The sequence below is a fragment of the Cohnella sp. SGD-V74 genome (assembly GCF_003001675.1).
In the GTDB taxonomy this organism is placed as follows: domain Bacteria; phylum Bacillota; class Bacilli; order Paenibacillales; family Paenibacillaceae; genus Cohnella.
The window spans coordinates 57,672-115,342 of the sequence record NZ_PVYW01000005.1; the positions used below are offsets into that span (position 1 = coordinate 57,672).

The following is a 57,671-nucleotide window of genomic DNA, read 5'->3' on the forward strand; positions in this document are numbered from 1 at the left end:
GAAACCCACTCTTTCCGTTTTGTCTGCGGGTCTTTAAGGCTGCGAACGCATATTTGCGAGCAGATGCGAAGGCTGCGGCCATCCATTTGGAACTTCGGGAGGTATATTATTGAATTCACCGCAAATCAAATCCATCGTGGAAAACTGCGCGACCTCCTATCTGGAGGAGAACGGGTTGGAACTGGTGGACGTGGAATACGTGAAAGAGGGAAGCAACTGGTTTTTGCGTATTTACGTGGATAAGGAAGGCGGCATCGACATTGACGATTGCGGCCGTTTTTCCGAATTCATCAGCGTAAAGCTGGATGAGCTGGACCCGATCGAAGACGCGTATTTCCTGGAAGTCAGCTCGCCGGGCGCGGAGCGCCCGCTCAGGAAGGCGCAGGACGTCGTCAAGGCGGTAGGCAAGCACGTGTTCGTGACGACGTACGAGAAGATCGACGGAGCCAAGGAGTTTGAAGGACGCCTGGAGGAATTCGACGGCGCGACGCTGGTCGTGACGGTCGGCCGCCGCAAGCAGGCGATCCCTTACGATAAAGTGGCTTCCGCAAGGCTGGCCATCGTTTTCTAATCTATTTAACGAGGCGCGGGGGGCGGGCAAAGACCGAGGCAACCGCGTATATTGAGGAGGAATTATGAAGCCATGAGCATGGAGTTTATCGAGGCGCTGTCCGAAATCGAGCGAGAGAAGGGCATCAGCAAGGACGTCCTGATCGAAGCTATCGAAGCGGCACTTATCTCCAGCTACAAACGCAACTTTAATACGGCGCAGAACGTTCGCGTGGACATCAACCGGGCAACGGGCTTGATTAAAGTGTACGCGCGCAAGACGATCGTCGAAGAGGTGCTGGACCCTCGCCTGGAAATTTCGCTGGAAGCGGCCAGGTCGATCTACCCGCACTACCAGATCGACGATATCGCCGAGATCGAAGTGACTCCGCGCGATTTCGGGCGCATCGCGGCGCAGACGGCGAAGCAGGTCGTCACGCAGCGCATTCGCGAAGCGGAGCGCGGGCTGATCTACCACGCGTTCGTAGACAAGGAGCAGGACATCGTCACGGGAATCGTGCAGCGGATGGACTTGCGCAACCTGTACGTCGACCTCGGCAAGGTCGAAGCGGCGCTGCCGCTCACCGAGCTGATGCCGACCGACAAGTTCAAGCAGGGAGACCGCGTCAAATCTTTCATTACGAAAGTCGAAAATACGAGCAAAGGCCCTCAGATCATTCTGTCGCGCACTCATCCCGGGCTTCTGAAACGGTTGTTCGAGCTCGAAGTTCCCGAAATTTTCGACGGTACGGTTGAAATTCGTTCGGTCGCGCGCGAAGCGGGCTTCCGTTCGAAGATCGCCGTCTACTCCCGCAACGAGGAAGTCGATCCGGTCGGCTCTTGCGTCGGGCAGCGCGGCACTCGCGTGCAATCGATCGTGACCGAGCTGAAGGGCGAGAAAATCGATATCGTCCGTTGGTCCGAAGCGATCGACGAGTACGTGGCGAACGCTCTGAGCCCATCCAAAGTGCTGGAGGTCATCGTGTTCGAAGCGGAGAAAATGGCGCGCGTCATCGTGCCGGACTATCAGCTTTCCCTCGCGATCGGCATTAAGGGCCAGAACGCTCGTTTGGCTGCGAAGCTGACCGGTTGGAAAATCGACATCAAGAGCGAGACGCAGGCGGAGCAGGAATACGGACGTCCGAAGTCGACCGGAGCCACGATGCATCAGGACAGCGTATCCATCGACTGAGGAGGATCGCCGTGAGACCAAGGAAAATACCGCAGCGCAAATGCGTGGCTTGCCAAGAGATGATGGCGAAGAAAGAGCTGATCCGGATCGTGCGTTCCCCCCAAGGGGAGATTCAGATCGACCTGACGGGCAAGAAGCCGGGCCGGGGAGCTTATCTGTGCGGCAAGGTCGCCTGCTTCAAGCTGGCGAAGAAGTCGAAAGCGTTCGAGCGCGCTCTGAAGACGCCGGTGGGCGCCGATATCTACGACCGACTGGAAGCCGACTTCATTCAGGTGGAAGAGGAATTCCAGGCGAACAAGGAGCTGGCGGACGACGATGAAGACGGCGAATAAGGCGTTATCCCGCCTGGGATTGGCGACAAGGGCCGGCAAGCTGATCAGCGGGGAAGAAATCGTGCTTAAGGCGATCAGATCGGGTGAAGCTAAGCTTGTCTTGCTGGCCGGCGACGCATCGGATAATACGAGGAAGAAAGTTACGGATAAATGCGGCAGTTACGGCGTGCCGTTGTTAGTCGGTTTTACGCGATTCGAACTGGGATCGGCAGTGGGCAAACCCGAACGCGTCTTGTTCGCGGTAACGGATCGGGGATTCGCCGACATGCTGTCGGCCGGTTGGAATCAGCACTCGGAGGTGGAGAATATTGAGTAAGCAAGATCAAACGGACAACAAAGATAAGCTCAGGGTTTACGAATATGCGAAACAGCTCAACATGAGCAGCAAGGAAGTCATTACGATTCTGAAAAGAATGAACATGCCCGTCAACAACCATATGAGCGTGATGGAGGACGGCATGACGAACGCGGTGGAGAAGTTCTTCCGCGATATTAAGGCGAACGCGGCCGCGAAAATGGCCCAAGCTTCCGCGAAGCCTGCGGCGGCTGCCGCAGCTCCGGAGCGCGATCGCCGTCCGCAATCGGGCGGTCAAGGCGCTCCTTCGGGCGGCCAGCAGCAGGCGCGTCAAGCGGCTCCTTCGCAAGCGCCGCAGCAAAGCCAAGCGCCGGCGGCTCCGGCTGCATCGGCCGCGGCACCGGCGGCAAGCGTAGCTTCCGCGCCGGCTCCGTCCGCGGGCGCTTCTTCGCCGCAGCCGCAAACGTCCTCGCGCCCGGAAGGGCAGCGGGAAGGGGACTATGGCAACCGCGACGGCAACCGTCCGCAAGGCGGAGGCCAGGGCGGTTACGGCAATCGCGACGGCAATCGTCCGCAAGGCGGAGGCCAGGGCGGCTACGGCAATCGTGACGGCAACCGTCCGCAAGGCCAGGGCCAAGGCGGATACAATCGCGACGGCAACCGTCCGCAAGGCCAAGGTCAAGGCGGGTACAACCGCGACGGCAACCGTCCGCAAGGCCAAGGTCAAGGCGGGTACAACCGCGATGGCAACCGTCCGCAAGGCCAAGGCGGCTACGGCAACCGTCCGCAAGGCGGCGGTCAGGGCGGCTATGGCAATCGTCCGCAAGGCGGAGGCCAGGGCGGCGGTCAAGGCGGCTATGGCAATCGTCCGCAAGGCGGGGGCCAGGGCGGCGGTCAAGGCGGCTACGGCAACCGTCCGCAAGGCGGAGGCCAGGGCGGCGGTCAAGGCGGTTACGGCAACCGTCCGCAAGGCGGCGGTCAGGGCGGCGGCCAAGGCGGCTACGGCAATCGTCCGCAAGGCGGCGGTCAGGGTGGCTATGGCAACCGTCCGCAAGGCGGAGGCCAGGGCGGCGGTCAAGGCGGCTACGGCAACCGTCCGCAGGGCGGCGGCCAAGGCGGCGGTGCGGCGGCAAGCCGTCCGGGTCAAGGCTTCGGAGCGGGGCGCAGCCCGGCGCCGGCAGCCGCGGGAGCAAGAGGCGGCCGTCCGGGAGACAGCGGTCGTCCGGCAGGACGCGACGGCAAAGGCCGTCCGGGCGAGAGTGATTTCAAACGCAAGGAAAACAGCCGGTTCGACGACGGCAGAACGAACTTCAGAGGCCCGAAAGGCAAGGGCGGCAAAAATGCTCGCAAGAACAATCAGCCGCCGCGCGAGAAGATCGACAATACGCCGAAGAAGGTTATCGTTCGCGGCAATATGACCGTTGGCGAGTTGGCTAAGCTGCTGCACAAGGACGCTTCCGAAGTCATCAAGAAGCTGCTGCTGATGGGCGTTATGGCGACGATCAACCAAGATCTGGACCTGGATACCGTCCTGCTCGTCGTTTCCGAATACGGCGTCGAAGCCGAAGTGAAAATCGTCGTCGAGGATACGCAGTTCGAGACGATCGAAGAGAACGACAATCCGGACGATCTCGTTAGCCGTCCTCCGGTCGTTACGATCATGGGTCACGTCGACCACGGTAAAACGACGCTGCTCGACGCGATTCGCGAGACGAAGGTTGCGAGCGGAGAAGCCGGCGGCATTACCCAGCATATCGGCGCTTACCAAGTCGAGATCAACGGGAAGAAAATTACGTTCCTGGATACCCCGGGTCACGAAGCGTTCACGACGATGCGCGCCCGCGGAGCCCAGGTTACCGATATTACGATTCTTGTCGTAGCTGCGGACGACGGCGTCATGCCGCAGACGGTCGAGGCGATCGCCCACGCGAAAGCGGCCAACGTGCCGATTATCGTCGCGGTCAACAAGATCGACAAGCCGGGCGCAAACCCGGATAAAGTGAAGCAAGAGCTGACCGAGTACGGCCTCGTGCAAGAGGAGTGGGGCGGAGATACGATCTTCGTCGAAGTGTCCGCGAAGCAGCGCCTGAACTTGGACGGCTTGCTGGAGATGATCCTGCTCGTCGCCGAGGTGAACGACTACAAGGCGAACCCGGACAAACGGGCGCGCGGTACGGTTATGGAAGCCGAGCTCGACAAAGGCAAAGGGCCGGTTGCCCGCATTCTCGTTCAGAACGGTACGCTGAAGGTCGGCGACGCGTTCGTCGCGGGCGACTGCTTCGGACGGATTCGCGCGATGACGAACGACCGCGGACGCCGGATCAAAGAAGCGGGTCCTTCGACGCCGGTGGAAATTACCGGTTTGACGGAGGTGCCGCAAGCGGGCGATCCGTTCATGGTGTTCGAGGACGAGCGCAAAGCGCGCGAAATTTCCGACAAGCGTTCGATCAAGACGCGCCAATCGCAGATGAAGGCGAACCAAGCGGTTACGCTGGAAGATCTGTTCAGCAAGATCAAGGAAGGCGACATCAAGGAGCTCAACGTCATCCTCAAGGCAGACGTACAAGGCTCCCTGGAAGCTCTCAAGGGCTCGCTGGAGAAAATCGAGATCGAAGGCGTTCGCGTTCGCACGATCTACAGCGGCGTAGGCGCGATTACGGAGTCCGATATTATTCTCGCATCGGCTTCCTCCGCGATCGTGATCGGCTTTAACGTACGTCCGGAGCCGCGCGCGCAAGGCATCGCCGAGCAGGAGAAAGTGGACGTTCGTCTCCACTCGATCATCTACAAAGTGATCGAAGAGATCGAATACGCGATGAAGGGGATGCTCGATCCGGTATTCAAGGAGAAGGTTATCGGTCACGCGGAAGTTCGCGAGACGTTCAAGGTGACGAAGGTCGGCACGATCGCCGGCTGTATGGTTACCGACGGCAAAATCTCCCGGAACGCGGAAGCTCGCCTGACGCGCGGCGGAATCGTCGTCTACACAGGCAAGATCGATTCCCTCAAGCGGTTCAAGGATGATGCGAAGGAAGTATCGGAAGGCTATGAATGCGGAATTACGCTCGATAAGTTCAACGACATTCAGCAGGGCGACGTCATCGAAGCGTTCGTCATGGAGAGCGTCGAGCGCTAATCCCAGCAGCACGCGAAGGTGGGATCTGAATGGCCAAATTTCGAGTCGGACGGGTCGGAGAGCAAATTAAAAAAGAAATCAGCAACGTCATTCAGACGGAGCTGAAAGACCCGCGCATCGGTTTTATCACGGTAACGGGAGTGGATCTGACGAACGATCTCTCCCTTGCCCGCGTATATCTAAGCATTCTCGGCAGCGAGGAGCAGAAGGAAGAGACGCTGAAGGCGCTCGGCCGCGCGAACGGTTTTCTCCGTTCGGAGCTGGGGCGGCGGGTGAAGCTCCGCCATACGCCGGCGATCGAATTCCGTTTCGACAGCTCCATCGCGTATGGCAGCCATATCGAAGATTTGCTGCAGCAAATCAATCAACAATCTTTGGAGTCTTAGAGCTCGCGAGGAGGGAACGGGCATGTGGACCGAACAATTAAAGGAAGCGGCCGCTTTTATCCGCGACAGGGACGACTTCCTGATCGTTTCTCACGTGCAGCCCGACGGCGATGCGATTAGTTCGACGGTGACCGTAGCCTGGGCGTTGGAAAAGCTGGGCAAGCGGTATACGATGCTGAACGAGGGCCCTGTGCCCTCGCGGTTGCGGTTTTTGTGGAAGAGTTCGGAAATCCATGCGATGGACGATGCGGATCAAGCGGAGAGCGCGGCGACGCCGAGACAGTACCGGAACGTCATCTGCGTCGATTGCGCCGATTACGGCCGGGTCGGCCGGTCGGAGCAATGGTTCGCTCCCGATGCGGAGCTGCTCAACATCGATCACCATCCGACGAATAACGGCTTCGGCCGCGTGAACTTGATGAAGTTCCATGCGGCCGCCACGGCCGAAATCTTGTTCGAGCTGCTCGACGAGCTGGGATTGGAGCCCGACGTGGACGCGGCGACTGCGATCTATACGGGGCTTCTGACGGATACGGGAGGTTTTCGGTATTCAAGCACGTCTCCGCTCGTCATGGCGATGGCTTCCCGGCTGCTGCAAGCCGGCGTGAACGGTCCGGAGCTGGCGGAGCATCTGCTTGAGCGGATGACCCCAGGACAGCTGCGGATTTTGCAACGCGGCCTGTCGAGGCTTGAGCTTAGCGAAGACCAGCGGATCGCCTGGCTCTGGGTCACTTCGGAGGATCTGGAGGAAACGGGAGCGACGAACGAGGATCTCGAAGGGCTCGTCAACTACCCGCGCAATATCGAAGGCGTCGAAGTCGGTCTGCTCTTCAAGCAAAACGGGCAGCAATCGGTGAAAGTCAGCATGCGATCCGCGGGCAAGGTGAACGTTGCGGAAGTGGCCCAGCGGTTCGGCGGAGGCGGGCATGTCCGCGCCGCGGGATGCAGGTTCACGGACCCGCTGCCGGAAGCGATCCGGCAGACGATCGAAGAGGTGCGGAAAGCGTTGGATGCATTATGACGGATAGCAAGGTGAGTTGGGAAGGCGTGCTGGCGATCTGGAAGCCGGCGGGCTGGACGTCGCACGACGTCGTGGCCAAGGCCAGGCGGCTGCTTCGCGAGCGGCGGATCGGGCACACGGGAACGCTGGACCCGGCCGTTACCGGCGTCCTGCCTCTGTGCGTCGGCCGCGCGACCCGACTGGTCGAGTATTTGCAGGAAGCGCCGAAAACGTATCGGGCCAAGCTCCGATTCGGAATCGCGACGGACAGCGAAGACCTTAGCGGAGAAGTGATCGAACGGAAGGACGCTTCGTTCCTGACCGAACCGATGATCCGGGAAGCCGCGATGTCCTTCGTCGGAGAAATCGATCAGATTCCTCCGATGGTGTCCGCCGTCAAGGTCGACGGCAAACGCCTGTACGAGCTGGCGAGGCAGGGAGTGACCGTCGAGCGCAAAGCTCGCCGCGTGACGATTCACCGCCTGGACGTTGAAGAGGTGACGGCCGGCTCGGACGAGCCTGAGCTGACGTTTACGGTAACCTGTTCCAAAGGGACTTATATCCGCACGTTATGCGTGGACATCGGACGGAAGCTGGGCGTGCCTGCCGTGATGGCGGAGCTCGTGCGTCTCGAGAGCGCGGGCATCCGCCGGGAGCAATGCGTGACGCTTGAAGAGATTCCGGAACTGCTCGAGAACGGCGTGTTAGAGGGGAAGCTGATTGCCGCAGACAAGCTGCTGACGCAGTTTCCTTCGGCGACCGCCGCCGAGCCGGAATGGCGGCATGCGCTTCAGGGCAAGGGAATTCGAGCCTCGCGGCTGCTGCCCGCTCCCGACCGGCAGGGGTTGTGGAAGCTCTATCGATCGGACGGCGTTTTTCTCGGTTTGTTCTCCGCGGACGAGACGGCGGAATGGATCCGCCCCGTCAAAGTGTTTCATCCGCCGGAAGACGAGCCGAACGACAGTCAGTCCGATTAAGCAGGAGGGCACATCAGGTGGAACGGATTCAATTATCAGTTGCGAATGTAACGGGCGGCTTGCCGCAAGGGGCGGCGAAGAGCGGACTTTCGCTTGCGATCGGCTTTTTCGACGGCGTTCATTTGGGCCATCAGGAAGTGATTCGCCGGGCCGTCGCTGCGGCGAGGGACAAAGGGCTGACTCCGGCCGTCATGACGTTCGATCCGCATCCGAGAGTCGTTCTCGGGCACGGCTCGCAATATGACGGGGTATTGACCCCGCTGGAGGACAAGCTGGCCCTGTTCGAGGAACTGGGGGTCGAAGCGGCGTATGTCATTCGCTTCGACCGCGAGTTCTCGGAAGTAACCGCAGAACGGTTCGTGAAGTCGATCATCGTTCCTCTCGGCGTCAAGGCGACGACCGTGGGCTTCGATTTCTCGTTCGGTCATCGCGGACAAGGCAACGCCGAGGCTCTGAAGGAGTTCGGAGGCGGAGAGCTGCAAGTACAAGTGGTTTCCCCGGTGTACCTGGACGACAGCAAGGTGAGCAGCACGCGCATTCGCGCGCAGCTCGCCGAGGGGGATTGCTCCGCCGTGCGCAGACTGACGGGCCGACCCTATCTATTGAAGGGGCTTGTCGTTCACGGAGATGCCAGAGGACGCCAACTTGGGTATCCGACGGCCAATCTGCAGCTCGACCAATCGTACGTGATTCCGCGTCCGGGCGTTTACGCCATCGAGATCGAGGTGCTGTCCGATGCGGGAACGGCGGAGAGCCGTCATAACGGAGTGCTGAACGTCGGCTATCGGCCTACGTTCGACGCGCCGGGAGGCGCGCTGAAGCTGGAGGCGCATCTGTTCGACTTCGAAGGAGACTTGTACGGGCGCCAATTGGCTTTGCGGTTTCATTCATTCCTGCGCGCAGAGAGGAAGTTCGAGTCGATCAATCAGCTGATCGAACAGATCGCCAGCGACTCGGCGAAGGCGCGCGAGATTTTCTCGGTGAAAGCCCGGGATTAATTCATTGTGCATGCACTCCAAGTTATGTTATACTATACAACGTTGTCGCCGAGAGGCAGCCGCCTATCGCAGCGACACGACGAACCTTAGCTTGGCGAAGCGTTCTCACCGGCGCGAGCTCGGCTAACGGCGATTAGAAGAAGGAGGTGAACAAGGATGGCATTGACGCAAGAACGCAAACAAGAGTTGATCGAAGAGCATAAGCTGCATGCAACGGACACCGGATCTCCGGAGGTTCAGATCGCTATCCTTACGCAGAACATCAACAATCTGACGGCACACTTCAGGGAGCACAAGAAAGATCACCACTCCCGTCGCGGTCTGCTTAAGATGGTTGGTCAACGCCGTAAGCTGCTGGCATACTTGAAAGACAAAGACGTTAGCCGCTACAGCGCCCTGATTGCCAAATTGGGCCTGCGCCGTTAATTCGCATTCGCATGAAAGCAACCTGGCCATGTCGTTCGGGGCTTATCGCCCTAACAGGCGCTCAGGTTGCTTTTTCCCTATATACGAGCGGAGAAACGACGAAAGATATGCCTAAGTTAGGTCTCGGCAGGAAATAATGGGAACAGTGTCGAAAGTACATAAGATTGCAAGGCGTGACGAGCGCAAGCTCGCACTTATGAGGAGGGAATTTGTTTGGAACAAAGCGTAGAAATGCAGCTTGGCGGCCGCCCGTTTTCCTTGGAGACGGGACGATTGGCGAAGCAGGCGAGCGGCGCGGTCGTCGTACGCTACGGCGAGACGGTAGTGCTGTCTACCGTTACGGCTTCCAGCGAGCCGAAAGATCTTGATTTTTTCCCGCTGACCGTTAACTATGAGGAACGGCTGTACGCGGTAGGCAAAATTCCCGGAGGCTTCATCAAACGGGAAGGACGCCCGAGCGAGAAGGCGATTCTGGCCAGCCGTCTGACGGACCGTCCGATTCGCCCGCTGTTCCCGGAAGGGTTCCGGAACGACGTTCAGATCGTTAATCTGGTGCTTAGCGTGGATCAGGACTGCTCTCCGGAAATCGCGGCGATGATCGGTACTTCCGCGGCTCTCTCGATCTCCAACGTTCCGTTCAGCGGACCGGTCGGAGGCGTCATCGTCGGAAGAATCGACGGCAAGTATATCGTGAACCCAACGCAGGAGCAGGAAGAGATCAGCGACATGTACGTCGTCGTGGCGGGTACGCGCGACGCGATCATGATGGTGGAAGCGGAAGCGAACGAAGTGTCCGAGACGGACATGCTGGAAGCGATCATGTTCGGCCACGACGAGATCAAGAAGATCGTCGATACGATCGATCGTCTGGTCGAAGCTGCCGGACAGCCGAAGATGGAAGTGAAGCTGCACAGCGTAGACGCGGCAGTCGAGACGGCAGTCAAATCGTACTCACAGGACCGCTTGGTCGAAGCTGTGCGCATCGCCGAGAAGCATGCGCGCCAAGAAGCGATCGACGCGATCAATACCGAGACGGTGGAGCATTTTACCGGCGTGTACGCCGATGCGCCAGAGAAGCTTGGCGACGTCAAAGAAGTGCTGTACGATATCGTCAAAAATGAAGTTCGTCGCCTGATCACGCACGACAAAGTGCGTCCGGACGGCCGCGGATTGTCGGAAATTCGTCCGATCTCGTCGGACATCGCGATTCTGCCTCGCACGCATGGGTCCGGCCTGTTTACGCGCGGCCAGACGCAAGCGCTCAGCGTATGTACGCTCGGGCCGCTGGGAGAGGTTCAAATTCTCGACGGCATCAGCCCGCAGGAATCGAAACGGTTCATGCATCACTACAACTTCCCGCCGTTCTCCGTCGGAGAAGCCCGTCCGCTCCGTCCGCCTGGACGCCGCGAGATCGGTCACGGCGCGCTGGGCGAACGCGCTCTGCTGAAGGTGCTGCCATCGGAAGTGGAATTCCCGTACACGATTCGTCTCGTATCCGAGGTGCTCGAGTCCAACGGCTCCACGTCTCAGGCGAGCATTTGCGCCAGCACACTGGCGATGATGGATGCAGGCGTTCCGATCAAGGCTCCGGTAGCCGGCGTCGCGATGGGACTGATCAAGGACGGCGAGCATACTTCGATCCTGACGGACATTCAAGGGATGGAAGACCATCTCGGAGACATGGACTTTAAGGTCGCGGGAACATCCGCGGGCATTACGGCCATTCAGATGGATATCAAAATCGACGGCATCGACCGCGGCATTTTGACCGAAGCGCTGGAGCAAGCCAGAGAAGGCCGCATGTTCATTCTGAGCAAAATGCTCGAGACGATCACCGAGCCGCGCAAAGAGCTGAGCAAATACGCTCCGAAAATTTTGTCGCTTAAGATCAATCCGGACAAAATCCGCGACGTTATCGGTTCCGGCGGCAAAATTATCAACAAAATCATCGAGGACACCGGCGTCAAAATCGATATCGAGCAGGACGGCACCGTGTACATCGCTTCGGCGGACGAAGCGGCGAACCAGCGGGCCCGCGCGATTATCGAGGGCATCGTCAGGGAAGTCGTCGTCGGCGAAGTGTATACCGGAACGGTCAAGCGCATCGAGAAGTTCGGCTGCTTCGTGGAGATTTTGCCGAACAAGGACGGTCTGATCCACATCAGCCAGCTCGCCAACGAGCGCGTAGCCAAAGTCGAGGACGTCGTCAACATCGGCGACCAGATCGAAGTCAAAGTGACCGAGATCGACAATATGGGCCGGATCAACCTGTCGCGCAAAGCTCTGCTGAATTCCGAGCAAGTATCGGTGTAGCGGAACGCCTTAACGTAATATGATGGACAAAAGAGACTCCTATGCGAAGGTCTCTTTTTGTTTGCATAAATCACCGGTTACTATGGGAAGCTCACTCATAAAGACCGTTTCCCGGGCATAGGATGAAGGCAGGGAATCGGACAAGACGGGGTGAGCGAACAATGGCGAGAAAGATCCCGGCAGGCCTGCTGGCTGCGATGGCGATATGCTTGGCCGCGGTATTGTTGGCCGGAACGTACGGACCGATTCGGCCGTTCGTTCAGACCGTCAAGCTGCAGACGGTTTCGATGGCGGCGTTGACGGACGATAAGCGGGAAGACAAGCTGCTGAGCTGGATTGAATCCGAAGCTCCCAAACGCAGCCAGCAGCCGATTAACGCGGTGATCGACCGGGTGTGGAAAGCGATCCCCGGTTATGACGGACGAATCGTAGACGTGCGGGCAACCTATTTGAAAGCGAAGCTGATTGGCTCCGCTCCGAACTCCGGCGACGGATTTCCTTGGGTGTATCGCACCGTTCGCCCGAAAGTATCGCTTCAGGATCTGCCGGTGAATCCGATCTACAGGGGCAATGCGGCCAAGCCGGCTGTCGGTCTTATGATCAACGTGGCTTGGGGAGACGAGTATTTGCCTGCGATTCTTCGTACTTTGAAGGAGGAAGGCGTTAAGGCGACCTTTTTCTTCGACGGCACCTGGCTGTCCAAAAACGCGGATACGGCCAAAACGATTATCGCGCAAGGGCACGAGGCGTCCAATCATGCGTACACCCACCCCGATATGAGCAAGCTGGGGGCCGAGCGGCAAAGGCAGGAAATCGGCAAAACGGAGCAACTGCTCAAACAGCTCGGCGTAAAAAACGTCTGGTTCGCTCCGCCCTCCGGCTATTACAACGAGCAGACGATACGCGTATCCGCGGAATACGGACTCAGAACCGTTCTGTGGACGCTGGATACGATCGACTGGCAGAAACCCGATCCGGCATCCGTCGTGGCCAAAGTGTCGCGGAAGGTCGGTCCCGGCAGCTTGATTTTGATGCATCCGACTTCGACGACAGCGGGAGCGCTTAAAGGGATGATTCGCACGATTAAAGCGAAAGGCTACGTTCCGGGCACCGTATCCCAGACGCTTTCGCCCGAACGGCTCGAGGATCGGTTGTGACGATTGTCGGAATTTGTTATAGTGGTATCACTGTTCATTTATCCATAGGCAAAGGGGGGAAGTCGGATGAACAAGTATACGCTGAAGAACGGCCTTCGCGTCATGATCGAAACGATTCCGACCTACCGTTCGGTTTCGTTCGGAATTTGGGTCAAGACCGGTTCCCGATACGAGAATACCGAAACTAACGGCATTTCCCATTTTATTGAACACATGCTGTTCAAAGGGACGAAGCGGCACAGCGCCAAAGATATCGCCGATCGCTTCGACGGAATCGGCGGCAACGTGAACGCCTTCACATCCAAAGAGTATACGTGCTACTACGCCAAAGTGCTCGACCAGCATCTGCCGATCGCGGTCGATATTTTATCGGATATGTTCTTCGAATCGCAGATGGCCGAGGAAGAGCTGGCCAAAGAAAAAAACGTGATCCTCGAAGAAATCTCCATGTACGAGGATACGCCGGACGACACGGTGCACGACTTGGCGTCGCGCGCCGCTTATCAGGATCATCCGCTTGCCTATTCCATACTGGGTACGGCGGAAAGCCTCAATCCGATGGGGCCGGATCATTTGCGCAAGTATATGAAAGAAAGATACCGCATCGACAATACGGTCATCAGCATCGCCGGCAACGTCGGGGAAGAAGTGCTTGAACTGCTGGAGCAGCATTTCGGACGGTTCGATGTTGTGGGCCAGGATTCGTCGCTGGAAGTTCCGGCCTTTCATTCCGGCGCGTTGTTTCATCGCAAGAAAACCGAGCAAAACCATCTTTGCTTGACGTTTCCCGGCTATTCGAGCAAAGCGCCGAACCTGTACGCGATGATTCTGCTCAACAATACGATCGGAGGCGGAATGAGCTCTCGCCTGTTCCAGGAAGTTCGCGAGAAGCGCGGCTTGGCCTATTCGGTCTATTCCTACCATACTTCCTATGCGGACAGCGGTCTGTTCACCGTGTATGCCGGAACCGCTCCCAAGCAGACGAAGGAAGTGTACGACATCACGATGGAGCTGCTCGGCGAGATCGCGGCCAACGGGCTAAGCGAGGCCGAGCTGCACAGAGGCAAGGAGCAGCTTAAGGGCAACCTGATCTTGAGCCTGGAGAGCACGAGCAGCCGCATGAACCGTTTGGGGAAAAACGAGCTGATGCTCGGGCGCCATTACACGCTGGACGAAATGCTGGCGCGCATCGATCAGGTCGAGATGTCCGATCTTCACGAAATTATGGTCTCCATGATGGCCCAGCCTTGCGCGGTCGCCTTGGTCGGAGCCGACAATAAAGTGTTGTCCGGAATCGGGAGGGAATTCATTGTATCCAATCCAGTTGAAGAGACTTCCGGGGAATGAGGATGTTTCATTGCCCCGTCAAATGTCCGAATGGGCTGCAGGTTTCGACTTGCATGCCGCCGTATCGGACCCCGTCGTTCTGGCGCCGGGTGAAAGGGCGTTGATTCCTACGGGATTCGCCATGGCGATGCCCAGAGAGCTGGAGGCGCAGATCCGCCCTCGCAGCGGTCTCGCCTACAAGCATGGAATCACCTGCTTGAACTCGCCGGGCACGATCGACGCCGATTATCGCGGCGAAGTGAAGGTTCTGCTCGTGAACCTCGGGCAGGAGCCGTTCACGATCGAGCGCGGAGAGCGCATCGCCCAGATGGTATTCCAGCGCGTTCCTCAAGTGATGCTGGAGGAAGTATCGGAGCTGTCCGACACCTCCCGCGGCGAAGGCGGCTTTGGCCACACGGGCAAGTAACAACAGCCCTAGCACACAGCAGAGCTGCAACTGAGCACCGCGATCGGTGCCTCTAAGAGCAGCTATACTGCAAAAGACAGCAAAGTTATCGCGCCGTTATGGCGCTTGACGGGCCAAACCGGGGCTCGCTCCTCCTTCGGGGGGCGGTCGCCCCTGAGTTTGGCTCTTTTCTTTGCCCGTACGGCCATTATCCCCGTCCCTCAGGCCCATGGGGCTCATTCTTCGTTGTTTCGCTTACCTTCATTCGTATCGCTATGACCACTATCCCCTTCACTCAGATGTCGGACCAGCCAAGCCGCTGTTCTCCGCGGACTTTGCTGCCCCATTTCTCCGTATAACCATTATCCCTTTTGTTCAGTTGCAGGTTAGCAGCGGCGATGTCGCAACGAGAGGAGAATTTGGTCGGCACCCCCCGGTGGGCGCATGCATACGATGTGCTATGCGAAGTATGCCGAGAGGAGGGGGCTGCGATACTTACGGGAGTTCAAGTCGTGCTTGCGGGTGGGGATGCCCGGCAGTTGGAAGTGATCCGTCAGTTAACGGAGAAGGACGCCTCGCTGACGATCGTCGGCTTCGACAGGCTGGATACCCCTTTTAGCGGAGCCGCCAAGGGGGATTGGTCCCCTGAGCTGTTGACGGAAGCGGATGCTCTCGTATTGCCGGCGGTAGGCACGGATGACGAGGGCGTCATCCCGACGTTGTTCACGGATCAGGAGCTGAAGCTGACGGACGCTCATGCGGCTGTGCTGCCGAAGGCAAGCAAGGTGATTACAGGGATGGCGAAGCCGTATCTCCGCAAGCTGTGCGAGAAACACAGAATCGAGCTTATCGAATTGTTCGAGAGGGACGACGTCGCCATCTACAACTCGATCCCGACGGCCGAAGGCGCGTTGATGATGGCCATTCAGAATACGGATATTACGATTCACGGCTCGAATTGCATCGTTCTCGGGCTGGGCAGAACGGGGTTTACGATGGCTCGGACGCTGCAGGCGTTAGGGGCGAAAGTGAAGGTCGGAGTGCGCCGGGATGAGATGTTCGCGCGCGCCTTCGAGATGGGTTTCGAGCCGTTCCACATGTCCGATTTGGCGCGTCAGGCGGGGAATATCGACTTGATTTTTAACACAATTCCGACTATGATAGTCACAGCGCAAGTGATCGCCCAACTCCCCCAGCGCGCATGTATTATCGACCTGGCTTCGAAGCCCGGAGGCACCGATTTTCGCTTCGCCGAGAAGCGCGGAATCAAGGCTCTTCTGGCACCCGGTCTGCCCGGAATCGTGGCACCGAAGACTGCCGGTCGAATCATCGCGAACAGTCTGACCCAGATTCTTCTGGGAGACAACCGACTACGGGGGAATCAACCATGAATTGGCAAGGAATCACGGTTGGGTACGCACTGTCCGGTTCTCATTGCACGCTCGAGGAGATCATGCCGCAGATCAAGCGCTTCGTGGATGCGGGCGCCAACGTTGTGCCGATCGTCTCGGCGACGATCATGACGACGGATACGAGATTCGGAACTTCGAGCCATTGGCAGCAATCTTTGCGTCAAATTACGGGCAACGAGATCATATCTTCTATAGTAGACGCCGAGCCGCTGGGGCCTTCCAAGCAGTTGGACGTTCTGACGATCGCGCCTTGCACGGGCAACACGACGAGCAAGCTGGCGAACGCGATGACGGACGGCCCGGTGCTGATGGCCGCGAAAGCGCAAATGCGCAATCAAAGACCGCTCGTGCTGGCGATTTCGACGAACGACGGGCTCGGGCTTAACGCCGCGAATATCGCCAAGCTGCTGATCATGAAGCATGTCTACTTCGTGCCGTTCGGACAGGACAATCCGATCGCCAAGCCGAACTCTCTCGTCGCGAGAATGGATCTCGTGATGGAGACTTGCGAGGCTGCGCTGCAAGGCAAGCAATTGCAACCTTTGCTCATAGAGCGTTTCACGCACGCTTGAGATAGAATTGCCGCATCGTCTGGTCTGTCTTTCTCTGATCTCCCACTGCAAAGATGAGCGGAGGAAACGGGATGGAACTGGTCGTGCAGAAATTCGGCGGGACGTCGCTGACCGACGAGCAAAGTCGGAGCCACGTCCTCCGTCATATTATCCGAGAGTACGAGGCCGGCGGCAATGTCGTCGTTGTCGTGTCGGCGATGGGGAGAAGCGGGGACGCGTACGCGACCGATTCTCTGCTTGAGCTGATTCGCCGCAACGGCGACTCGCTTCCCGAGCGGGAGAAGGATTTGCTGCTCTCCTGCGGCGAACTTATATCTGCAGCCGTGCTGTGCAGTCTGCTGCGGGCCGAAGGCATTCCTGCCGTCGCTCTGACGGGAGGACAGGCCGGCATTGTGACCGACGGCAACTTCGGCTCGGCCAGAATCGTCGAGATCGACTGTGATCGCATTCACAGGCATCTGTCCGCCAAGCAGGTCGTCATCGTCACCGGATTCCAAGGCATGACGAGGGACGGGGAGATGACGACGCTCGGAAGGGGCGGGAGCGATACGTCGGCGACGGCTCTGGGAGCGGCGCTGAAGGCGGATATCGTCGACATCTACACGGATGTGGACGGCATCTTGACCGCCGATCCGCGATGGGTGGCGAACGCAAGGCCTCTGGCGGCGGTCAGTTACGAGGAAATATGCAACATGGCCCAGAACGGAGCCAAAGTCATCCACCCCCGCGCCGTCGAACTCGCGATGAAAGCGGGCATTCCCGTTCGCGTCCGCTCGACGTTCTCGGACGGAGAGGGCACGCTGGTTACTTACGCGCAGGCTTTGCGAAGCAGAGGGATCTGGTACGATAAAACCGTAACCGGACTCGCTCACGTACGCGATGTCACGCAGCTGGCGGTGACCGATCTGGATGGGCCGGCGGATCTGCAACTGCGCGTCTTCCGCGCGATGGCTTCGCACGGAATCAGCGTAGACTTCATCAACGTGATGCCGACAGGCGTGCACTATACCGTCTCCGAGAAAGATACGCCGCTGGCGGTGAAGCTGCTGCGGGAGCTTGGTTTCGAGCCCCGCGTGCGCAGGGAATGCGCCAAAGTATCCGTCATCGGCGGCGGAATGAACGGCGAGCCGGGGGTAATGGCCGTTATCGTCGAAGCTTTGACCGACTCGGGCATCCCGATTCTGCAATCCGCCGATTCCAACACGACGATCTGGGTGCTGATCGCCCAGCAGGATTTGGCGGCAGCGCTGCAGGCTCTGCATACGGCATTCGGGCTTCATCTCTCTCCGGTCGGGGGAAATTAGAGGAGGAAATTGGGAATGGGTTTCGGTCGTTTGATTACTGCAATGGTCACTCCTTTTGACGAAAATTTGAACATCGATTGGGATACGACGGCGAAATTAATCGATTATTTGATCGACGAGCAAAAAACCGACAGTTTGGTCGTCTCCGGAACGACGGGAGAATCTCCGACGCTGACGGACGACGAGAAGGTGGCTCTGTTCCGCTTCGCGGTAAAACACGCGGCGGGCCGCTGCAAAATCATCGCCGGGGCGGGCAGCAACGAAACGGCTCACTCCGTCCATCTGACGAGAAAAGCCGAGGAAGCCGGCGTGGACGGCATTCTCCTCGTTGCTCCTTACTATAACAAGCCGAGCCAGGAAGGCATCTATCAGCATTTCCGCACGATCGCCGAAGCGACGACGCTGCCGATTATTTTGTACAATGTGCCGTCTCGCACCGTTGTCAGCGTCTCCGCGGAAACGACGCTTCGTTTGGCGCAAATTCCGAACATCGTCGCTACGAAGGAATGCGCTTCCCTGGAGCAGATGACGGAGATCGTCGCGAACGCTCCGGAAGGATTCGTGCTGTACAGCGGGGACGACGGAGTGACGCTGCCGACGCTGTCGGTGGGCGGTCACGGAATCATCAGCGTGGCCAGTCACGTTGTCGGCGCGCAGATGAAGGACCTGATCGCTGCGTATTTGGACGGCCGAGTGCAGGAAGCGCAGGCGATCAACGCCAAGCTGTTCCCGGTATTCAAAGGGCTGTTCAACTGTCCGCATCCGGTGCCGAACCCTGTGGCGGTCAAGTACGCGCTCTCCTTGCGCGGATTGCCGGTAGGCGGAGTGCGCTTGCCTCTCGTGTCGACGACCGAGGCGGAAGAGAAGTTTCTGCAAAACTTGCTGAACGGATAATCGAGGCTTTTCGGTTGCTTGGAATCTCTAGGGCGTGTATGCATACACGGCCTAGAGAACCGATGTCCTCCGGGCATCGGTTTTCGTGTTACATAACCTTCTTGTTTTTCCTGAATTGCTTCATGTATAATGATTGAGAGTGATTGGGTGCGGCAAATTTTTTAAGTGCGAGTTCAAAAAGTTCGGTTTTCAGCACCGAGGCTGGTCGTTCGCCTTACGGCGAACTGCTCGCCCATGCATCCTGGAAGGTTGGATGAAGACCGTTGATGAGGAACGCTAGTAAAGCGTAGTGGAAGCTACGTGAGCACCGAAGAGACGGCTGAATTCAAGATTCGATGTCGAGTCTGCTTCCCGAGAGGCTTCGTGATCAAAAACGGACTTTTTGAACTACCTCTTTAAGCAAATTGAAAACTTCATATCGATCGGGTGCGTCGAATGATCTAGGAGGTACTAGTAGTGTCAAAGAAAAACATCCAAGACAAATTACTGATTTTCGCGCTCGGCGGAGTCGGCGAAATCGGCAAAAACATGTATTGCATCCAGTATGGCAACGACATTGTCGTTGTTGACGCTGGATTAAAATTCCCGGAAGAGGAAATGCTCGGAATCGACGTCGTCATCCCGGATATCGCTTATCTGCTGGAAAATCGCGATAAGGTGAAGGCGATCCTGCTGACGCACGGTCACGAGGATCATATCGGCGGACTGCCTTACGTATTGAAGCAGTTAAACGTACCGATCTACGGAACGAAGCTGACGCTCGGCTTGGTCGAAAACAAGCTGAAGGAAGCCGGACTGCTCGGAGATACGAAGCGTCACTTGATCAACGAGGAGACGGAGCTGACGTTCGGAACGATCAAAGCGAGCTTCTTCCGCACGAACCACAGCATCCCCGATTCCGTGGGCGTATGCTTGGAAACGCCGGAAGGCAACGTCGTTCATACGGGCGACTTCAAATTCGACCACACGCCGGTGAACGACCAGTTCGCCGACTTGCAAAGAATGGCCGAGATCGGCAGCCGGGGCGTCCTGGCGCTTCTGTCCGACAGCACCAACGCGGAGCGCGCCGGATATACGCCGTCCGAAAGCAACATCGGCAAAGAGTTCGAATCGCTCTTCCGCAGCGCGAAGCAGCGCGTCGTCGTGGCGACGTTCGCTTCGAACGTGCACCGGATCCAGCAAGTCATTAATGCGGCTGCTGAGACGCGCCGCAAAATGACGGTCATCGGCCGCAGCATGGTGAACGTTGTCGGCATCGCTTCCGAGCTGGGCTACCTGAACATTCCGGAAGGCATGCTGATCGAGCCTGAGGAAGTGAACAAGCTGCCGGCGGACCGCGTCGTCATTCTGTCGACGGGAAGCCAAGGCGAGCCAATGTCTGCGCTTACGCGGATGGCGCGTTCCACGCACCGCAAGGTGGACATCCTTCCGGGCGATACGGTCATCATCGCGGCGACGCCGATTCCGGGCAACGAGAAATACGTCGGAAGAACGGTCGACGAGCTGATGAGACTCGGAGCGCACGTCATCTACGGACCTGGCTCGATCTCGGGCGTTCACGTATCCGGACACGGCAGCCAGGAAGAGCTGAAGCTGATGCTGAACCTGATGAAGCCGGAATACTTCATTCCGATTCACGGGGAATACAGAATGCTTCGCCATCACGGCTTGCTGGGCGAACAAGTCGGCGTTCCGAAGGAAAATATTTTCCTGCTGGACAACGGCGATACGGTCGAAATCCAGAACGGCGTCGCGCGCAAAGGCGGCAAAGTCCCTGCGGGCAACGTGCTGATCGACGGTCTCGGAGTCGGAGACGTCGGCAACATCGTGCTTCGCGACCGCAAGCTCCTGTCCCAGGACGGCATCCTTGTCGTCGTCGTGACGCTGAGCAAGCAGGACGGCACGATTCTGTCCGGTCCGGACATCATCTCGCGAGGCTTCGTCTACGTTCGCGAATCGGAAGGGTTGTTGGAAGAGGCGAACCGCATCGTGACGAGCACGCTGCACAAGCTGATGAACGACAACGTGAACGAATGGGCGTCGCTCAAGACGAACGTCAAGGACGCGCTCGGCCGTTTCCTGTACGAACAAACAAGAAGAAGACCGATGATCCTGCCGATCATCATGGAAGTATAGAAATACAAACCCACACTCGTCTAAAAACCGTTTTCCACCGCTTCGGCGGCCGGAAGGCGGTTTTTTTTATCCGAAAAGCCCATACTATGTCAAGCCGTTAACCTATCGGGAGTATCGGAGGCTTGATGAGATGAGCGATAAAGAAAAGCCCGACCAGACGTCGGAGCAGCCGGGGCCGCCGTCGGAGGAAGCCCGCAAGCCGTCGGCGACGGAAGCGGTCGTGCAACTCGGCCAGACGACGGTTCCTTCGGCCGAGAGCAATGTTTTCTGCTTGACGATTATCGGACAGATCGAGGGGCATCTGATTTTGCCTCCGCAGAACAAGACGACGAAGTATGAGCATGTCATTCCGCAGTTGATCGCGGCCGAACAAAATCCGAAAATCGAAGGGCTGCTTATCGTGCTTAATACGGTCGGAGGAGACGTGGAGGCGGGGCTTGCGATCGCGGAGATGATCTCGTCTCTGACGAAGCCTTCCGTAGCGCTCGTGTTGGGCGGGGGTCACTCGATCGGTGTGCCGATCGCCGTATCGGCCGACGCTTCTTACATCGCGGAGACGGCGACGATGACGATTCATCCGATTCGGATGAACGGGCTCGTCATCGGGGTGCCGCAGACGTTCGATTATTTGGAGAAAATGCAGGAGCGGGTCACTCGCTTCGTAATTGGTCATTCGAAAGTTTCGGAGCAGACGTTCAAGGAATTGATGTTCAAAACCGGGGAACTGACTCGGGATATCGGTACGACGGTGATCGGCCAGGATGCGGTGAAGCACGGCCTGATCGACGCGGTCGGAGGCGTCGGCGACGCGCTGCGCGAGCTGAACCGCCGCATTAATGAACGCAAGGTTAAGGCCGGAGCGAAGGAAGGGGCGATCGTGCAATGACGATCTATACGGCGATGCCTCTGGAGCTCGTGCTCGACGGCATGGGGAACGAGCCCGGCCCGTTCGTGGAAACGACGATTAAAGGCATGACGGTCCAACTCGTCCCGGTGGCCCCGGGAGTCGGGCGGATCGTCCGGCTGCTGTCGGCTCCGCTGGACTGTTATTTGAAGACGGAGTATGCGCCGGGACAATTGATCGGCTATATGCCGCAAGACGAGCCGATTCCCCCGGCTTCGAGCCTCTACGACGTTCCCCGCTTGGGCATGTAGGTCGGAGCGGTCATGCCAACCTCCCGTCAACTGTGATATAATGTTGAACCGGGAGGTGGCAAATTTGGCCAAGCGCAGGAAGAAGCGGGCCTCGTTCGCGGCAAGCTTGAAATACGAAATTTACGGCATTGTACTCATTACGTTATCCGTTATTGCCATCTCCGGCGAAGCCGCGGTAGGTCGATCTCTATCCAAGCTGTTCGGATTTTTGCTTGGCAAGCATTATTATTTGCTCGCTCTGGCCGGCATCTGGTTCGGCTTATATGTCATGGTCAAGCGGACGTGGCCGAGAGGATGGACGGCGAGACGTTCCGGCTTCGTGCTCGTTTCTCTGATTATGACGCTATGGAGCGCGATGGCTTCGATCGACAGCAGTCTCGGGGTATTGGAGGCCATTACGCCGTCAGGCATCGTCAACCAAACGATGAATCAATTAAAGGAGCTGCTCTGGCAGGCGCCCTCGGTGGACAACATCAAAGTATTTAACGTCGACGTCGGCGGAGGGATGCTGGGAGCGCTTCAATATTCCGTGCTGTACTGGCTGTTCGGCTATTACGGCGCGAAGTTCGTGCTGATCATCGAGATCGCGATTGCGTTCATGCTCGTGACGAACCGTTCGTACGTGGAAATCGGGCGTTCGGTGCGTCTGTTCCTCATGAGAGTGATGCCGCTCGTGGCGGCGCGATTCTCTTCGGGGCGCAAGCTGTTGTCGATCAAAGCGATTCCGGTTCAAGGAGCCGGCCGCAGAGGAAGGGGCGGGGCAGCGGCGAGAGCCGCAGCGGAACCTGCCGCTCAACAAGCGCCGATCGTGGCCGACGACGGTATGGAAGAACCTTCGCTTATTCCCGTTCCGCGGAAAACGCCGCTGTTTTTCCAACTGTTCCACGGAAAGTCCGACAAAGAGTACGACGCTTCCCAGGAGGAGTATTGGGCCGAGGAGGAGCCGCTTCCATTCGCGGCGAAAGATACTCAGCCGACGTTCCGGAATCCGATCAAAATCCGTACGGGCGTTCACCGCCGTACGGATATGCCCCCGGCGCAGGAAGCAGACGTTCCGGCTTCGGCCGCGGCGGTTGCGGGAATGGCTGGAGGAGCGGCTGGAGGAGCGGCAGCAGGAGCGGCCGGGGCAACGACCGCAATGGCCGGCTTCGCCGCGGCGGAGCCGGAGCGGGAAACGGAAGAGGCGTATATGCCTCGTTTCACCGATTTTACGGCGCAAACCTATGCGGACGAACCTCAAGATGAAGACCGGGAGACGCGCGCCGACGACGAGTCGCAGCCATGGTCCGGTTCTTACGATGAAGGAGAAGACGGGCCGTATGCGTTCCCGAGGCCGACGGATGAGGCCGGCGGGATACATAACGAAGCGGAGTCCGCCTGGCCTGTCGGAGAAGAAGGCGACCCGGACGAGGAGCCGAACGGAGCCGAAACGGGGCGAAGCGCCTCCGGCGGCTCGGGCGCCTCGGCGGGTTCGATCTCGGCCGCCGCGGCGGGAGACGGCGAGGCCGGGACAGCGGCGCCTAAGCCGGTCAAGAAGCTGCCGAAGCCGTACAAGCTGCCGACGGTCAGCCTGCTGGACAAGCCGAGCGGGGGCGGAAAATCCGGCAATCCGTCGGATTACATGAACACGGCGCGCAAGCTGGAAGCGACGCTGGAGAGCTTCGGCGTCCGGGCGAAGGTGCTGGACGTGGCCAGAGGCCCTGCCGTAACGCGGTATGAGCTGCAGCCGGATACGGGCGTTAAGGTGAGCCGGATCGTCAGTCTGACGGACGACATCGCGCTGGCGCTGGCTGCGAAGGATATTCGGATGGAAGCGCCGATCCCTGGCAAGTCGGCGATCGGCATCGAGGTGCCGAACAACGAGGTCAGCGTCGTGACGCTGCGCGAGGTGCTGGAGACGCAGCCGTTCCAGGAGTCGCAGGCGAAGCTGACGATCGCGTTCGGCCGCGACATCTCGGGTCAGCCGATCGTCGGCAACCTGGCGAGAATGCCGCACTTGCTCGTCGCCGGAGCGACCGGCTCGGGCAAATCGGTGTGCATCAACGGCATCATTACGAGCTTGCTGTACAAGGCGAAGCCGGAAGAGGTCAAGTTTCTGATGATCGACCCGAAGATGGTCGAGCTGAACGTCTACAACGGCATTCCGCATCTGCTCGCCCCGGTCGTGACGGACCCGCGGAGAGCGTCTCTCGCCTTGAAGAAAATCGTCGTGGAGATGGAGAAGCGCTACGAGAAGTTCTCCAAATCGGGAACGCGCAACATCGAGGGCTACAACGCGCTTATGCTGAGCGGCAACAATCCGGACGCGGTGCTGCCTTATATCGTCGTCATCGTGGACGAGCTTGCCGACTTGATGATGGTAGCGGCTGGAGACGTCGAGGACGCGATCTGCCGTCTGGCGCAGATGGCGCGGGCGTCGGGCATCCACTTGATCATCGCGACGCAGCGGCCGTCCGTAGACGTCATCACCGGCGTGATCAAGGCGAATATTCCGAGCCGGATCGCATTCGGGGTGTCGTCGCAGGTGGATTCGCGGACGATACTCGATATGGTTGGAGCGGAGAAGCTGCTCGGCCGCGGGGACATGCTGTTCCTGCCGATGGGCGCGTCCAAGCCGATCCGCGTGCAAGGCGCTTTCTTGTCGGATAACGAGGTGGAATCGGTCGTCGGATACTGCCGCGGGCAAGCGGAAGCGGAATACAACGAAGAGCTGGTGCCGGAGATCGACGACAGCGCGGCGGACGAACCGGACGAAATCATCGACGAACTGTTCGATCAGGCGGTGCAGATCGTGCTGGAAGCGAAGCAGGCTTCCGTATCGCTGCTGCAAAGGCGCATGCGCATCGGCTATACGCGCGCCGCGAGGCTGATCGATACGATGGAAGCCAAAGGCGTCGTCGGCCCGTACGAGGGCAGCAAGCCGCGCGAGGTGCTGATGACGATGGAGCAATACCAGCAGCGGATTCCTTCCTGATTCGAAGCAAAGCAGTAAAAATGGGTATAAGAGGCTAACGCCTTTCTCATACTAACGGTCGAAGACCTAACATGTATGCAGAAAGGCGTGACCTTAGGTGAGTTATCGTCTCGTGATCGTAACGGTATGCGTCGTATTCGGCTTGCTGGGATTATATACATTGCAGCACCATACCCAAACGAGGGAAACGTTCAGCAATGCGATCCTCAAGCAAGGCTCCTCGGGCAAGGACATTTACGAGCTGCAGGGGCGATTAAAGGCTCTGGGCTACTATAACGGCAAAGTGGACGGGGACTTCGGATCGAAAACGAAAAACGCCGTCACCTGGTTCCAATGGAAGTTCGGCATGAAGTCGGACGGCGTCGTCGGACCGAAGACGAAGCTGAAGCTGTGGCAGGCGACGAAGGACTGGAAGCCGACGGCGGAAGAAGTGCATCCTTCCGACAGGACGGGAGGCAGCGGCGGCGAGACCGCCAGAACGGACAGCGGCGGCGGAGGCGGAGGCAACAATCTGCCCGCCTCCAGCAATCTCGGCCTGTCCGAGAAAGATCTGAAAATTATGGCCAATGCGGTATACGGGGAAGCCCGGGGCGAACCGTACGAAGGGCAGGTCGCTGTAGCCGCGGTCATTCTTAACCGGATGAAGTCTTCGGAGTTTCCGAATACGGCTTCCGGCGTCATTTTCCAACCGGGGGCGTTCACGGCGGTAGCGGACGGACAAATTTACTTGACGCCCAACGAGAAAGCCTACAAAGCGGTGAAGGACGCGATCAGCGGCTGGGATCCGAGCGACGGCTGCCTCTATTACTTCAATCCCGTCACGGCGACTTCCAAGTGGATCTGGACGCGTCCGCAATACAAGACGATCGGCAAGCATATTTTCTGCAGATAATTCCGCCAGTCGGCCCATGCAAGTCAAGGCAACCAACCCGCGTTCGCAGCGACGCGGTTGGTTGTTGTTATTTTCGGAGGTTTCCGGTTCCGTACCGGGGTTTGGGCCAGGAATTTGCTTCCTGTTCGTCCAATCAGGTAGAATGGGGCTGAAATGCCGCGATCCGCGGCGGGCTGCGATTATGATTAAAGGAGCATGAGATCATGTCCGAACAGTTCCAAAGAGGCTTATTGGGGCGACTGCGGCTGCACGTGCTGCCCACGAAACGCTTCAAAACGTTCGCGCTGTCGTTGTTCGCGGGCGTCCCATTATCGGAAGAGCGCGTCACGTCTGTCGCGTTGACCCCGTTCGTGCTCAGGCGCGGAACGCAATCCTATCCGGAGACGATCTCCTTCAGGGAACGGTTGGACGATCTGTACGGAGCGGGCTTCGGCTTCGATCTGTACAAGAGAGGCGACCATCAGATCGTCCAGTTTCGGCTTGACATGATCAACGACCGTTTCGTGTCGTCTTCGCAGTCGCTGCTTGGGGAGGCGATGGCTTTCCTGGGCGAGGTGCTGACCGCTCCGGCGCTTGAGGACGGCCGGTTCAAGGCGAAATACGTGGAAGCGGAGAAGACGACGGTCTCCAAGCGGATCGACGCGATCATTAACGACAAGATCCGTTACGCGGCGGAGCGCTGCGTGGAGGAAATGTGCAAGGACGAACCGTTCCGGCTTCTGGCTCTGGGGAAAAAGGATCAACTGGCCGAGTACGATGCCGCCAAGCTGTACGAAGCGTATCGGAACTGGCTGCAGGAGGCTTCCTTCGATCTATATGTGTCTGGCGATACGACGCTGGAAGAGGTTCAGGCGTTGGCAGAGAAGGCGTTCCGGCTTCCCGCAGGGCAGCCTGCGGCCTATACGAAGCCCGAGCTCAGGACGGCGCGTCCGGAAGTTCAGACGATCGTCGAGCGGCTGGACGTCGGACAGGGCAAGCTGAATATGGGACTTCGCGTCGGGGCGACCTACGGCAGCGACCAATACGCTTCGCTCCTCGTCTACAACGGTCTTCTAGGCGGTTTTCCGCATTCGAAGCTGTTCGTGAACGTGCGCGAGAAGGCGAGTCTCGCCTACTACGCCTCGTCGCGGCTGGACGGCCACAAAGGCATTATGACGCTGCAATCGGGCATCGAGATCGCCAATTACGAGAAGGCGGTGCAGATCATCAAGGAGCAGCTCGAGGCGATGAAGAAAGGCGAGTTCGCGGAAGAAGATCTGCGGCGGACGCAGGCGATGATCGTCGGTCAGCTGCGGGAGCTGCAGGACTCGGCGTTCGAGAGAATCGCCTTCGACTTCAGCAACGTTATCTCCGGGGCTGAGCGGACGGGCGACAGCTTCATCGCCGAGATTATGGCGGTGACGCCGCAGATGGCGACGGAAGCGGCGCAAGGCGTCGCGCTGGATACGATCTACTTCCTGCGGGACCGGAAGGAGGAGGGGTGAGCATGGCGAAGCAAGCTTATCCGAAGCTGCAGGAGACGCTGTGGCACGAGAAGCTGGACAACGGCCTGGAAGTGTTCGTGCTGCCCAAGCCCGGCTTCACGAAGACGTACGCGACGTTCACGACGAAGTACGGTTCGGTGGACAATCACTTTACGCGCCCGGACGGCGAGACGATCAAGGTGCCGGACGGCATCGCCCATTTCCTCGAGCACAAAATGTTCGAAGAGCCGGACGGCGACATTTTCTCCAAGTTCGCTTCCCAGGGCGCTTCCGCGAACGCGTATACGAGCTTCGACCGAACCGTGTATTTGTTTACCGCGACCGGCGAGGTGGAGGCGAACCTGGATACGCTGCTGCACTTCGTGCAAAATCCTTATTTTACGGACGAGAACGTGGAAAAGGAAAAGGGCATTATCGTGCAGGAGATCGACATGTACAAGGACAACCCGGATTGGCGAGTCTATTTCGGGCTGATCGAGGCGTTATACGACAAGCATCCGGTGCATATCGATATCGCCGGCACGGCCGATTCGGTCCGCTCGATTACGAAGGAAATGCTGTACGACTGCTACAATACGTTCTATCACCCGTCGAACATGACTCTGTTCGTCGTCGGCGGAGTCGATCCGGAGGAGACGCTGGCCCGCGTCAGGAAGGATCAGGCGGGCAAGTCGTTCCCTCCCGGCGGGGAAATCAAGCGGCACTTCGAGCAGGAACCTCCGCAAGCGAAGCAGGATCGCAAGGAGCTGCAGCTTCCCGTATCGCTGCCGAAATGCTTGTTCGGATTTAAAGACGATCCGCACGGCGGAGACGATGCGGTGCGCCGCGAGCTGGCTTCCAAGCTCATGCTGGACGCGGTGCTCGGTTCCAGCACGGCGCTGTATCAGCAGCTGTACGACGAAAACCTGATCTCCGACGGCTTCGGCCATGAGTACAACACCGGGCCGGGCTACGCGTTCTCGATGATCGGCGGAGAAACCCGCGATCCCGACGAATTGGTGTCGCGGGTCAGCGAAGCGCTGTACGCGGCCGCTCGCGACGGCATCGCACCGGAAATATTCGAGCGAGCGCGGCGCAAGAAGATCGGGGCGTTCCTGCGGATGATGAACAGTCCGGAATCGATCGCCAGCGAGTTCACCCGATACCGCCATCGGGGCGGTGATCTGTTCGCCGTCGTCGAAATCTATGAGAGTCTGACGCTGGAGGAGATCAACGAGCGGGCCAAGGAGCATGCCCGTCCCGACCGCCGGGCGATCTCGATCGTGAGGAGCGGCACGGATTGAAGCGCGTCGCGCTGGTGACGGGCGCCTCCCGCGGCATCGGAGCCGCGGTCGCCCGTCAGCTCGCGGCGGACGGAGCGGACGTCGCCCTGCAGTATTATGCGGCCGCGGAAGCCGCGGAGGCGGTGGCGGCCGACTGCCGCAGCTGCGGCGCTGAAGCTGCGGCGCTGCAAGCCGACTTGCGGTCGCGGACGGCGGTCGCGGAGCTGAAGGAGCGGCTGGACCGGCTGGGCTGGACGCCGAACGTCGTCGTACACTGCGCCGGACTGGCTCACTACGGCTTGCTCGAAGATACGGAGGAGCGGATTTGGGACGATCTGATGAGCGTGAACCTGAAAGGCGCGTATGATCTCGCCCGACATTTCGGCCCTTCGATGCGATGGGGCAGATGGGGACGCTTTGTCCTGCTCTCGAGCATTTGGGGGGAGAGCGGGGCGGCGGGCGAAGCGATATACGCTGCGACCAAAGGCGGTCTGAACGCGTTCGCGAAATCGCTGGCCCGGGAGTGGGCTCCTGCCGGCGTCACCGTGAACGCGATCAGCCCCGGCGCGATCGAGACGGATATGCTGGGCGCGCTCGACTCCGAAGACAGGCGGACGCTGTGCGAGGAAATCCCGGCGGGCAGGTTGGGTCGGCCGGAGGAAGTGGCGCAGCTGGTGCGATATCTCGTGTCGGACGAAGCGGGTTACGTGACGGGGCAGACGCTCGGTCTGAACGGCGGCTGGCGGATGTAGCGGCGGCAGGAGACGCGGTCTGTACGACCGCGGCAGGAGCAAGATGCAGTCGAGCGGAGAAGGCGGACTGAACGCGAGGATGGGCAGACGATGAGAATAAAATCCCCCAGCGACGGGCATATTACCGTTGGGCGATTTTATTTCAACCCGCAAGGAGGCTGCTCAATGTCAACCGTACTCAGCAATTTCGACACTTGGAAGAAGTTTTTGGGCGATCGCGTGGAAGCGGCCAAACGGCTCGGGATCAGCGAAGACGCCATCTCTAAGCTGGCTTACGAAATCGGCGAGTTTCTGGATCAGAAGGTCGATCCGAAAAATGACGAGGAGCGGGTTCTGAAAGAGCTCTGGGACGTCGGCGACGACTCGGAGCGCAAAACGATGGCCCGGTTGATGGTGAAGTTGGCGGACAGCAGCACTTAAGCAGCATCATAGCTCGGGAAAGCCCCTGCACGGGGGCTTTTCTGTCCATATGGACGTTTGCCGAACTTTCGAATTTTATAGGACTTTCGGAGTAATAATCCGTTTTATTTTGCAGGATAATGAGGAGCGTTGTAGAATAAAGGAGAAGAGCAAACAAAACGGAATAATCGTCACCGACGTTATCCATATTGGCATTATTTTCCGTAATTTGAACGAGGTGCAGGATGGAACCCAAACAATGGTACATGGAATACAAAATTCATAAAAACCGTCCGGGCCTGCTCGGCGATATCGCTTCATTGCTTGGGATGCTGGAAGTGAACATTCTGACGATCAATGGCGTGGAAGACCGAACCCGGGGAATGCTCCTGCAAACCGACGACGAAGAGAAGATTGAACTGCTCGGCAAGATGCTTCGCAAAGTCGACAACATTACCGTCAACAAGCTGCGTCAACCTAAGCTGACCGATATTTTGGCCGTGCGCCACGGCCGCTACATCGAACGGGATTCGGACGACAAGAAGACGTTTCGGTTCACTCGGGACGAGCTGGGACTTCTGGTCGATTTTCTCGGAGAGCTGTTCAAGAGGGAAGGGAACCAGACGATCGGGCTCAGAGGGATGCCGCGCGTCGGCAAGACGGAATCGATCATCGCGGGCAGCGTATGCGCGAACAAGCGCTGGGCGTTCGTCTCTTCGACGTTGCTCAGGCAGACGGTCAGAAGCCAATTGTCCGAGGACGAGATGCATCCGAACAACGTCTTTATCATCGACGGCATCGTCAGCACGATCCGCTCGAACGAGAAGCATTACGCGCTGTTGCAGGAGATTATGGCCATGCCTTCGACGAAGGTCATCGAGCATCCGGACATTTTCGTAAGGGAGTCGCAATTCGATTACGACGTGTTCGATTGCATCGTGGAGCTCCGCAATACGCCGGACGAAGAAATTACATATGAGAAGTTTACGACAGCCGGGCTCGGCGACGACTTCTAAAAACAAGACAAGCGACATAATGAAACGTATCATGAAGCCGGGAGGTGAGAGGCATGTCCGATTTGGGCGCTTTGCTGCGTAAAGCGCGAGAGCAGCGCGGATATACGCTGGACGATATTCAAGAGTACACGAAAATTCGTAAAAGATATCTGGAAGCGATCGAAACGGGCGAATACAAAGTGCTCCCGGGGTCTTTTTATGTGCGTGCATTCGTGAAAACGTACGCAGAGACGGTCGGGCTGGATGCGGAAGAGGTGCTTCGCCTCTATCACCGGGAGCTGCCGCAGCCTCCTTCGTCGGAGACGGCTATTCCCGAGCCGATGATCAAGCCGAGGCGCAGAAGCGTGCAGCATAACGATCGGTGGGGCAAAGTCGCCGTATCGCTGCTGATGTGGGCATTTCCGATTTTGATCGTCGCCGTTATTTACGTATACTGGACCAATAATAAAGATCCGGATACGAGAGAGCTGAATCCGAACCCGCCGATTTCGACGGAAACGGCGTCTCCGAGCGTGCCGTCCGCGACGCCAAGCGTAACGCCTTCCGAGACCCTGTCTCCGACGCCGTCGATCGAGCCGGTTACGCTGACCTTCGTCAAGAAAGTCGGCAGCGTGAACTATTACGACGTTGCGCCGGGAACCGGACATCAGCTCAAATTGGAGGTTTCCGGCCGGGCGTGGATCGAGGTGCGCGAGAACAATCGGAACGGAACCGTGAAGTTCTCCAAAAACGTATCCGGGCCGGATACGCTGACTTTCGACTTGACGGTCCCGCTTTACGTGAACGTCGGCCGAACCGATCTCGTCGAATTTTTCGTGGATGATGCGACGTTCGACGACGGCAACGCTTCGGGCTCGACGAAATACATTTTTACCCCGGTTGCCGCAGGCGCGTCCGAAGGAACGGAATGACGCGTTCGACCCTGCCTGAGACAGACCGAGCCCTCTGCGGAGGGCTTTTTGTTTTAATCCGGGGGATTAGTCGTGATATAATAAAGCCATAAATGGGTAATAGATGAAAGGAAGAGGATCACATGGCATCGGAATACTCGTTCGACGTCGTATCGAAAGTGGACATGCAGGAAATGAACAATGCGGTTCAGCAAGCGCTGAAGGAAATCGAAACCCGATTCGATTTCAAAGGGAGCAAGAGCGACATCAAGCTGGAGGACGTTCAATTGACCGTGCTCTCGGACAGCGACTTCAAGCTGCAAAGCGTGGTCGACATTCTTCAGTCGAAAATGATCAAACGAGGCGTGCCGATTCTGAACCTCGACTACGGCAAGATCGAACCGGCTTCCGGAGGCACGGTGCGTCAGGTGATCAAGCTGAGGCAGGGGATCGACCAGGAGAACGCGAAGAAGATCAACGTGCTGATCCGCGATTCCAAGCTGAAGGTCAAGAGCCAGATCCAGGGCGATCAGCTTAGGGTTACCGGCAAAAGCAAGGACGACTTGCAATCGGTGATGTCGCTGCTTAAAGGCGCGGGATTGCCGCTGGAGCTGCAATTCACGAACTATCGTTAACCGTGCCTGCTTTTGACACCGTTCGGCGGGTTCGTTTATACTGTTGTGGATATCACAACGGACGTACGTTTGGGGGAAGTCATCGATGGTAGAGAAAGTCAGCGTCGTCACGCTGGGTTGCGAGAAGAACTTGGTCGACTCCGAGATTATGTCGGGACTCGTCCACCAGAGAGGCTTCAAGCTGGTAGAGAAGCCGGAGGACGCGACGGTCGTTATCGTAAATACGTGCGGGTTCATCGACGCCGCGAAGGAAGAGTCGGTGAACACGATTTTGAATCTGGCGGAGCTGAAAGAGACGTCCCGTCTTAAGGCGCTCATCGTGTCGGGCTGTCTGACGCAGCGCTACAAGAAGGAACTGATGGACGAGATGCCGGAGATCGACGGGATCGTCGGAACGGGCGATTTCCATCGTATCAACGACATCATCGACGAGGCGCTGCGCGGAACGAAACCGGTCTACGTCGGCAATCCCGTGTTCAACTACGAAGAAGCGATGCCGAGAATTCTGAGCACGGCGCGCCACACGGCGTTCGTCAAGATCGCCGAGGGCTGCGATAACGCGTGCACATTCTGCAGCATTCCGATCATGCGGGGCAAATTCCGCAGCCGCTCTATCGAATCGATTCTGGCGGAGGTAGAGAATCTCGCGAAGCAGGGCGTTAAGGAAGTCAGCCTGATCGCGCAGGATTCTACGAATTACGGCACCGACCTGTACGAAGGGTTCAGGCTGCCGGAACTGCTGAACCGGGTAAGCGAAGTGCCGGGCATCGAGTGGGTGCGCCTGCATTATGCCTATCCGGGCTTCTTCACGGACGAGCTGATCGAGACGATCGCGGCCAACCCGAAAGTATGCGACTATATCGATATGCCGCTGCAGCACAGCGAGGACGCGATTCTGAAGAGAATGCGCCGCCCGGGCCGGCAGCGCGACGTACGCGAGCTGATCGGCAAAATCCGCGCGCGTATTCCGGATGCGGCTCTGCGCACGTCGATGATCGTCGGCTTCCCGGGAGAGACGGACGAGGAGTTCGAGAGGCTGTGCGACTTTGTCCGCGAGATGAAGTTCGACCGGCTTGGCGTGTTTACGTATTCCCAAGAGGAAGATACGCCGGCGAATCGGCTGCCGAACCAGGTGCCGGACGAAGTGAAGCAGTTCCGCGCCAATACGCTGATGGAGATTCAGCGCGAGGTTGCCAACGAGAACGCGGCCAAATATGTCGGACGCACGATCGACGTGCTGGTGGAGCGCTATGACGGCCGCAGCGACGTCTATATCGGCCGCAGCCAATACGATGCGCCTGAAGTTGACGGGGAAGTGTTCATTACGAACTGTCCCGTGGAGATCGGTCAGATGAGCAAGGTTCGGATTACCCATGCGTACGAGTACGATTTGTCAGGGGAGGGAATCGCGTGAACCTCGCAAACCGGATCACGCTTGCCAGAATCTTTCTCGTGCCGATCGTCACGATCTTCCTGTTGGTCAAGTTGAACTTGGGATCGCTCACGATCGGCGAGTATTCGATTTCCTACAACCAAGTGTGCGCGCTTCTGCTGTTTATCATCGCGGCGAGCACGGACGGATTGGACGGCTATATCGCGCGCAAGCGCAAAATCGTGACGAATCTCGGCAAGCTGCTCGATCCGCTCGCGGACAAGCTGCTGATGGCCGCCGTCCTGATCGCTTTAGTCGAGATGGAGAAGCTGGGCGCTTGGGTGGCGATTATCATCATCAGCCGCGAATGGGCGGTAACGGGGCTTCGGCAGGTCGCGCTGCTGGAAGGGGCGGTGCTCGCCGCCAGCAAATGGGGCAAATGGAAAACGGCGATTCAGATCACGATGATTATCGTGCTGCTGTTGAACAATTTTCCGTTTAACTTCATCGATCTGCGCATCGACCTCGTCGTCGTGTGGGCGGCCGTGCTGATCACCGTCTATTCGGGCGTCGACTACTTCCTGAAAAACAAAAATCTGATTCCGGTCTCGGACTGAGCGGGGCGGCCTTCGGGCTCGTCCGCGGCTTCGTCCGGACCTCATGGGGTGGGGTTTCATGAGAGCAGAGATTATTGCCGTCGGTACGGAGCTGCTCCTCGGTCAAATCGTAAACACGAACGCCCAGTATCTGTCGCGCGGTTTGGCAGAGCTGGGCATTGATGTTTATTACCAGACCGTGGTGGGCGACAACAAGCAGCGATTGATGGAAGCGATCGGCATCGCGCGGAGCAGGGCGGACCTGCTCGTATTCACGGGCGGGCTCGGACCGACGCAGGACGACCTGACGCGGGACGCGCTTGCCGAATACTTGGGCAAGGGGATAGAGCTGCACGAGCCGACGATGGATAAGATCTTGAAGATGTTCGCCGGCCGCGGGGGCGCGTTCGTCGAGAGCAACAGGCGGCAGGCGCTGCTCATCGAGGGGGCGACGCCGCTGCGCAACGATACGGGTTTGGCCGTCGGCAACGCGCTGAGCGCGGACGGAACGTTGTATGTGCTGTTGCCGGGGCCGCCGCGCGAGATGAAGCCGATGTTCGACAATGACGGCTCTGCCTGGCTGAAGGAGCAGTTGGGGCCGGCTCATTCGCTCCATTCCGTCATGCTGAAGTTCGCCGGCATCGGGGAATCGATGCTGGAAGATCTGCTGCTCGATCTCATCGAGGCTCAGCAGGACCCTACGATCGCCCCTTACGCCAAGGAAGGCGAAGTAGCGGTCCGCGTGTCGACGAAGGCTGTGGACGCTGAGGAGGCCTCGCGTAAGCTGGAAGCGACGCTTGTGGAGATTCGCGGGCGCACGGAGGCCTACTTGTTCGCCGAGGAGGACGTGCCGATCGAAGCTTCGGTTGTAAGGATGCTGACGGGGCAGCAGCGCACTCTGGCGCTGGCGGAGAGCTGCACCGGCGGCATGGTTTCGGAGCTGATCACGACGATTCCGGGCAGCGCGGTCGTGTACCGGGGCGGCATCGTCTCGTATAGCAACGAAGCGAAAATGCGGCAGCTCGGCGTGTCGCGGGAGCTGCTGGAGGGGGATGGCGCTCCGGGAGCGATCAGCGCCGAGACGGCTCTCGCGATGGCGGAGGGCGCGCGAGCAGCTATGGACGCTGACTTCGCGTTGTCCGTGACCGGTAACGCGGGGCCGGCAGCGGCGGAGGACAAACCCGTCGGCCTCGTCTATGTCGGCTTGGCCGAGCGGGAGCGCGAGACGAGGGTGGAGAAGCTTCAACTGTCGGGCGATCGGGAGGGCATCAGGCTTCGGGCGACGAAGCGCGCTCTCTATATGCTCTGGCAGTCTTTGTCCGGTCAGCGGAGGGATTAGTCGGTCTCTCTGTCGCTTAAGTGCGCCGATTGTCTCGTTTTGAGCCTCGTATGGCCATTATCCCGTCCGTTCAGGATGAGCGTGGAAGTGGGCGTGATGTGTTTAGAGGCGCATAAGGCAATTAGCATGGAGGTCTTCGGTCTATACGGCTACCTTGGGGGCATGTCCTGATCGACGGGGATAATGGCCGCAGGTTGTTGTCGGAGGAGCTTTGCGGCAAGTTCAAAGGAGGGCCTCTGAGCGGCGGGGATAATGGCCGGACTGCGGCGGCGAAGATCTCGGTTAGTCAGAGTTGCTGAGCGAACGGGATAATTGTGACAGAAATTTGTCGAGGCTTGCCAACCTTCGGAGCAATGTGTTAAAGTTTACTAGAAAGTTGCGGAAGAACCGTAGCGAAGAATACTTTGCTGCGGTTCTTTTTTGCAAGAAAATCGAACAAATGTTCTTAAAAAGCTTGGCAAACGCATGGAAACGCGGTATGATAAAACTATCAAAAAGAGATAAAGGATGTGGGTGTGTTGTCGGATCGTCGCGCCGCATTAGACATGGCCTTGCGCCAGATCGAGAAGCAATTCGGTAAAGGTTCCGTTATGAAGTTGGGAGAGAGCGCCCAGCGTACGGTAGAGACGGTGTCCAGCGGCGTGCTGGCGCTTGATATCGCGCTCGGCATCGGCGGCTACCCGCGCGGGCGGATTATAGAAGTGTACGGACCGGAATCGTCCGGTAAAACGACGGTATCCCTGCACGCAATCGCGGAAGTTCAGCGTTCGGGCGGCACGGCGGCGTTCATTGACGCGGAGCATGCGCTCGACCCGACTTACGCGAGAAACTTGGGCGTCAACATCGACGAGCTGCTGCTTTCCCAGCCGGATACGGGAGAGCAGGCGCTGGAGATCGCCGAAGCGCTCGTACGCAGCGGAGCGGTCGACATCATCGTTGTCGACTCGGTAGCCGCGCTCGTTCCGAAAGCGGAAATCGAAGGAGACATGGGAGATTCGTTCGTCGGGCTTCAGGCGCGTCTGATGTCCCAGGCGATGCGTAAGCTGTCCGGCGCGATCAGCAAGTCGAAGTGTCTGGCCATCTTCATCAACCAACTGCGCGAGAAGGTCGGCGTCATGTTCGGCAATCCGGAGGTTACTCCGGGCGGACGAGCGCTGAAGTTCTATGCGAGCGTGCGTCTTGACGTGCGCCGCGTTGAGGCCATCAAGCAAGGCAACGACGTAGTGGGCAACCGCACGAAGATCAAGGTCGTGAAGAACAAGGTGGCGCCTCCGTTTAAGCAAGCGGAAGTGGACATCATGTACGGCGAGGGGATCTCCAAGGTCGGCAGCATCGTGGACATCGGCACCGAGCAGGATATTATCCAGAAGAGCGGTGCGTGGTTCTCTTATAATAGCGAACGGCTGGGCCAAGGACGGGAGAATGCCAAGCAATATTTGAAGGACAATACGGAGATCTCGGACAAGATCGAGAAGCAAATCCGCGAACTGTTGCTTAATGCTTCCGTAGTAGCCAATCAGACAGCCTCTTTCTCCGCCGAAGAGGATGAGGATGACGCCGAGTTCGCCGAAGAGCTGTAACTTGATAGAAGACTCGGAAGACTGATCAATCCAATATAAGCGAGGGGCGGCATACTCAATGCCGCCCTTTGCGTCTGGAGAGAGGGGTGTAAGCGATGGATAAGGAGAAGCAGCCGCGGTTGCCTATTGAAGGAGCCGTAGTTATGGGGATCGAGTCTCATCCGAAGAAACCCCACATGTACCGGGTGGCGCTGAAGCTGAATATAACTCCGGAATTAGAGGACGAGCCCGGAGGTAAAGATGAAGCTCAGAAGGACTGGAACTCGGAAGTAGATGAATTGATCGCCGGAGCAAGAGGTGAGGGGTTAGAGGAAGGCGAAAGGGATGCCGGACCGAAGAATTGGAACTCCGAAGTGGACGAGCTGATTGCCGGAGCGAAGACGGTGAAGCGTTCGGAGGAGACGGTGCTTACGGTGCACGAGGATACGCTGGTGAGTTGGCGGTTGCTGAGCGGGCGCAGGCTGACGGCGGAGGAGGTAGAGACGCTTAGGCAGGATGAACAGAAGGAGGAAGCGTACCGGTCGGCGCTGCTAATGCTGGAGAGGAAACCGCGGACGACGGCGGAGTTGTCTCTGGCACTGAAGCGCAAAGGGTATGGCGTGGACATCGTCGAGGCGTGCGTAGAGCGGCTACGGGCGAGGAAGATGCTGGACGACTCGGCCTATGCCAAGAGGTTTACGGAGCAGCGGGCGGCCGGACAGCGCAAGGGGAGGATGTTGATTCGGCAGGAGCTGCTGCAGCGGGGCGTCGACAGGCAAGATGTGGAGCGGGCGATCGGCGAATTGGACAGCGACGTCGAGCAGGAATCCGCGCTTGCATTGGCTCGCAAACGGTGGCCTTCAACGAAAGGGAACGACAGGGAACGCAAAATGAAGCTGATGGGAATGCTGCTGCGAAGAGGCTTTCCAAGCGGCATCGCGAGGACGGCGGTACAGCAAGCAGCGGCCGAGTCGGCCGAGCCGGAGTGGGAGGAAGCCGAGGAAGAAGGTTTCCACGAGGATTACGATATGGATAATTAAGGGGCGGGTTCGCAACAATCGCGAATCCGCTTTCGGACGTTGCTTGACAATCCAATTTCGCAAAAGATAAAATGATTTTGTATTCCATTTTCCCACTCCGGCCGTTTTTTCCTTCCAAGAAGCGATTCGGAGCGCGTTTTTACGACACTTTTTGCTTTGTTCACACGTAATCAAACGGTTTGGAAACCGGAAGATCAATTGAATAAGTATCCCCAAGCGGTTGCCTTGGTGATGCAACGAGGAGGTGAGAGACCATGATGGAGCCATGGATCTGGATCTTGATCGTTCTCGTTGTTGGCGTCCTTTGCTTTGGGATCGGTTATGTCGTACGCAAATCCATTGCGGAAGCCAAAATCTCCAGCGCCGAAGCGGCTGCGGTACAGATCGTGGAAGCGGCTAAAAAAGAAGCTGAAGCGGTACGCAAGGAAACGGTGCTGGAAGCCAAAGACGAGGTGCACAAACTCCGTAACGAAGCGGAACGCGATATTCGCGAGCGCCGCAACGAAATTCAACGCCTGGAAAGGCGGCTGTTGCAGAAGGAAGAGTCGCTGGATCGCAAGCTCGAAGCGTTGGAGCGCAAAGAGGAGCAAGTCGCCAACAAAGAGAAGCGAGTCGAAGAGATTCAAGACCAGATCGAAGTGCTGCATAAGCAGCAAATTGCCGAGTTGGAGCGGATTTCCAATCTGACGACGGAAGACGCCAAGCAGCTCATCTTGTCGAGCGTGGAGCAGGAAGTGCGCCACGAGACGGCACAGATGATCAAGGAAATCGAGCAGCAGGCGAAGGAAGAAGGCGACAAGAAGGCGCGCGACGTCATCTCGCTCGCGATTCAGCGTTGTGCCGCGGATCACGTGGCGGAGACGACGGTATCCGTCGTTGCGCTGCCTAACGAGGAGATGAAGGGACGGATTATCGGTCGCGAAGGCCGCAACATTCGTGCCCTGGAGACGTTGACGGGTATCGATCTCATTATCGACGATACGCCGGAAGCGGTAATCCTGTCGGGCTTCGATCCGATTCGCCGGGAGATCGCCAGAACCGCTCTCGAGAAGCTGGTGGCGGACGGACGGATTCATCCGGCCCGGATCGAGGAAATGGTCGAGAAGTCCCGCAAGGAAGTGGACGAACGGATTCGGGAGTACGGCGAGCAAGCGACGTTCGAAGTGGGCGTACACGGCCTGCATCCGGATTTGATCAAAATTCTCGGCCGTCTGAAGTTCCGGACGAGCTACGGACAGAACGTGCTGAAGCATTCGATGGAAGTCGCCTATTTGACCGGTCTGATGGCCGGAGAGCTGGGAGAAGACATCACGCTTGCCAAGCGCGCGGGTTTGCTTCATGATATCGGCAAAGCGCTCGACCACGAAGTGGAAGGCTCGCATGTCGAGATCGGCGTGGAATTGGGCAAGAAATACAAGGAACATCCCGTTGTCATTAACAGTATCGCATCTCACCACGGGGACGAGGAAGCGACTTCGGTTATCGCGATGCTCGTAGGGGCCGCGGATGCGCTCAGCGCAGCCCGCCCAGGCGCTCGCCGCGAAACGCTGGAGACGTACATCCGCCGGCTCGAGAAGCTGGAGGCGATCTCGGAGTCGTTCGAAGGCGTCGAGAAGTCCTACGCGATCCAAGCCGGACGCGAGGTGCGCGTCATGGTTCAACCGGAGAAGATCGACGATACGGAGGCGTTCCGTCTCGCTCGGGATATTACGAAGAAGATCGAGGGTGAACTGGATTATCCGGGGCACATTAAAGTTACGGTCATTCGCGAAACCCGTGCGGTCGAATACGCCAAATAAGGCGCGGAATGCAGGGAAGGCTGAGAAGTGGCTGCGGCAACACGCAGCCGCTTTTTCCCTTTTATACGGGGCTATGGAAAGAGAGCGTGAAACAGATGAAGGTCGTTTTTATCGGCGATATCGTCGGCAATGTAGGGAGAGATACGGTCAAGCGGCTGCTGCCGTGGATCAAGGACAAATATCAGCCGCATATCGTGATCGCCAACGGGGAAAACGCGGCGGGAGGACGCGGCATCAACGCGTCGATCGCCCGCGAGCTGTTCGAATGGGGCGTGCACGGCATTACGATGGGCAACCATACGTGGGATAATCGCGACATCTTCGAGTTTATCGACGACGAACCGCGCATGGTCCGTCCGTCCAATCTGCCGCCCGGAACGCCGGGCCGCGGCAGCATGATCGTCAAAGTCGGAAACAAGGAGCTCGGCGTCGTCAATTTGATCGGGCGCACGTTCCTGCCGCCGGCGGAATGCCCGTTCCGAACGGCGGACGAAGAGATCGAGGCGCTTCGCCGTCAGACGAAGTGTGTGCTGGTCGATTTCCATGCGGAGGCGACGAGCGAGAAGATCGCGATGGGCTGGCATCTGGACGGCTATGCGTCGCTGGTCGTGGGGACGCATACGCACGTGCAGACGAACGATGCGCGCATCCTGCCGGAAGGGACCGCTTACTTGACGGATGCGGGCATGACGGGACCGCGCGACGGCGTGCTCGGCATGGAGAAGGAGACGGTGCTTCGCCGTTTCATTACCGGTATGCCGGCGCGGTTTACGGTAGCCGAGGGCAAATGGACGCTGAACGGCGTATTCGTGGACATCGACGAAGCGACGGGCAAGGCGGTTAAAGTACAAAATATTAGCGTCGACGAGGACTCCTGGATCGCCGTGTGAGCGTTGTCTGAATTGTCGGACAATTTCATGACCGTACCTCTCGGGAAAAGAAGGAATTATCGGGCGAGTTACCGAATAAGTATGCCTTAGTGGGCCCATCCTTCGATTTCCGATGAATTCCCGATGCAACCGATGAGCCGGATAGGCGGGTTGTCATAAGAGGAGGTACTGGTCATGGAAGTATTAAAGGTTTCCGCAAAGTCCAATCCAAATTCCGTAGCAGGCGCACTGGCAGGCGTGCTTCGCGAGCGGGGCGCCGCCGAATTGCAAGCGATCGGGGCCGGGGCGTTGAACCAAGCCGTCAAAGCGGTGGCGATCGCCCGTGGATTCGTGGCGCCGAGCGGCGTGGACTTGATCTGCATCCCGGCATTCACGGATATTGTGATCGACGGAGAAGACCGGACGGCGATTAAGCTGATCGTAGAGCCGAGATAATCCGCCGGAGAGAAGCTGTTGACCTGTTGTTTGATGATGCGAGCGGTTCGGCGCGAAGCGCCGGAGACGGCGCATGATCGATGCGACAGGTTTTTTTGTGCCTGCATGAGCCAAGGGGATAGGAAAAAGGAATCATTCGGGAGGGAAAACGAATGAAAATCGTCGATTTGCACGCCGACGTGCTGTGCAAGCTGCTTGAGAACCCGGGCGTACGCTGGAGGGAGCCGAAGGCCGGAGAAGCCGCACCGTTCGACGCGACGCCGGGAAGGCTGCGGGAAGCGGGAGTCGCGCTTCAAGTCTTTCCTCTGTTCTTGCCGGAGGAGCTGCCGCAAAATCCGGAGACGTTGTTCCGAGGGGCTGAGCTGTTCTGGAGCGAAGTGTTGACGGCGCCTGGATTTAAGCTGATTCGCACCTCCGCCGATCTCGAGACGGCCCGGAAGGAAGGGCGGATCGGCGCTCTGTTTTCCCTCGAAGGCGCGGGCGCTCTGGACGGAGAACTGTGGGGGCTCCGCTTGCTTCATCGGTTGGGGCTGCGTCTGCTCGGGCCGACCTGGAACCATGCGAACTGGGCTTGCGACGGAGCGACGGAGCCGAGAGGCGGCGGGTTTACGAAAGCCGGGAGGCAGCTGGTTACGGAATGTGAAAAACTGGGTATCCTATTAGATGTGTCCCATCTGTCCGATCGGGGGTTCTGGGAGCTGTCCGAGCGGGCGACTCGCCCGTTCATCGCTTCGCACTCCAACGCGCGTTCGATCGTCGATCATCCGCGGAATTTGACGGACGAGCAGATTCGGGCCGTGATCGCGTCGGACGGGCTCGTCGGCATCACGTTCGTCCCTTGGTTCGCGTCGGTTGCGGAACCGGCCCGGATCGAGGACGTTCTTCGGCATGTCGATCACGTGTGCGCGCTTGGCGGGGAGAAACATCTCGCGCTGGGCTCCGATTTCGACGGCATCTCCAGGCATGTCCAAGGGCTTGAGCATCCGGGACGTTATCCGGATCTAATAGAAGAGATGCTGAAACGTTATCCGGAAACTTTCGTACACGATATTATGGGGGACAACGCCTTCCGCTTTTTGAAGACAAATCTACCTAATTGAACTGTTCGAGGAAAATCGTTCTCAATTTGGGAACGTTTTCATCGCAAACTGTTATGCGTTCGTTAAGCGAATATGTCTTGCATTTTACGTTCGTTAAACATAAGATTTATACGGGTAATAAAATATCATTGGGTAAATCTGTCGAAATTGGACGAACCAGAGATTAAGAGGAGATGGGCACTGTGATCAGTCAACTGTCATGGAAAATTGGCGGCCAGCAAGGGGAAGGCGTGGAAAGCACGGACCGAATCTTCTCTACTGCCCTCAACCGTCTGGGTTATTACCTGTATGGGTACCGGCACTTTTCCTCGCGGATCAAGGGCGGACACACGAACAACAAAATCCGTATCAGCACGAAGCCGATTCGGGCGATATCCGACGATCTGGACATTCTGGTCGCTTTCGACCAGGAGACCATCGATCTGAACGCGGGCGAGCTTCGGCCCGGCGGCGTCGTTGTCGCGGATGCGAAGTTCTCGCCGACGATTCCGGAAGGCGTGCAGGCGCGCCTGTTCGCAGTACCGATTACGGCCATCGCAGAAGAACTTGGCACTTCCCTCATGAAAAACATGGTCGCTTCCGGGGCATCTTGGGGGCTGCTTGGTCTGCCCATGGAAGTATTCAATAAAGCGGTTGAAGAAGAATTCGGACGTAAAGGCCCGGCCATCGTGGAAAAGAACGTGGAAGCGGTGCGGCGCGGTGCTGAGTTTATTCTGGAGCAGGCGGGCGGTCCGCTTGACGAGTTCAAGCTGGAGGACGCGGACGGCAAGATGAAGCTGTTCATGATCGGGAACGAAGCGCTGGCGCTCGGTTCGATTGCGGGCGGCTGCCGTCTCATGTCGGCGTATCCGATTACTCCGGCGTCCGAAATTATGGAATATTTGATCAAGAAGCTGCCGAAGTTCGGCGGCACGGTCGTGCAGACGGAGGACGAGATTGCTGCGGTGACGATGGCGATCGGCGCCAACTACGCGGGCGTCCGCACGATGACGGCTTCCGCGGGACCGGGATTGTCGCTGATGATGGAAGCGATCGGCCTGGCCGGCATGACGGAGACGCCTCTGGTCATCGTCGATACGCAGCGCGGCGGTCCTTCCACGGGCTTGCCGACGAAGCAGGAGCAATCCGACATCAACGCGCTGATCAACGGCACGCACGGCGAAATTCCGAAGCTGGTCGTCGCCCCGAGCACGATCGAGGAATGCTTCTACGATATGATCGAAGCTTTTAACCTGTCGGAAGAGTACCAAATTCCCGTCATCGTCGCGACGGATCTGCAGCTGTCGCTCGGCAAGCAGACGTCGGAGCCGCTCGATTACGACAAAATCGTGATCAAGCGCGGCAAGCTGGTCACCGAAGAGCTGCCTCCGAACGAGGATAACCGTCTGTTCAAGCGCTACGAGTTCACCGAGGACGGGATTTCCCCTCGCGTGCTTCCGGGAGCCAAGCACGGCATCCATCACGTCACGGGCGTCGAGCACGACCAGGAAGGGCGTCCTTCGGAGAACGCGCTGAACCGCGAGAAAATGATGGACAAACGCCTCGGCAAAATCGATAATCTGCGCGTTACGGACGCGGTGAAAGTCGACGCGCCTCACGCCAACCCGGATCTGCTCATCGTGTCGATGGGGTCGCTGGGCGGAACGATCGAAGAAGCCCGCACCCGCTTGACGGAGAACGGCATTACGACAAACCAGATGATGGTGCGCCAGATGCATCCGTTCCCGAGCGAGCTGGTGAAGCCGCATCTCGATGCGGCCAAGCAAGTCGTCGTTCTGGAGAACAACGCGACGGGTCAGCTTGCGAATCTGATCAAGCTGAATCTCGGCTATCACGATAAAATCCGCAATTTGCTGAAGTACGACGGAACGCCGTTCCTGCCTTCGGAAATCCACAAAGCGTGCAAGGAGCTGATCTAAGATGGCCACATTTAAGGAATTTCGCAACAATGTGAAGCCGAATTGGTGCCCGGGCTGCGGCGACTTCTCCGTTCAAGCCGCGATCCAGCGCGCTGCGGCGAACGTCGGCCTGGAGCCGGAACAGCTTGCGGTCATCTCGGGAATCGGCTGTTCGGGCCGGATTTCCGGCTATATTAACGCTTACGGTCTGCACGGCATCCACGGGCGCGCGCTGCCGATCGCCCAAGGCGTTAAGCTCGCGAATCGCGAGCTGACGGTCATCGCCTCCGGCGGCGACGGAGACGGCTTCGCGATCGGCATGGGCCATACGGTTCACGCTATCCGCCGTAACCTGGACATTACGTACATCGTTATGGATAACCAAATTTACGGCTTGACGAAGGGACAGACTTCCCCGCGGAGCGCGGAAGGCTTCAAGACGAAGTCGACGCCGGAAGGCTCGATCGAATCGACGCTGTCTCCGCTGGAGATCGCCCTGTCGGCCGGCGCGACGTTCGTCGCCCAGTCGTTCTCGAGCGATCTGAAGCAGCTCACTTCCTTGATCGAGCAAGGGCTCGCCCATAAAGGCTTCTCGCTCATCAATGTGTTCAGCCCGTGCGTGACGTTCAATAAAATCAATACGTACGATTGGTTCAAGGAGAACATCGTGAACCTGGACCAGTTCCCGGATTATGATCCTTCCAACCGTGTCGCCGCGATGAACAAAATCATGGAGACCAACGGTATGCTGACCGGTCTGATTTATCAGAACAAGGAGCGCAAGTCGTACGAGGATCTGTTGACCGGCTTCAAGGAAGAAGCGCTCACGAAGCAGGATTTGACGTTGGCTCGCCAAGACTTTGACAAATTGTTGGCGGAATTCAAATAAGGCCCGATTCGGGCCGTACAGACGAGGCGCGCGGGTTTGTCCCGCGCGTTTCTTGCGTTATACTGGGATAGACAACAGATTTGGAGAAAGGTTGGGTTGTTCATGAGTGGAGCGGAGAGCAAGAAAGTCCCCGTAGGCGTATCGGCCCGCCATATTCATCTATCCCAGGAGCATGTGGAGGCTTTGTTCGGAGCGGGAGCGAAGCTGACGGAATTCAAGCCGCTGTCGCAGCCCGGGCAATTCGCCGCGAACGAGACGGTAGCCGTATTCGGACCGAAAGGTTCTTTTCCTAAAGTACGTATTCTTGGCCCGGCTCGCAGGGCGACGCAGCTGGAAGTGTCCCGCACGGACGCGTTCTCGCTCGGATTGAATCCGCCTGTGCGCGAGTCCGGCAACATCGAGGGCACGCCGGGCATTCGCATCGTCGGTCCCGCGGGCGAAGTGACTGTAGACAAAGGCGTAATCGTGGCGGCTCGGCATATTCATTTTCACACGTCGGATGCCGAACGCTGGGGGATTCAGGACAAGCAGCTGCTCAAGGTTAGGGTCGGGGGCGACCGCGGCGTCGTATTCGAGCAGGTCGTTGCCCGAGTGTCCGCGGACTTCGCGCTCGATATGCACATCGATACGGACGAAGGCAACGCGGCCGGCGTGAATACCGGCGACTTCGGGGAAATCGTGGAGTAGCCCACAGTAGATTCGTGGAAATAACCCCGGCTGAAGACCTTCCCCCTTCTACAATCAGGGTGAAGGTCTTCTTGCGAGTCGTGATGGATTCAAGTGATTCGTTGTGCTATAATTTTTTATTGATGCCTTTATGTTAAATTATCGATTCAATCGTGGAATTGATCATAAAAGGAAGTGGGATCGCACATGACGCAGGGGGCCTCGAACGGGTCTAAGCCGGCAGGCCAGGCCAAAGATTACAGCAAATACTTTGACTTCTCCGGCGCCAAAGTCATTTCCGAAGATGAGAGTGGTCGCACGATCCGCCTGAACGGACGGGATATCCACATCGTCTCCGAGCCGAACTACCGTCAGGAGAAGCAGCGCGGCAAGGAAGAGGTCCAGGTTCACTACGAGAACGCCATCCCCGACGAGTTGAAGTCGCTTGGCCTCGGAAGGAAATACTTGATCTATACGTACGGCTGCCAGATGAACGAGCACGACACGGAAGTGATGCGCGGCCTGTTCGAGGAGATGGGCTACGAGCCGACGGAAGAACGGGCGGATGCCGACGTCATTCTGCTCAATACGTGCGCGGTGCGCGAGAACGCGGAGGACAAGGTGTTCGGCGAGCTCGGGCATCTGAAGGTGCTGAAGCAGCAGCGCCCCGAGCTCATTCTCGGCGTATGCGGCTGCATGTCGCAGGAAGCGTCGGTCGTGAACAGGCTGATGCAGAAGCACGCGCATGTGGATCTCATTTTCGGAACGCACAATATTCATCGTCTTCCACATCTTCTGCAGGAAGCCCACTTCGGCAAAGAGATGGTGATCGACGTCTGGTCCAAGGAAGGCGACATCATCGAGAATCTTCCTAAGAAGCGGACCGAAGGGCTGCGCGCTTGGGTGAACATCATGTACGGCTGCGACAAGTTCTGCACGTACTGCATCGTGCCGTACACGCGGGGCAAGGAGCGGAGCCGGCTGCCGGAGGACGTGATTGCGGAGGTTCGCGATCTTGCCCGCCAAGGGTTCAAGGAGATTACGCTGCTGGGGCAGAACGTGAACGCTTACGGCAAAGATTTTGCGGATCGCGACTACCGCTTCGGGGACTTGATGGACGACATTCGGAAAATCGATATTCCCCGCGTCCGGTTTACGACTTCACACCCTCGCGATTTCGACGATCATCTGATCGAGGTGCTGGCCAAGGGCGGTAATCTGGTCGAGCATATCCACTTGCCGATGCAGTCGGGAAGCACGGAAGTGCTCAAGCGGATGAGTCGCAAGTATACGAGGGAGCGCTTCCTGGACTTGGCGCTGCGGATTCGGGGAGAAATTCCGAACGCGGTGCTGACGACGGACATTATCGTGGGCTTCCCCGGCGAGACGGAGGAACAATTCGAAGAGACGCTGTCGCTCGTGCGCGAAGCGGGCATCACGTCCGCGTACACGTACATCTATTCTCCGCGGGAAGGCACGCCGGCGTTCGATATGCCGGACAATGTGCCTTACGAGGTGAAGCAGAAGCGGCTCGCGCGTCTGAACGAAGTTATCGGCGAGCTGTCGCTCGAGCATCACCAATCGCTTGTGGGCCAAATGATCGAGGTGCTCGTAGAGGGTGAAAGCAAGAACAGGGCAAACGTGTTGTCCGGCCGCAGCCGTTCGAACAAGCTGATTCATTTTGAAGGGCAGAAGGAATGGATCGGGCAGTTCGTGCAGGTAAAGGTGACGGCCGCGCAGTCCTGGTACTTGAAGGCGGAAGTTGTCGGGGAGCCGGCGGCGTCGAGTCAAGCGGGGTAAACGGGAAGCGGATCCAGCGGGATATAGCAACAGTTGAAACAGAGATACGAGACGAGAGCCGGGAGGAATAGGTTAATGTCAGCACATGCACACGGTCACGACCATGACCACGACCACGATCATCATGGGGGAGCTTGCTCGATCCCATCGTTCGATAATCGGGAATTGATCGTTCGCGACGATATTCTAAGCAGAGCGCGCGAGTTGGCCAATCTGATTACGACGACCGAGGAAGTCGGCGTCTACCAGCAGGCGGAGAAGCGGATCCAGACCCATGAACGGGTTCAAGGACTGATCGCCCAAATCAAGAAAAAACAGAAGGAGCTCGTCGCGTTCCAGAACACGTTCAAAAACCAGGCGATGGCGGAGAAGATCGAAGCGGAAATCAACGAGCTTCAGGACGAGCTCGACGGCATTCCGATCGTTCAACAGTTCCAGCAGAGCCAGGTGGACGTTAATTATATGCTCCAGTCGATCATTACGATTATTCGCGATACGGTGGCGGAGAAGATCGATGTGGAAGCGGCGAAACCGGCGGAAGCTCCGGAGACTTGCGACTAATTCGGTTCGGAGGGGCGAGTTTGGCGGTGGCGTTGGGCTGTGCATAAGAGGCCGGGTTTGTCCATAACCTACAGGCGGAGCAGAGACAGGCTTTATCTCATGCTTGCATGACGAAGGAGGACAGGCCGATGACGGAAGGCATTCCGAACTCGCAGACCCGCGCGCCCAAACCGGACGATCCGAAGAAGCAGGGACGATCTGCGGCGAAGAAAAAATCGAAGTGACGAAAACGGCGGCGTTGGGGTGGATATCCCTTCGCCGCCGTTTCTTTCGTTGCCGTTCCGTGCGGGGGAAGACTTGTTCTCGCCGTTGCAGTCAGCGGCTGGAGCTTGGCGAGGGAGCGATGCTAAGCGTAAAGTTGCGTTGATCGAATTGGATCAGATGTTTCTGATTGGGAGCGAGCTTCCACCTCTGCAGCCATTGCGAAGATAAGCGGAGGCGGTCATCCGATAGATTGGCCGGAACGTGCAGATGGAGCTTGGCGAGATGTTTGCCGCTGCGGACTTTAATGATCGACCCTTGCCGCTCGGGGATGCCGAGTCGTGACAGCAATTCATAACCGACGGACAACGTTCCGGCGGCGATCGGGCCGGAAGCGATCAAGGCGACTGTTTCGCTAAGGGGAGATGGGCTAATCGTCAGCGATTGGTCGCTCGCATTGTAAGTAAGCGTGTATCTGCGCAGGGCGGTAAGCTGGAACTGGCGAGCGAGCGCGAAGCTCATCTCCATGAAGTCGGCGAAACATTCCCGCCCTTCGAGAAATTGCAGCTGGATCTGCTGCTTGATGTTGCCGCGTTTTAACGTGAGCTTCGCGTTCCGGGGAATCGACAGCAGCTCGGATGCCATCTCCGCGCAGTTCAAGGTGAGCACGACGGTATGAGGGGGCAGCTTGGCGATAAATAAATCGAGTCGACCGCTTGCCATAGGATGAGGCACTCTCCTTCAGGACAAGAAAACTAATAAATCTTTCCACTGTATGCGAAGGAGAGGCGGTCTGTTTGTACCATCGTCCTGAACGAAAGGAAATGAACTCCCGTCACGCATGGCGATGGGAGTTCGTAGTTGGACGCCGAAGGCGTTTGTGCTTGCGTGGTGATAGAGCAGCGGCGTGATTTAGCGTTTGGTTCTGCCGGCCGGACGTACGAGCGGCAAAACGGGACGAAGCGCGACGATGATGAGCGTGGCTGCGATTGCTTTGATCGCGTCTCCGGGCAAATAAGGGTACATGCCCGCGCGCAGCGCGCCGGTGAGCGTATCGTACTTCTCGCTGTCTACGACATGTGCGAGCCAAGGTACGCCGGTTATGTACACGATCAAGGAACCGAAGACGAACACGGCGATCAGCAGCAGAAGCTGGCGAGAGCGATTAATTTTTCTGGCGGAACCGTAGATCCGATCGGTCACCCAGCCGATCAGGAATGCCGATACCGGGAACATCCAGATAAAGCCCCCAGTAGGTCCGGTCATCTGGGCGATGCCCCCGGAGCCGTTCATCAGGGGCAGGCCGAGGGCGGTCAAGCCGACGACGAGAAAAATGCTCCAGAATCCGTAAACGGCGCCAAGCAGCCCTCCCGCCAGCATGATGGCGAACTGCTGCAAGGAAATCGGAACCGGCGTGAAGCCGAGATGGATCTTGATGAAGCTGCCGGCAATGAACAGCGCGCCGAACAGGGCGATGTAGACGATGCCCCGTACCCAGTGGTTGGATCGGCGTGTGACGGTTGAAGCGGGTGTAGATGAATTCGACATTGTCAAAAAGCCTCCTAAATGTTAACCTTTATTTTAGTTAATGGTTAACAATTGAGATTGTAGCATGGGATGTTCCGGTTGAAAAGAGGGATTTTTGCGTGAGAGGGAATCGTTCGTTGATGGAAGCGGCAGATGTGGATAAGGAATCGGGGCCCGGCGCGGCCGTTTTCGATCGATCGGATCGGGGCGGAGCTCCTCTTGAAGTAGATTGCGTTACCGTCCATGGAGGAGAAGGAGAGGACGAAACCGCGGTCAGGCTGCAACAAGCGACGTTAACGCTGGCGGCCGGGGAGTGGCTGACCGTCGTCGGCGTAAACGGAAGCGGCAAGTCGACGCTGTCCAGGCTGTTAGCCGGATTAATGCCGGAGAGCATGAGCGGCGTCGTGCGGCGAGGCTTTGCGGGCGACGGGGTCAGCCCGATCGTACTGCAGCAGCCGAGAGCGCAGCTATTCGGCGAAACGCCGCGCGAGGAGGTTGTGTTCGCGCTGGAGTGGCGCGGCGTTCCGGCGGAACGAATCTCCGATGTGACGGAGGAAGCTTTACATAGAGCGGGCTTGGCGGCTTTGGCGGATGAGCCGTGGGAGCGATTGTCCGGGGGACAGCAGCAGATGGCTGCGTTCGCTGCGGCGACCGCCTATCCATCGCCGCTGCTCGTCATGGACGAAGCGACGTCTATGCTGGACGAGGACAATCGGGACGTGGTTATGACCAGGGCAAGAGAGCTGCATGCGGACGGCACTGCGGTTGTCTGGGTGACGCAGCGGCTGGATGAGCTCGGCCCTGACGATCGCGTGGTGGCGGTCGGGGAAGGCCGGATTATTTACGACGGCAGGGGCCGGGAGTTTCTGTACGGGTCTGCTGATGGCGACAGTGGGTCTGTGTCTGGGCAGGCGGACAGCGGTGCTATTGGACCTGGAACCGTGGGCAGGCTTGAAGCGGGGGCTGGGGGCGGTGAGGAAGTCTCCGACGGCGGCGTATGGCCATTATCCCCGTGCCTCAGGGCGGGGCTTAGGTTGTCTTATTTGATGGAGCTTGCTCTGGAATTAAGGAGACTGGGGAAGCTACGCGACCCGCTGCCGGTTACGGAACGGGAATGGCAGATTGTATGGGGGAACGCGGGAAAATGAGTAATCAAGCTTCAGAATTCGCTATGCGCGAAGGAGTTCCGCTGCGGTTGGACGGCATCAGATGGAGGAGAGGGGAAGAGGAGAGCGAGGCTTTTCGGACGGAAGGCTTGGTGTTCACTCCGGGCTCGATCATTCTGCTGATGGGCGCAAACGGAGCAGGTAAATCGACGCTTCTCGAGAAGATCGCCGGCCTGCGTCCTCCGGAAGACGTGCTGGCTGCGTACGGACCGGATGCGGTCTGGCGGAGAAGCCGACTTGGCCGGAGTGGCCTCCGCTTAAACGGGCATTCTCTGCTGAGCTACAGCTACGCGAGCCAAGCGCCGGAAGAGGGATTGTTCGCAAGAAGCGTAAGCGATGAACTTGCCTATTCGTTGCGGCCATATGGCTTGACGGAGGAAACCGCAAAGCTGCGGCGTCAGGAGGCGCTGAGCGCGGTGGGGTGGAACAGCGAGGAGTGGCTGGAGCGCGATCCTTATTTGATGAGCGGAGGCGAGCGTCGCCGCACGGCGCTGGCGGCTGTATTCGCGGCGCCTGCTCCGTGGCTGCTGCTGGACGAACCGACGGCGGGGCTGGACGGAGCCGGACATCGAATGATCGCGCGTAAGCTGAAGAAGCAGCGGTCAGAGGGTACGGGAATCGTGCTCGTCTCGCACGATTCCGACTGGGCGCTGCCGCTTGCGGACGAGACGCTGCTGCTGGCTACGGACGGTACGGTAAGGCTGTGCAGTCGGGAGCAACTGGTCCGGCATCCTGAATGGCTGGCGGAAGCGGGCATGCGGGTGCCCGAGTGGCTTCAGTCGGCCCATCGGCTGTGGAAGAGCGGCGTTCCCGCTGAGCTGACGATGGATCCGGCAGCAGCGGCCGCGGCTTGGAGGGTCGAGCAACGGAGCGAGAGCGCGGCCCGGGTCCTGGCGGGTGCGGTGGTAGATAGCGGAAAAGAGGCGAACGGGGAGAAGCAGGCTGAACTGGATCGACAAGTAGGAGAGGATCAGGAGACAGTTGGAGAGCGGAAGGCGTCAGAAGCGCGCCAAGCAAGAGAGGCGCAGGAGACGAGCAGGGAACGAGAGGCAGAAGAAGAGCAGAAGTCGCTTCGAGAACGAGAGGCAGTAGAGCGGAAGGCGGGTACAGAGCTCAAGAAGCACAGGCAGTTGGGGGCAGCACGGCATCGTCTCGCGGGGTTCGATCCCCGATCGGTATGGCTGGCTTATGCGTTAGTGAGTTTCGGTCTGTTTGCTTTGAGGGATTGGCTGGGGCTGGCTGTCGGAGCCGCGATCGTCATAGGGCTGTTGTTGGCCGGACGAATCTCGCTGCGGCGCTGGCGCGGACTGATCGTGAATTATGCGGTGTTTTCCGTGATGACATCGGCCATCTTTGCTTCGGGAGCCGGGAGTGAATGGGCGGTGCGGGGCGAGGCTTTCACGGATACGTTGCTCACTTTTACGAGGACGATGCTTATTTTACTGTTGGGGTTGGCTATTCCTCTCGTCATGTCGCCTTTGTCGCTGAGAAGGTCTCTGGAGCAGATGACCTCTATTAAAGGCAAGAGCCCGATGTGGGCGCAAAGGGGAATTCTCGCAGTCGCGCTGATTATGCGTTTTGTGCCGGTGCTGCTGGAGTTGTGGGAACGTTTCGCGAAGATTATTCGTGCTCGGGGAAAAATGCTGGCCCGCGGTCCCATCGCCTTCGGCCGTAAGCTACGCGACACTGCGCTGCCTTTCCTGTTGGCGTTATTCCGATTAGGGGATGAGGTGGTGCTGGCGCTGGAAAGCAGAGGGGTGGGCGGGATACGGACCGCCACCCGGGCGCAACGGTTGAGGTGGCGCGGTCGGGATTATGCATTGGCGTCGGGTGCGCTGCTGCTGGCGCTGGGGTTGTGGATTGGTTTTCGCAGCGGCTAGCACGGGGGCGCCGTCCGGCTTTATTCTGAGCGATAGATCGTTTTGCTACGAGAGATTCCGGACGCCTGCGCCACGGTAAAGTGTGGCTGTGGTAATGCATTGCTTCGAATGCCAAGCTCGCGACAGAGTCGCGGGCTTATTCTTTCTATCCATACGAATCGAAAATAGGGAATGAGGAGAGTGGAGCTGATTATGATATAATTTGGAAGTGAAGTCATGATTTATCCGAGAGGGGTGGGAGAATGTTGAATCTATCTAAAGGGCAAAAGATAGACCTCACCAAGGGAAGAAACGTTAACGCGATCACGTTCGAATTAAGTTGGCATGCTTTATATGAAAAGAACGATTATGCTTACTGGGTGGCGATCGCACATATCGATTTTACGTCCCCTTCGGAAATGAAGGTGAGTCATGTGGAGCGATATTCGCGTCGGCATTTCGAGAGAAGCCCGGTGCTGTACGCGGATGGAGCATTCAGGATGAATGTAGGCGAAGAGGAGTTCAAGGATTGGTGAAGAGGGGCAAGAGACTTGAAGTTAATCTTCGAGTCTCTTGCTTACGAGCACGATGAGTGCGCCTAATAGACCCAGCGAAGCCCCGAACAGGAAGCCGGCTTGCAGGCCGCCGAGGGAGTTGAGACCTCCGGCAACATAGGGACCAAGGAACATGCCCAAGGCATAAACGGATTGGTACAGTCCCATGGCGGTTGCGCGTTCGGCGGCAGCGAAGCTGCGAATGGACAGGCTGAGCAGGAGCGGAAAGTACATCGCCTGGGCAAAGCCGTTGATTGCTTGGGTAAGCGCCAGTACGCCCAAGCTCTGAGTGAAGGGGATAATGGCCGTACAAGCGGCGGCGAGCAGGAAGCCCGCGATCATGGTAGGTCGAGTGCCGAAGCGGGGAGCCAAGTAGCGTCCGCTCCAGAGGGAGACGAGCGCGTGCGGCACCATGAAGGCGATGACGATCCCCGTAAGCTGGGCTTCGCTGGCGCCAAGCTCGACCGCTTGAAGCGGTGTAAATCCGAACATCGTAACGAATAAAATGCCGTGCGCCAAAACGGACAGCGTCGATACGAGCCAGAGCAGCCGGGAGCGCAGCACCCGGGCGACGATCGTTCGGTCTATGGCGACGGGGACCTTTTTGGACTGTTTGGACTGCGGTTCATAGACGAAGAAAGCGATCAGGGTACCGACTGCCGCGACGCCGACTCCGGCGAGAAAGGCGTTGTTCCACCCTCCCGAGGAAGCGAGCCATCCGCTGGCGCTCATGCCGGCAAGCTGACCGAACACGGTCAGGAAGCTGAGTGTACCCATTGCTTGATGTGTTCGGTTCGCCGGATAGTAGGAGGCGTACAGCACGGTAAAAGGAACCCATGCCGCCGCGCATACGCCCGCCATTAGACGGCCTGCCAGCGGACCTCCCCATGTTCCGGGCAGCAGAAATAAAAGGCAGCTGATGAGCCCGGCCAACATGCCGATGATGAGAAACGGTTTTCTCCGGGTCATCGCATCCGAGTAGACGCCGAGGGGGAAGCGGGTAATGACCTGCGTAATGCCGTAGCTGCCAAGAATAAAGCCGATCCAGCCCATCGACAATCCTCGGTCGTGGAGATAGGGGCTCAGGATCGGCACGTAAATATAAAGCGTCGTCCAATACAGGATCGTCGCAGCCGCGAAGATAATGTGCTTGCTCCGGACGGACGGTTCGCCTTGTCGCTGCCGTAACTGTTGCGTCAACTCGGATGTCGGGTGCATCGTTGTGGAAGTCCTCCTGGATAGGGTTATTTTTACGAAGTGCGTGACGGTTGTCGCTTGAACTCTCTCTTAATGTAACGGATTCATATTGATCCCCTAAGGTAAGGGCTAGCTAAGAGGATGGATGTCGTGAATCCACGAACGCTATACGAAACAGGAAGCAAGATCAAAATCATGAAATTGACTAACGCGTTTTGATGTGTATTATAATAACATAATGATATCAATGGGGTGATCTCATGAGTGTAAAAGATGAAGTGATAAAAATCATCCAGGACCTTCCGGATAATGTAACCGTGGAAGAAATTCTATATAGACTATACGCACGAGCAAAAATCGAAGAAGGAATCCATGAATTGGATGCGGGACAAGGGGTTAGTCACTCTGAAGCCATGGAGAAAATCAGGTCATGGATGAATTAGTTTGGTCCCCAAGATCCCTTAAGGATCTTGAGCTTATTTACGATTACATCAAAGAAGATTCTATCGAAGCAGCACGAACGTTCGTCAATGAACTCATAATGGAAACTACAACGATTAGTAATTTTCCGCATAAAGGTAGAAAAGTACCGGAATTTATGAATGAAAAGGTAAGAGAGAAGATATACAAGAGTTACAGAATTATCTACAGGATTCAAACGGATCATATTGAAATTGTAACATTTTTGCATCAATCTAGAAGACTCATCAAACAAGAGTTTAAGTGACATCATGTGCAAGTCCAAGCATGGTGTTATTTTTGTTATTAGGGATTTTTGGTATCGATTGAGCAATCTTTTTAATTCTTTGCAAGTGAGCGCTAAGGTTTTTTTCAATAATACTCATAGCGTTTTCTTCCTCCTGATTCATTACATACACCTCTAGTTAGGATAAGTAAGTGTACGCAGAATAAATTAGCAAGATACATTGTGGACGATACAAACAAATTGCAGTTGAATGGTGCAACGTTCATAACATCAATTACGCAGAATAAAAGCGAATTTCTATAGCAACTCAGGCTGAGACCGTCTGGTGAAGTAGATGTATAGTGAAGGAAATCCCTTCGATCCGGCCCCAAAGGAGAGGAACAAGGAATATGTCATCCATAACAGAAGCATTTTCGAAATCGTTAAACCAGTACTTGAATTTTACCGAAATGCCCTGGGGGAAGCTATTTTATTCGACCTCTTGGAATCAAATTGAAGATTATCTGCAGGAACGGAATCAAACGATATTGGATATTGGCTGTGGATTCGGTATAACAAGTCTGGAGTTTGCTCGCCGGGGAAATAAAGTAAAAGGGATTGACCCGACATACGCAATGATTGAAGTTGCAATGACACAAAAAGGGGAAGAGAAACTTGACCTTGATTTTGTTGTAACCGATTTTCAGATGGTTGCTGGTTTACTGGGGAAATTCAATTGGATCTTTTGTCATAACATTCTTGAATATGTTGAGGAGCCTGGGAAATTTATTGAATCGATAAGCATGTGTCAAGATCCAGGGGGCTATCTATCGCTTATTGCACATAATCCTCCAGCCAAGGTTATGAAGAAGGCCGTTATAAACAAGAACCCTGAAGACGCGTTAAATAGTCTGGGCAACCAATTAGAATATAGTGGAGTTATTCAAACGGATATTACGGTTTATACATTTGAACAGCTTCAAGAGATGCTCGAAAAGTCTGGTTATGAAATTCAGGAAAGATACGGAATACATAATATTTACGGCTATATCGCGGACAATGAAGTTAAGCAAGATACAGAATGGCATAAGAAAGTATCGAAACTAGAAATGGAATTAGGCAAGATAAGTCCATACAAAGACATTGCGATATTTACTCATATCATTGCTAAGAAGAAAGCCTGATTGTAGTCGAAGAAGGAGGTTAGACATTGAATCTTAATCAATATATGGGACAATATGGCCCCATATCAGTCTATGAGAATAGATAATCTACCAAAGAAAATACAATTCGGAAAGATAGATGAACCTGAATGATCTTAGTTCAGGAAAATGGAACTTCTCGCAGCATCGGGACTTTCGCCTCCTGGATGCCAGATGTATAATCATGGAAGAAGCTCAGACACCACATGACCCAGCCTAGAATAGGAGTTATCTAGGGCTGGGTCGTGTCGTTAATACGGCAGACGTGAGCTGAAATGGAACCAATGCTGAAGAAGAAAGGAGATGGATAGAAATGAGGCGAACACTTTTAAGTTTTATTTTTGTGCCACTTATGTTTATTCTACTAACAGGATGTTACCCGGAGCCCCAGGTTAGACCGACTGATATGGATCAAATAAAAATTGAGCTCATAGAAAAGTCCGAAATGCCTTATGGAATAGCATATACGTTCAAGTTAAAGAACTTATCAAAATTCACAATTGCTCAAAACAATGTATACATAAGCTATCCGATAAAAACGTCAACAGGATCTAGGAGCAACGAATATAAAATAGAAGCTAAAAACAATAGACTGCAAATCGACCCCAATGAAGAGGTTACTTTAAATGCTTTTGCGCCAATTGAGGGGTTTGGAGAAAATCAGACATTGGATACAGAGAATTTCAATGTAGAAATCGTTGGATATATAGAAGAAGTTAAGGAGACAAGACGTTTTCAAAAGATCGGAGGTCTAGAGTTCTTTAAATAAATGCTTGAGCAAAACTATTAAATAGGTGATCAACGATGACCATTGATGATTCGATAATAACGATGAGTTCTTTAATATGGCTGTTCCTGGCCGCCTTTATGATCCATGATTTTGAAGAAATTATAGTTGTGGAATCTTGGATGAAGAAAAACTATCAAAGAATTCATAAATTAGTTCCAGGTCCAATAGGCAGAATAATGAGCGGTATGTCCGATATCAAATCTTCTCAGTTCGCAGTTGCGGTATTTATCGAATTTATTTTCTTTATCCCGGTTACGTATTTGGCGGTAGAACATC

At 57.2% G+C, this 57,671-nt stretch carries 55 protein-coding genes and 1 pseudogene (1 of these 56 only partly in view); 52 read left to right on the forward strand and 4 right to left on the reverse strand.

Annotated features, from left to right (window positions below; all coding sequences use genetic code 11):
- Nucleotides 1-109 precede the first annotated feature (109 nt).
- The 44 genes from rimP to B0G52_RS09470 all read left to right on the forward strand — a co-directional run bounded on the left by rimP (nt 110) and on the right by B0G52_RS09470 (nt 48,214).
- Entirely contained in the window at nt 110-571 is a 462-nt protein-coding gene (rimP, locus tag B0G52_RS09255; protein ID WP_094043445.1) for a ribosome maturation factor RimP, read from the forward strand.
- Nucleotides 572-643: 72 nt separating this feature from the next.
- On the forward strand, nt 644-1,741 hold the full coding sequence (nusA, locus tag B0G52_RS09260) for a transcription termination factor NusA (protein ID WP_094043447.1): 1,098 nt from the start codon (nt 644-646) through the stop codon (nt 1,739-1,741).
- 11 nt (nt 1,742-1,752) lie between these two features.
- Nucleotides 1,753-2,073: an RNase P modulator RnpM gene (rnpM, locus tag B0G52_RS09265; protein ID WP_094043449.1), complete on the forward strand. Its 321-nt coding sequence runs from the start codon at nt 1,753-1,755 to the stop codon at nt 2,071-2,073.
- Nucleotides 2,057-2,389, forward strand: a complete 333-nt coding sequence (locus B0G52_RS09270) for a YlxQ family RNA-binding protein (RefSeq protein WP_094043451.1) — start codon at nt 2,057-2,059, stop codon at nt 2,387-2,389. Before rnpM ends, B0G52_RS09270 begins: the two co-directional genes overlap by 17 nt.
- Nucleotides 2,382-5,504, forward strand: coding sequence for a translation initiation factor IF-2 (gene infB, locus B0G52_RS09275; protein WP_094043453.1), 3,123 nt, complete (start codon nt 2,382-2,384; stop codon nt 5,502-5,504). Before B0G52_RS09270 ends, infB begins: the two co-directional genes overlap by 8 nt.
- A gap of 29 nt (nt 5,505-5,533) precedes the next feature.
- Nucleotides 5,534-5,890: a 30S ribosome-binding factor RbfA gene (gene rbfA, locus B0G52_RS09280; protein ID WP_094043455.1), complete on the forward strand. Its 357-nt coding sequence runs from the start codon at nt 5,534-5,536 to the stop codon at nt 5,888-5,890.
- 22 nt (nt 5,891-5,912) lie between these two features.
- A complete protein-coding gene (locus B0G52_RS09285; protein ID WP_094043457.1) occupies nt 5,913-6,911 on the forward strand; it encodes a DHH family phosphoesterase in 999 nt (332 codons plus the stop codon).
- Nucleotides 6,908-7,867 (forward strand): tRNA pseudouridine(55) synthase TruB, encoded by a 960-nt coding sequence (gene truB, locus B0G52_RS09290; protein WP_094043459.1) that lies wholly within the window; start codon nt 6,908-6,910, stop codon nt 7,865-7,867. Before B0G52_RS09285 ends, truB begins: the two co-directional genes overlap by 4 nt.
- Nucleotides 7,868-7,884: 17 nt before the next feature.
- Complete coding sequence (locus B0G52_RS09295; RefSeq protein WP_094043461.1) at nt 7,885-8,865, forward strand: bifunctional riboflavin kinase/FAD synthetase; 981 nt, start codon at nt 7,885-7,887, stop codon at nt 8,863-8,865.
- Between the two features lie 156 nt (nt 8,866-9,021).
- Nucleotides 9,022-9,291, forward strand: coding sequence for a 30S ribosomal protein S15 (gene rpsO / locus B0G52_RS09300; protein WP_094043463.1), 270 nt, complete (start codon nt 9,022-9,024; stop codon nt 9,289-9,291).
- Between the two features lie 213 nt (nt 9,292-9,504).
- Nucleotides 9,505-11,604 (forward strand): polyribonucleotide nucleotidyltransferase, encoded by a 2,100-nt coding sequence (pnp, locus tag B0G52_RS09305; RefSeq protein WP_094043465.1) that lies wholly within the window; start codon nt 9,505-9,507, stop codon nt 11,602-11,604.
- A 161-nt stretch (nt 11,605-11,765) separates the two neighbouring features.
- A complete protein-coding gene (locus B0G52_RS09310) occupies nt 11,766-12,761 on the forward strand; it encodes a polysaccharide deacetylase family protein (protein ID WP_198960615.1) in 996 nt (331 codons plus the stop codon).
- A 66-nt stretch (nt 12,762-12,827) separates the two neighbouring features.
- Nucleotides 12,828-14,108, forward strand: a complete 1,281-nt coding sequence (locus B0G52_RS09315) for a M16 family metallopeptidase (protein ID WP_094043467.1) — start codon at nt 12,828-12,830, stop codon at nt 14,106-14,108.
- Complete coding sequence (gene dut, locus B0G52_RS09320) at nt 14,071-14,514, forward strand: dUTP diphosphatase (protein WP_094043469.1); 444 nt, start codon at nt 14,071-14,073, stop codon at nt 14,512-14,514. Before B0G52_RS09315 ends, dut begins: the two co-directional genes overlap by 38 nt.
- 470 nt (nt 14,515-14,984) lie before the next feature.
- Nucleotides 14,985-15,884 (forward strand): dipicolinate synthase subunit DpsA, encoded by a 900-nt coding sequence (gene dpsA / locus B0G52_RS09325; RefSeq protein WP_094044025.1) that lies wholly within the window; start codon nt 14,985-14,987, stop codon nt 15,882-15,884.
- A complete protein-coding gene (locus B0G52_RS09330; RefSeq protein WP_094043471.1) occupies nt 15,881-16,477 on the forward strand; it encodes a dipicolinate synthase subunit B in 597 nt (198 codons plus the stop codon). Before dpsA ends, B0G52_RS09330 begins: the two co-directional genes overlap by 4 nt.
- Before the next feature lie 71 nt (nt 16,478-16,548).
- Nucleotides 16,549-17,781, forward strand: a complete 1,233-nt coding sequence (gene dapG / locus B0G52_RS09335) for an aspartate kinase (RefSeq protein ID WP_094043473.1) — start codon at nt 16,549-16,551, stop codon at nt 17,779-17,781.
- A gap of 15 nt (nt 17,782-17,796) precedes the next feature.
- Entirely contained in the window at nt 17,797-18,675 is an 879-nt protein-coding gene (gene dapA, locus B0G52_RS09340) for a 4-hydroxy-tetrahydrodipicolinate synthase (protein WP_094043475.1), read from the forward strand.
- A gap of 456 nt (nt 18,676-19,131) precedes the next feature.
- Complete coding sequence (locus B0G52_RS09345; RefSeq protein ID WP_094043477.1) at nt 19,132-20,811, forward strand: ribonuclease J; 1,680 nt, start codon at nt 19,132-19,134, stop codon at nt 20,809-20,811.
- Nucleotides 20,812-20,941: 130 nt separating this feature from the next.
- Nucleotides 20,942-21,697 (forward strand): ClpP family protease, encoded by a 756-nt coding sequence (locus B0G52_RS09350; protein ID WP_094043479.1) that lies wholly within the window; start codon nt 20,942-20,944, stop codon nt 21,695-21,697.
- On the forward strand, nt 21,694-21,966 hold the full coding sequence (locus B0G52_RS09355; protein WP_094043481.1) for a YlzJ-like family protein: 273 nt from the start codon (nt 21,694-21,696) through the stop codon (nt 21,964-21,966). Before B0G52_RS09350 ends, B0G52_RS09355 begins: the two co-directional genes overlap by 4 nt.
- 64 nt (nt 21,967-22,030) lie before the next feature.
- Complete coding sequence (locus B0G52_RS36535; RefSeq protein WP_094043483.1) at nt 22,031-24,940, forward strand: FtsK/SpoIIIE family DNA translocase; 2,910 nt, start codon at nt 22,031-22,033, stop codon at nt 24,938-24,940.
- A 97-nt stretch (nt 24,941-25,037) separates the two neighbouring features.
- Nucleotides 25,038-25,832 carry a spore cortex-lytic enzyme gene (gene sleB, locus B0G52_RS09365; RefSeq protein ID WP_094043485.1) on the forward strand — a complete coding sequence of 265 codons (795 nt, stop codon included), beginning with the start codon at nt 25,038-25,040 and terminating at the stop codon, nt 25,830-25,832.
- Between the two features lie 203 nt (nt 25,833-26,035).
- Nucleotides 26,036-27,316, forward strand: a complete 1,281-nt coding sequence (gene yfmF / locus B0G52_RS09370) for an EF-P 5-aminopentanol modification-associated protein YfmF (protein ID WP_198960616.1) — start codon at nt 26,036-26,038, stop codon at nt 27,314-27,316.
- Between the two features lie 2 nt (nt 27,317-27,318).
- Nucleotides 27,319-28,599, forward strand: a complete 1,281-nt coding sequence (gene yfmH, locus B0G52_RS09375) for an EF-P 5-aminopentanol modification-associated protein YfmH (protein ID WP_094043489.1) — start codon at nt 27,319-27,321, stop codon at nt 28,597-28,599.
- The gene (gene ymfI / locus B0G52_RS09380) at nt 28,596-29,330 is read left to right on the forward strand and encodes an elongation factor P 5-aminopentanone reductase (protein ID WP_094043491.1); all 735 of its coding nucleotides are present in this window, start codon (nt 28,596-28,598) and stop codon (nt 29,328-29,330) included. The genes yfmH and ymfI overlap by 4 nt, the downstream gene beginning before the upstream one ends.
- Nucleotides 29,331-29,495: 165 nt before the next feature.
- Complete coding sequence (locus tag B0G52_RS09385; protein WP_094043493.1) at nt 29,496-29,750, forward strand: DUF3243 domain-containing protein; 255 nt, start codon at nt 29,496-29,498, stop codon at nt 29,748-29,750.
- A gap of 224 nt (nt 29,751-29,974) precedes the next feature.
- The gene (locus tag B0G52_RS09390; protein WP_094043495.1) at nt 29,975-30,745 is read left to right on the forward strand and encodes a DUF3388 domain-containing protein; all 771 of its coding nucleotides are present in this window, start codon (nt 29,975-29,977) and stop codon (nt 30,743-30,745) included.
- Nucleotides 30,746-30,798: 53 nt separating this feature from the next.
- On the forward strand, nt 30,799-31,656 hold the full coding sequence (locus tag B0G52_RS09395; protein WP_094043497.1) for a RodZ domain-containing protein: 858 nt from the start codon (nt 30,799-30,801) through the stop codon (nt 31,654-31,656).
- A gap of 122 nt (nt 31,657-31,778) precedes the next feature.
- A complete protein-coding gene (locus B0G52_RS09400) occupies nt 31,779-32,270 on the forward strand; it encodes a YajQ family cyclic di-GMP-binding protein (RefSeq protein WP_094043499.1) in 492 nt (163 codons plus the stop codon).
- An 85-nt stretch (nt 32,271-32,355) separates the two neighbouring features.
- Nucleotides 32,356-33,684, forward strand: coding sequence for a 30S ribosomal protein S12 methylthiotransferase RimO (gene rimO / locus B0G52_RS09405; protein WP_094043501.1), 1,329 nt, complete (start codon nt 32,356-32,358; stop codon nt 33,682-33,684).
- Nucleotides 33,681-34,259, forward strand: a complete 579-nt coding sequence (gene pgsA, locus B0G52_RS09410; RefSeq protein ID WP_094043503.1) for a CDP-diacylglycerol--glycerol-3-phosphate 3-phosphatidyltransferase — start codon at nt 33,681-33,683, stop codon at nt 34,257-34,259. The genes rimO and pgsA overlap by 4 nt, the downstream gene beginning before the upstream one ends.
- A gap of 58 nt (nt 34,260-34,317) precedes the next feature.
- Nucleotides 34,318-35,577 (forward strand): competence/damage-inducible protein A, encoded by a 1,260-nt coding sequence (locus B0G52_RS09415; protein WP_094043505.1) that lies wholly within the window; start codon nt 34,318-34,320, stop codon nt 35,575-35,577.
- Nucleotides 35,578-36,095: 518 nt separating this feature from the next.
- On the forward strand, nt 36,096-37,157 hold the full coding sequence (gene recA, locus B0G52_RS09420; protein ID WP_094043507.1) for a recombinase RecA: 1,062 nt from the start codon (nt 36,096-36,098) through the stop codon (nt 37,155-37,157).
- 143 nt (nt 37,158-37,300) lie between these two features.
- Entirely contained in the window at nt 37,301-38,176 is an 876-nt protein-coding gene (locus B0G52_RS09425) for a regulatory protein RecX (protein WP_158223646.1), read from the forward strand.
- 257 nt (nt 38,177-38,433) lie between these two features.
- The gene (gene rny, locus B0G52_RS09430; RefSeq protein WP_094044027.1) at nt 38,434-39,975 is read left to right on the forward strand and encodes a ribonuclease Y; all 1,542 of its coding nucleotides are present in this window, start codon (nt 38,434-38,436) and stop codon (nt 39,973-39,975) included.
- A 95-nt stretch (nt 39,976-40,070) separates the two neighbouring features.
- Nucleotides 40,071-40,865: a TIGR00282 family metallophosphoesterase gene (locus B0G52_RS09435; RefSeq protein WP_094043511.1), complete on the forward strand. Its 795-nt coding sequence runs from the start codon at nt 40,071-40,073 to the stop codon at nt 40,863-40,865.
- Nucleotides 40,866-41,039: 174 nt separating this feature from the next.
- Nucleotides 41,040-41,300 carry a stage V sporulation protein SpoVS gene (gene spoVS, locus B0G52_RS09440; protein WP_027084382.1) on the forward strand — a complete coding sequence of 87 codons (261 nt, stop codon included), beginning with the start codon at nt 41,040-41,042 and terminating at the stop codon, nt 41,298-41,300.
- 152 nt (nt 41,301-41,452) lie between these two features.
- Nucleotides 41,453-42,400, forward strand: a complete 948-nt coding sequence (locus B0G52_RS09445; protein ID WP_094043513.1) for a dipeptidase — start codon at nt 41,453-41,455, stop codon at nt 42,398-42,400.
- 182 nt (nt 42,401-42,582) lie between these two features.
- Complete coding sequence (locus tag B0G52_RS09450) at nt 42,583-44,319, forward strand: 2-oxoacid:acceptor oxidoreductase subunit alpha (RefSeq protein ID WP_094043515.1); 1,737 nt, start codon at nt 42,583-42,585, stop codon at nt 44,317-44,319.
- 1 nt (nt 44,320) lies between these two features.
- A complete protein-coding gene (locus tag B0G52_RS09455) occupies nt 44,321-45,187 on the forward strand; it encodes a 2-oxoacid:ferredoxin oxidoreductase subunit beta (RefSeq protein ID WP_094043517.1) in 867 nt (288 codons plus the stop codon).
- Between the two features lie 102 nt (nt 45,188-45,289).
- Complete coding sequence (locus B0G52_RS09460; protein WP_094044029.1) at nt 45,290-45,874, forward strand: phosphate propanoyltransferase; 585 nt, start codon at nt 45,290-45,292, stop codon at nt 45,872-45,874.
- 186 nt (nt 45,875-46,060) lie between these two features.
- Nucleotides 46,061-47,653 (forward strand): tRNA (N6-isopentenyl adenosine(37)-C2)-methylthiotransferase MiaB, encoded by a 1,593-nt coding sequence (gene miaB / locus B0G52_RS09465; protein WP_094043519.1) that lies wholly within the window; start codon nt 46,061-46,063, stop codon nt 47,651-47,653.
- Between the two features lie 75 nt (nt 47,654-47,728).
- Entirely contained in the window at nt 47,729-48,214 is a 486-nt protein-coding gene (locus B0G52_RS09470; RefSeq protein ID WP_094043521.1) for a YlbF/YmcA family competence regulator, read from the forward strand.
- Between the two features lie 315 nt (nt 48,215-48,529).
- On the opposite strand, the gene B0G52_RS09475 is transcribed toward B0G52_RS09470, so the two are convergent.
- Together B0G52_RS09475 and B0G52_RS09480 are read right to left on the reverse strand one after the other, a co-directional pair.
- Nucleotides 48,530-49,138 carry a hypothetical protein gene (locus B0G52_RS09475; RefSeq protein ID WP_094043523.1) on the reverse strand — a complete coding sequence of 203 codons (609 nt, stop codon included), beginning with the start codon at nt 49,136-49,138 and terminating at the stop codon, nt 48,530-48,532.
- Between the two features lie 189 nt (nt 49,139-49,327).
- The gene (locus B0G52_RS09480; protein ID WP_094043525.1) at nt 49,328-49,963 is read right to left on the reverse strand and encodes a biotin transporter BioY; all 636 of its coding nucleotides are present in this window, start codon (nt 49,961-49,963) and stop codon (nt 49,328-49,330) included.
- 98 nt (nt 49,964-50,061) lie between these two features.
- On the opposite strand from B0G52_RS09480, the gene B0G52_RS09485 reads away from it, so the two are divergent.
- The 3 genes and pseudogenes from B0G52_RS09485 to B0G52_RS09495 form a co-directional block, all read left to right on the forward strand.
- On the forward strand, nt 50,062-51,090 hold the full coding sequence (locus B0G52_RS09485) for an energy-coupling factor ABC transporter ATP-binding protein (RefSeq protein ID WP_143762544.1): 1,029 nt from the start codon (nt 50,062-50,064) through the stop codon (nt 51,088-51,090).
- Nucleotides 51,087-52,988, forward strand: a complete 1,902-nt coding sequence (locus tag B0G52_RS09490) for an ATP-binding cassette domain-containing protein (RefSeq protein ID WP_158223647.1) — start codon at nt 51,087-51,089, stop codon at nt 52,986-52,988. The genes B0G52_RS09485 and B0G52_RS09490 overlap by 4 nt, the downstream gene beginning before the upstream one ends.
- Before the next feature lie 329 nt (nt 52,989-53,317).
- Nucleotides 53,318-53,503: pseudogene (locus B0G52_RS09495) on the forward strand (TerD family protein); the annotation flags it as partial.
- Nucleotides 53,504-53,524: 21 nt separating this feature from the next.
- On the opposite strand, the gene B0G52_RS09500 reads toward B0G52_RS09495, so the two are convergent.
- Entirely contained in the window at nt 53,525-54,739 is a 1,215-nt protein-coding gene (locus tag B0G52_RS09500; protein ID WP_094043533.1) for an MFS transporter, read from the reverse strand.
- A gap of 239 nt (nt 54,740-54,978) precedes the next feature.
- On the opposite strand from B0G52_RS09500, the gene B0G52_RS09505 reads away from it, so the two are divergent.
- Both B0G52_RS09505 and B0G52_RS09510 read left to right on the forward strand, forming a co-directional pair.
- Nucleotides 54,979-55,161 carry a hypothetical protein gene (locus B0G52_RS09505; RefSeq protein ID WP_094043535.1) on the forward strand — a complete coding sequence of 61 codons (183 nt, stop codon included), beginning with the start codon at nt 54,979-54,981 and terminating at the stop codon, nt 55,159-55,161.
- Nucleotides 55,149-55,445 carry a type II toxin-antitoxin system RelE/ParE family toxin gene (locus B0G52_RS09510; protein ID WP_094043537.1) on the forward strand — a complete coding sequence of 99 codons (297 nt, stop codon included), beginning with the start codon at nt 55,149-55,151 and terminating at the stop codon, nt 55,443-55,445. The genes B0G52_RS09505 and B0G52_RS09510 overlap by 13 nt, the downstream gene beginning before the upstream one ends.
- Here the strand turns inward: B0G52_RS09510 and B0G52_RS35555 are convergent.
- Complete coding sequence (locus B0G52_RS35555; protein ID WP_158223648.1) at nt 55,438-55,587, reverse strand: hypothetical protein; 150 nt, start codon at nt 55,585-55,587, stop codon at nt 55,438-55,440. The two genes, B0G52_RS09510 and B0G52_RS35555, sit on opposite strands and share 8 nt — an antisense overlap.
- Before the next feature lie 226 nt (nt 55,588-55,813).
- Between B0G52_RS35555 and B0G52_RS09515 the strand changes: the two genes are divergently transcribed.
- The 3 genes from B0G52_RS09515 to B0G52_RS09525 form a co-directional block, all read left to right on the forward strand.
- Complete coding sequence (locus B0G52_RS09515) at nt 55,814-56,587, forward strand: class I SAM-dependent methyltransferase (protein WP_094043539.1); 774 nt, start codon at nt 55,814-55,816, stop codon at nt 56,585-56,587.
- 331 nt (nt 56,588-56,918) lie between these two features.
- Nucleotides 56,919-57,374 (forward strand): hypothetical protein, encoded by a 456-nt coding sequence (locus B0G52_RS09520; RefSeq protein WP_094043541.1) that lies wholly within the window; start codon nt 56,919-56,921, stop codon nt 57,372-57,374.
- A 35-nt stretch (nt 57,375-57,409) separates the two neighbouring features.
- Nucleotides 57,410-57,671: the start of an HXXEE domain-containing protein gene (locus tag B0G52_RS09525; protein WP_094043543.1), read on the forward strand. The gene runs 272 nt beyond the window's last position; 262 of the gene's 534 nt are visible here — the first part of the coding sequence; the start codon lies at nt 57,410-57,412; its stop codon lies beyond the right edge, outside the window.

Coding starts and splice junctions, on each gene's coding strand:
- nusA (WP_094043447.1), top strand. CDS start 644: ATGAGCATGGAGTTTATCGAGGCGCTGTCCGAAATCGAGCGAGAGAAG.
- B0G52_RS09270 (WP_094043451.1), top strand. CDS start 2,057: ATGAAGACGGCGAATAAGGCGTTATCCCGCCTGGGATTGGCGACAAGG.
- rbfA (WP_094043455.1), top strand. CDS start 5,534: ATGGCCAAATTTCGAGTCGGACGGGTCGGAGAGCAAATTAAAAAAGAA.
- B0G52_RS09285 (WP_094043457.1), top strand. CDS start 5,913: ATGTGGACCGAACAATTAAAGGAAGCGGCCGCTTTTATCCGCGACAGG.
- truB (WP_094043459.1), top strand. CDS start 6,908: ATGACGGATAGCAAGGTGAGTTGGGAAGGCGTGCTGGCGATCTGGAAG.
- rpsO (WP_094043463.1), top strand. CDS start 9,022: ATGGCATTGACGCAAGAACGCAAACAAGAGTTGATCGAAGAGCATAAG.
- B0G52_RS09310 (WP_198960615.1), top strand. CDS start 11,766: ATGGCGAGAAAGATCCCGGCAGGCCTGCTGGCTGCGATGGCGATATGC.
- B0G52_RS09315 (WP_094043467.1), top strand. CDS start 12,828: ATGAACAAGTATACGCTGAAGAACGGCCTTCGCGTCATGATCGAAACG.
- B0G52_RS09330 (WP_094043471.1), top strand. CDS start 15,881: ATGAATTGGCAAGGAATCACGGTTGGGTACGCACTGTCCGGTTCTCAT.
- dapG (WP_094043473.1), top strand. CDS start 16,549: ATGGAACTGGTCGTGCAGAAATTCGGCGGGACGTCGCTGACCGACGAG.
- dapA (WP_094043475.1), top strand. CDS start 17,797: ATGGGTTTCGGTCGTTTGATTACTGCAATGGTCACTCCTTTTGACGAA.
- B0G52_RS09350 (WP_094043479.1), top strand. CDS start 20,942: ATGAGCGATAAAGAAAAGCCCGACCAGACGTCGGAGCAGCCGGGGCCG.
- B0G52_RS09355 (WP_094043481.1), top strand. CDS start 21,694: ATGACGATCTATACGGCGATGCCTCTGGAGCTCGTGCTCGACGGCATG.
- yfmF (WP_198960616.1), top strand. CDS start 26,036: ATGTCCGAACAGTTCCAAAGAGGCTTATTGGGGCGACTGCGGCTGCAC.
- yfmH (WP_094043489.1), top strand. CDS start 27,319: ATGGCGAAGCAAGCTTATCCGAAGCTGCAGGAGACGCTGTGGCACGAG.
- B0G52_RS09385 (WP_094043493.1), top strand. CDS start 29,496: ATGTCAACCGTACTCAGCAATTTCGACACTTGGAAGAAGTTTTTGGGC.
- B0G52_RS09390 (WP_094043495.1), top strand. CDS start 29,975: ATGGAACCCAAACAATGGTACATGGAATACAAAATTCATAAAAACCGT.
- B0G52_RS09395 (WP_094043497.1), top strand. CDS start 30,799: ATGTCCGATTTGGGCGCTTTGCTGCGTAAAGCGCGAGAGCAGCGCGGA.
- B0G52_RS09400 (WP_094043499.1), top strand. CDS start 31,779: ATGGCATCGGAATACTCGTTCGACGTCGTATCGAAAGTGGACATGCAG.
- rimO (WP_094043501.1), top strand. CDS start 32,356: ATGGTAGAGAAAGTCAGCGTCGTCACGCTGGGTTGCGAGAAGAACTTG.
- B0G52_RS09415 (WP_094043505.1), top strand. CDS start 34,318: ATGAGAGCAGAGATTATTGCCGTCGGTACGGAGCTGCTCCTCGGTCAA.
- B0G52_RS09425 (WP_158223646.1), top strand. CDS start 37,301: ATGGGGATCGAGTCTCATCCGAAGAAACCCCACATGTACCGGGTGGCG.
- rny (WP_094044027.1), top strand. CDS start 38,434: ATGGAGCCATGGATCTGGATCTTGATCGTTCTCGTTGTTGGCGTCCTT.
- B0G52_RS09435 (WP_094043511.1), top strand. CDS start 40,071: ATGAAGGTCGTTTTTATCGGCGATATCGTCGGCAATGTAGGGAGAGAT.
- spoVS (WP_027084382.1), top strand. CDS start 41,040: ATGGAAGTATTAAAGGTTTCCGCAAAGTCCAATCCAAATTCCGTAGCA.
- B0G52_RS09445 (WP_094043513.1), top strand. CDS start 41,453: ATGAAAATCGTCGATTTGCACGCCGACGTGCTGTGCAAGCTGCTTGAG.
- B0G52_RS09455 (WP_094043517.1), top strand. CDS start 44,321: ATGGCCACATTTAAGGAATTTCGCAACAATGTGAAGCCGAATTGGTGC.
- B0G52_RS09460 (WP_094044029.1), top strand. CDS start 45,290: ATGAGTGGAGCGGAGAGCAAGAAAGTCCCCGTAGGCGTATCGGCCCGC.
- miaB (WP_094043519.1), top strand. CDS start 46,061: ATGACGCAGGGGGCCTCGAACGGGTCTAAGCCGGCAGGCCAGGCCAAA.
- B0G52_RS09470 (WP_094043521.1), top strand. CDS start 47,729: ATGTCAGCACATGCACACGGTCACGACCATGACCACGACCACGATCAT.
- B0G52_RS09475 (WP_094043523.1), bottom strand. CDS start 49,138: ATGGCAAGCGGTCGACTCGATTTATTTATCGCCAAGCTGCCCCCTCAT.
- B0G52_RS09480 (WP_094043525.1), bottom strand. CDS start 49,963: ATGTCGAATTCATCTACACCCGCTTCAACCGTCACACGCCGATCCAAC.
- B0G52_RS09490 (WP_158223647.1), top strand. CDS start 51,087: ATGAGTAATCAAGCTTCAGAATTCGCTATGCGCGAAGGAGTTCCGCTG.
- B0G52_RS09500 (WP_094043533.1), bottom strand. CDS start 54,739: ATGCACCCGACATCCGAGTTGACGCAACAGTTACGGCAGCGACAAGGC.
- B0G52_RS09505 (WP_094043535.1), top strand. CDS start 54,979: ATGAGTGTAAAAGATGAAGTGATAAAAATCATCCAGGACCTTCCGGAT.
- B0G52_RS09510 (WP_094043537.1), top strand. CDS start 55,149: ATGGATGAATTAGTTTGGTCCCCAAGATCCCTTAAGGATCTTGAGCTT.
- B0G52_RS35555 (WP_158223648.1), bottom strand. CDS start 55,587: ATGAATCAGGAGGAAGAAAACGCTATGAGTATTATTGAAAAAAACCTT.
- B0G52_RS09515 (WP_094043539.1), top strand. CDS start 55,814: ATGTCATCCATAACAGAAGCATTTTCGAAATCGTTAAACCAGTACTTG.
- B0G52_RS09520 (WP_094043541.1), top strand. CDS start 56,919: ATGAGGCGAACACTTTTAAGTTTTATTTTTGTGCCACTTATGTTTATT.